Raw genomic sequence first — 43834 nt, forward strand, 5'->3', positions numbered from 1 at the left:
GTTTTCGGTACGGCTAGCCGTACCGAAAACAGCGTGCTGGCACCATCGCGGACCGCCGAGCAGGCGGGGGATGCTGTGCGGGCCGAAGGCATCCGGCTCGGAGGACCTCGGCTCAACGGACCTCGGCTCGACGGAACTCGGCTTGGACGAACGCAGCGGCGGAGGTGGTGACGTGCGGGAGGAATGGGCTGTGCGGGATCGGGAGCCGCTGGGGCATGCGGGATACGTCCGGGCTGTCGCCGCTGCTCTGGAGGATGCCGGGATTCCGGTAGCCGACTGGCGGGCGGACGCGAGCACACCGAGGGAGGCCTGGATCCCGTTCGATCTGACCGGCCAGGTTCGGCGGTACGGACGGGTGGTCTGGGATCACGACACTGCCGGGGCCGGCTGGTCCGAGGAGCGCGGGTGGTTCGTGCTGACCGTCGACGATCCCGGCGGGCGCGACGTCCGTGTCGTGACCACGCTGGCCATCGACGTGGTCGCCCCTCCGGCATCGGTCGCGAGAGCTGTTCGCCGGCACGCCGGTCTACACGTTTCACCGGAACCCGAATCGGAGGAACAGCATGTCGCGACGGATGCCCACTCGATCGAGGGTGCGCTGCGGCGATACGCGCCGAGTCGCACAAAGTCCGTTGACCGGTAGCCCGCAACAGCGCAGTGTCGAGGGTAGACCGATCAGCCCGTGGCGGAGGAACCCTCTTGACCCTCCTCGATGTCAGCCGTCTCATCATCGCCATCATCGGGCCGGGCCTGTTGATGGCGGCGGTCCGCTATCTTCCCCGTCTGTGGGCGGCTGTCTCCGACCGGTTGCGGAAGCCTCAGCCGCCCGAGGTGTCGCCCTACGGACCACCGATCGAGCGTTTGGCCGCCGACCTGCGCCGTCTCCTTCGGTTGCACGGGGAGTTGGTGGCCTCGGCGCAGAACAGCCTGTGCGCGCAGCGCGTGTGGGCGGTCGAGGCGGCGATCGGCATGCGGGCGGTGGAAGCCGCGACCGCGCTGGAGGTTCCGCATCCGCATCCGGACCGGGCGGCTTCGCTCACCCGCACCGAGATCTCGGCCCTGCTCACCGCGTTGGCCATGGCCGGCCTGGTCCTGCCGGCCCGGATGGGTGGCTTCACCATCGGCGGGAGCCGCTGACCGGGCCGCGCCGCCCTTTCGGGGTGTTCAGGTTCGGGGCTCGGATTCGGGACGTTCGGGTTCGAGGCATTTGGGCGCGGGACGTTCGGGTTCGAAGCGTTCAGGTTCAGGACGTTCAGGTTCAGGACGTTCAGGTTCGAGGCGTTTGGAGGGAGCCGGCGGCAGGAGATGGGCTCCCGTCGCCGGCTCCCGTTCCCGGCCCCGCGCCAAGATCCGCCAACCGTGGGTGGGCGAGGGGGGATCGCCGTCACGGAGTGTTCTTGGGCGCGGTGTGGCTGCCTTGGGCTGGGGGCGACTGCCACGGCCGGGTCGGTGGAAAGCTCGCGGTCGTTCGAAGGGCGGTTGTTCCGCAGATGGGCGCTGTTTGGCGGACTGCTGCTTGGTGGACTGCGGCTGGTGGACTGCGGCTTGGTGGACGGCTGTTCGGCGGACGGCTGAGCCGTCGAGGCTGGTGGTCCGGGAACGGCTGGTCCGTGGACGAGCATCGTTCGGTGGGCGGTTGTTTGGTGAGCTGTTGTTTCGCGGGTGGCTGTCCGGTGGGTGGGTGGCCGGTGGGGGCTTACCGCTCTGGGAGCTGCCGCTCGTCAACCGTGCCAGCACTGGCTGTCATGATCCGCGAATGTCCACGGTGTCCTTCGCCACCCCGCTTCGGCCTGGGCTCAAGTCCGGTGGCGAATCGGCATCGAACGGGCGGTGTGCGATGACCGTTACCCACGGGTGGTCACCTGTTCAGGGTCACCCACAAGTCCTTAGCGAGCCTGAAAGGGAGCTTAAAAGGTCCTTAAGTCGATACCTGTGCCGTGACCGTTCGCGGACGCTGCGGGTTGGGCCGAATGGCCGTTTCGCGGGGTTCGGGAAGGTCTCCGAAACATCGTCATACTCACTGCTCAACCCGTTGAACCGGGACGGCCTCAGGGACGTATACCCGGGTGATCGCACACAACCGGCGAACTGCGGCGCCGGCGCGATCGAGGCTCGCGGACCGTCCGCGCGGCCGGTGACGGGGTCCCGCAGGGCGGTGGCGCACTGCGCAAATCCGTGGTTAACCTTCCACATCCACCACGTGGCAGTCGTTGATCCGGGGCGCGAGGGGCGGGCACCGGGGTGCGGAGGTGGTACAGGGTGAGGACGGTGGCATCCATGCGGCGTCGGGGCGGTGGGTTTTTCCCCAGCCGGTTCGGAGCCTCGTCATGAGCTTCGAGGACGACGAATACTGGGCGGACGAGTACGACGAGTACTCGATCATGCCGAGTTCGGCGGTCATCCAGGAGAAGCACTACACCAAACGTACGGTGCCGGATCCGGTCATGCCGACGCGCCGCCGTGGTGGCCTCAACGAGGATGAGCTCGCGGCGCGCCGAAGCAAGAAGGCCGCCTTCGACTCCGAGCGGCCCAGCTGGCTCGACGAACCCGACTTCGTGCCCGTCGACACCAACGTCGACAACCTGGTCGGTGACGACTTCGACGACATCGACTTCAACCGGCCCGAACTCGGCGTCGACTTCGACAAACCCGACTTCCCGATCGAGGACCCCGCGGCACGCCCGGACCTGCGGCGCGGTGCCCGCGAACAGCGCGGGAGCCGGGACGCCCGGTATGAGCGCGGAAGTCGTGACGACGAGCGTTCCGACGACCGGCAGATGTCCGCGCGGTACCGGGAAGAACAGCGGGACAGGGGTGGCGTACGCAATCGGCGGGACGCCTCCAGGGATGACCGTGCCCGGACCGACGACCGCGCCCGAATCGGTGACCGGGACCCGCGGGACGACCGCGCCCGGACGGATGATCGCGACCGGCGCGACGACCGCGCCCGGACGGATGATCGCGACCGGCGCGACGACCGCGCGCGGATCGACGATCGCGACCGGCGCGAGGACCGGGACCGCCGGAACGACCGCGACCGGCGCACCGACCGGGTCCATCTGGACGACCAGGATCGCCGCAGCGACCGGAGCCGTCTGGACGACCAGAAACGCCGGGACGACCGGGAACGGCGCGACGACCGTGCCCGCATCGACGATCGCGACCGGCGCGACGTCCGCGACGAACGGGAGCGTCGTGACGAACGGGAGCGTCGTGACGACCGCTATCGGCAGGACGATCGGGACCGGCAGGGCGAACGGGAACTAAGGGACGAACGGGAGCGCTGGGATTCCCGGGACGGGCGCCGGGACGAGACGCCCTCACGCCGTGGCCGCCGCCGGGAGGAGACCCGCTGGGACGAGCCGGCCGCGCGGCAGGACGATCGCTGGGACGAGTTCGAACCGCGCGACGATCGGCGCTCCCCCGCACCCGACGACCGGCGGGGACGCGGGCGGCGCACCGTCGAGATCCAGGCCGACGAACTCTGGGACGACGAAGGCACCGTCGAGCGTGCCCGGCGCGGTGACGAGCCGGTACGCGACGACGACCGGCCGCGCACCATCGAGTTGGGTAGTGACGAGTACTGGGAGGAGTCCGACCGGTCCGGGCGTGGCGACGTCACCCCGAGCCGGGGGCGTTCCTCGCAGAACTGGGAGGACGACGACTTCGGCCCGATCCGCCCGGTCGGTGGACGGCGCCCACGGCGCGACGACGACACCCGCAGGCCCGCCGCCCGGCGCGACGAGCGGGCGGTCAGTGGGCGTGCCCAGGTTCCCGGGCCCGCCGACGACCCGACCGGGAAGCCGGTTCGGGGCACCGCGCCGCCGGTACGGGACACCCGGCCCGCGGTCGAGTCCGGTGAGCGGCCGGCCGCTGAACTGGCCGGTACGCCACGCGGGTTCACCGGCGAGCAGACCGCCCCGGTGGAGAGCGGCAAGACGGCCCGCGACGGCGGAACCGGCACGCCGGCACGCCCGGTGGAACAGCCCGCCGTGACCGAGATGCCCACCGTCGAGGTGAGCACGGAGAGTGCCGGCATCTCCGGGGCCGGGCGCGACTTGGCCAGGGCCGGCCGTGAACCGAACACTGTCGAGCGTGGCTCGGCGAAGGTGCCGGTGCAGGACACGGGGCCGGCGGGGGGCGTACCACAGCAGCAACCGGAACCGGCGGCCCAGCCGGAACGGGAAGAGGGACGGGGCGGCTGGCGGGCCGCCATGGCACGGCTCGTTCCGGGGCAGCGGACCGCCGGGACCACCCCGCCCGCCGAACCGGCCGCCGACATCGTGGGACAGCAGCCGCAGGGCACGGGCGAAAACCCGGGACCCGACGCCGGTACGGGTGGAGAAGGCCCGCGGGTTGTCCGGCGAGCTGACCCGCCCGTACAGCCGAAGGTTGTCAGCAAAGCCACACCACCACCCGCGCCACGCGTCATCAAGGCCGACCCGCCGGTCGCGCCGCGTGTCGTCGCCGCGCCCGCGCCGGTGCCGCCGGCCCGCGTGATCGGGCCGAACGGTACGCAACAGCCGGCCTGGAACGGTGAGACGCCACCTGCCGGTCAGGATGCGGCGGCTACCGCGAGTGGCGGGTGGCCCGCCGGAACCGGATTCCCCGGCACCGACCGCCCGGCACCGCAAGGCGGATCGACCACCAGCGGTGGATGGCCGGCCGGCACCGGGTTCCCTGAAGCGCAGCGTCCGGCACCGCCCACCGCCAGTAGCGGGTGGCCCGCCGGAACCGGATTCCCTGACGCGGAACGCCCCGCACCGCCCACCGCCAGTGGTGGATGGCCCGCCGGAACCGGATTCCCCGACGCGGAGCGTCCGGCACCACAAAGCGGCTCCCCCGCTGCCAGCGGCGGATGGCCCGCGGGCACCGGATTCCCGGCTCCCGACGGCGCCGCCGCGAGCGGTGGATGGCCTGCTGGAAGCGGATTCCCTGATGGCGACGTTCGGTCCGGACGGCCTGCGGCCAGCGGTGGCGACAGCAGGGGTACGGGTGACGGACGTTCGGTCGCGGCCGGCGGTTCGGGCAGTTCGGGCGTCGATAGTCGTACGGCCGGCGAGGTGCCTGGTGGGCCGCTTGGCGGGCCCGACGGTGGGTGGGCCGGTGACGGCAACCCTCCGAATGCCGCCGACGGTCGCCGCGGTGACGGCGGCGAGGGGTGGGCGGACGTTCCGCAGCAGCGTTCGCGCAAGTCGCCGCGTACCGCACATGTGTTCCTGTCCGACGGGGACGGGCCTTGGGCGATGGTTCCCGACGCGTCGCAGCCTCCGGAGGGATCCCGGCCGGTGTCACCGGCGCGGCCCGCGGTTCAGGGGCAACCCGGTATTGCTCAACCCGGGGTCGGTCAACCCGGTACGGGCCAGCCCGGCACTGGTCAGCCTGGCATGGGGCAGCCCGGGATCGGCCAGCCGGGCATGGGTCAACCTGGTGTGGGTCAGCCGGTCGTTTCTGGTGCACCCGGTGGCTATCCGGCTCCGGAGCAGGCCTGGCCGCCTGCGGCACGGGACGCGCAGTCCGGCATGCCGGGGCAGCGGGGTGGACCTACGGCGCCAGTTACCCCCGCGCAGCAGGGCATTACCGGACAACAGGGTGCTCACGGACAACCGAGCACTCTCGGACAGCAAGGCGTTCCTGGACAGCAGGGTGTTGCTGGACAGCAGGGTGTTGCTGGACAGCAGGGTGTTGCTGGACAGCAGGGTGTTGCTGGACAGCAGGGTGTTGCTGGACAGCAGGGTGTTGCTGGACAGCAGGGTGTTTCCGGCGTGGCCGGCGCGCCTCCGCAGAACGGGGTGCCGGGACGGGCGGCTGCTGAGGCCTGGCCGCCACCGGCTCGTGGTTCGCAGATGCCCGGGCAGGTGGCTGAGGGCGGGGCGCACGTCGCCACGCCGGCCAACGCGTGGCCGCCCGCGCCGCGGCATGAGCAGGGTGCGCCTACACCGCAGCATCAGCAGGATGGGCTCGCGCATCAGCATGAGCAGGGTTGGCTGGTTCAGCCGGATACCGGACAGGGTGGGCCGGTTCGGCCGGGTACTGGGCAGGGTGGGCCGGTTCGGCCGGGTACCGGGCAGGGTTGGCTGAGCCAGCCAGCTTCTGCGGCTCAGCCCGTGAGCGAAGGGATTGCCGGCACGGCCGCCGCCTCCGGGACAGGTGTTCCCCAGTCGGCAACAGGTGTTCCCCAGTCGGCGCCTACTTCGGGAGGTGCTCAACCAGCCGCCTCCGGTACGACTACTCCATGGCCCGCGCCCACCTCGGGGGCGTCTGCGCCTCCGGCGGCACCCGCCTCGGGGGCACCCGCCTCGGGGGCACCCGCCTCGGGGGCAATGCTGCCCCCGGCAGCGCCTACCTCGGGTGGGGCGGTATCTCGTGCCGCGCACACGTCCGGCGGGCCGGCTCATCGGGCGGCTTCCCCCGGTCAGCGCGGTGGGGCGCACGCCGCGCCCACCGTCGGTGGCGCCGACGCCGCGCCTACCGCCGGTGCAACCGACGCCACGGCTGCCACCGGTGGCACCGGTGGCGGGAGACACGAGGCGGGACCACAGTCCGGTACCGGGTGGGACGGCAGTGCGGCACCCGCCTCGGCGCAGCCGGGTCCGGGTTCGGCTCAACCGCGTCCGGGTTCGGCGCCGCCCGCGCACGCTGCCGGGCGATCCGATACGGACATCGTGGCGGGGCAGCCAGGCAACGAGTGGGCCGGATCGGCTCGGGGCGGGGCCTCAGGGTCCGGGACCGGATGGCAGGACGGCCGGGTGGCGGAATCGCCGGCGTTCGGAAACGGGCCGGTGCCCTCGTCCGCGGTGCCGGTCTCGGGTCGGCCCGCGGACAGTGGCTGGAACGCCGCCACACCCATCTCGGTGCCACCCGCCGCCGGCGTGTCCGGTGGGCCTACCGGGGTCGGCGACAACTCCGGCGGATCGGCGGAGGCTGATCTTCGCGCCTCGCGGGAACGGCCTACCGTCGCTCTGCCGATGCCGAACGGGCAGCGGCCCGGCGGTACGGCCGAGAAGGAGAACGGGGCCTCGGCGGCCGGGCGGGAGAAGCTCGGGTTCCCGCTGAGTCGTCCCGGTCGAGCGGATGGGCCGGAGACCGGTGCCGATAGTTCGGTGCGGAGCCGGTCGGCGGTTCCCGACAATTGGCCACATACCGGTACGGGAAGCTGGCCGCAGACCGGGACCCCGAACCGCGCGGACGCCGGGACCGGCAGCCGGCCGCAATCCGGCGGCACGCCGAACCCGGGGAGCGCCGGGACCGGGCCAGAGACCGCCGGTAGCGCGTCGGCCGGGCTTGACTCCGGCGCGGTGACTGGCGGCCGTCCGCGGACCGAGCCGTACCCGCATGACGGCACACACGCGCAGAACGGCACGCACGCGCCGGGCCACGCGCAGAACGGCGCGCACACGCAGAGCCACACGCAGCCGCAGATCGGAGGACGGGCGGAAGCCGGTTCGTCGGCCGGGACACCGGGGCAAGCCGGGACACCGGGGCAATGGGTCGAGCCGGGTGGCACGCCTGACAACTGGCCGCGGGCGGGTGCTCGGGGGCAGAACGCAGCGGATGACCGAACGCAAGCCGGACCGGACAGGCTGGCGGATATCGGCGCGGATAGCCAGTCCCGAGCCGGGGCCGACGCGAACGCGGTCGGCGCGGACGGAACCGCTGAAAGTGGGGCCGGCGCGAACGGAACCGCCGCGAGCGGGGTCGGCGCGAGCGGGGTCGGCGCAAGCGGGGTCGGCGCAAGCGGGGTCGGCGCGAACGGAACCGGTACGAACGGGGTCGGCGCGTACGGAGCGGGGCCGAACGGGGTCGGTGCTTCGCATGGCGGCGGCCTTGGTGAGGCTGTGGCGAACGCGTTGGGTGGAGGCGAGACGAGCACCGGCGGCCGGAAAGAGGCCGGCGATCTGGGCTTGCCGCCGGTGGGGCCGGATGACCGGTTCCCGCCGGATATGCCCTACATGGATCCGGACGGGACGCTGCACAATCTGCGGCCGATCGCACGGTTGGAGAATTCCGGGCCTACCGAGCCGCAGCGGTCCGGGGACAGCGCGTTCGGTAGTGGATGGTTCGTCACCAAGGGGGTGGCCGGTGGGCCGGGGGCGAGTGGTTCGGCGTCAGATGGCGCGGCGACCGGGCCGACGGCATCCGATCGGATCACGGCCGGCCTGAACGGCGACGTCTCCGGATCAGCCGCCGGTTCTACGGCCGGGACGGTAGCCGGTGCCGCTGGTGGAATCGCCGCGGACGAATCGGCTACGGGCAGGACGGCGGTTGCGGACGGAACCGGCGCCATCGGCACCGCTGCTGGCGGGGCCGCTGCTGGCGGGACCACTCCTGGCGGAACTGCTGCTAGCGGAACTGCTGCTAGCGGGATGGACGGGACCGGCACGGTTGGGCGGCCCGGTGCCGGAGATGGCGGTGGATCAGGCGATTCGCGGACGGGTCAAACGCCGGCGGAGATCGTCGGGGCGGGCTGGGACGGAGAGGGTTCCGGTGCGGCTGGCGTCGGTCCGGGACCTGAGAAGGACCAGTCCGTCAGCGACCGGGCCGCCGGAGACCAGGCCGCTGGTGCACCGGACGCCGACGGACAGGCCGGGGCCAAGGCTGGTGGGCCGGCCCGGAACGGCGCGCGAGGCCGGGAGCAGAACAGCGCCCGGGAACAAGGCAGCGCCCGGGAACAAGGCGAAACGGCGGAACAAGGCAGCGCCCGGGAACAAGGCGAAACGGCGGAACAAGGCAGCGCCCGGGAGCAAGGCGAAACGGCGGAACAAGGCAGCGCCCGGGGACAAGGCGGCACCCGGGAACAGGGCGGCGCGGGGGAACAAGGCGGCACGCGGGAACAGAACAGTGCTCGGGAACAGGGCTGGAGCAGCGGGGACGGGACGGAGAGGACGGCTGTTCCGGATGAGCAGCGTGGGCCGGATCTCGCTCCGCATCTGCCGCTGACCGCCGCTGATCTGTCGGCTATCCGGTGGCGGCTGGACGGGGCCACCCTGCGTGAGGTGGTCGACGACCGGAACGCGCTACGGGAGCTGGGTGAGCGGCTGGACGGGCCGCTGGCCGACGAAGCCGACAACATCGTCAAGGCGGGACTGCTCAGTGTGCGGGCCGAGGTGTACCGGCTGCTCGGGGAGCTGGGGATGGCCGCCGCGGCCAGTCGGCTGGCTCTGGCTCACGCCGAGTCCGCGCAGGACCTGCAGTCGCAGGTGATCGCGCAGGCCGAGCTGGCGCACGTGCTGCGGCTGCGGGGCGACTACATGGAGGCGGACAAGCTGTTCCAGCGGGCGGTGGAGGCCGAGGTGGCGCCGGCCGTGCGGAGTGTGGTGCACGAGAACGCCGGGCGGAGCTGCTTCGACCAGGGGCGGCACATGGAGGCGCTGGACCACTTCGCGCGGGCGGTCCGGCTCGGCGCCCAGGAGGACACCGACCTGGTGGAGCGGATCGGGGTGTGTCTCGAGGCCGTCTACATCCACGTGCTGCGGGACGGTTGGGGCCCGTACCCACGCAGGTCTCCGGAGATCCTCACCCCGCTGAACGGGAAGAAGCAGGGGACGTGACCGGGATGTCGTCGACGTTGTGCCGGGGCTCGTCGGTCCCGGCCAGCGTGCTGCGGCCGCGACCACCGGCCTTGGAACGGTAGAGGGCGCTGTCGGCGACCCGCTGGAGTTCCTCGGCGCCGGTGGCGTGGTCGGGGACGGCGGCGACGCCGATGCTGAGGCTCGGCGGGCCGCACGGCAGGCCCTCGACGGCGCTGACGCTGATGCGGGCCTGTTCGGCGACGCGGAGGGCGGCATCCGGGCCGGCCCGCAACAGGACCGCGAACTCGTCACCGCCGAGCCGTGCGACCAGAACATCACGTTCGTCGGTGGACCGGCGTCCGGCGTCGCGACCGGCGGCAGACCGGCGGTCGGCGTCGCGACCGGCGGCAGACCGGCGGTCGGCGTCGCGACCGGCGGCAGACCGGCGCGAGACGTCACGGCCGCCGGTAGGACGCGGCGCGGCGTCCTGATCGCCGGTGGACCGGGACTGGAAGACGTGGCTGTCGGCGGCGGCGTGCAGAGCGTCGGCCACCGCGCGCAGGGCCCGGTCGCCGACGGCGTGGCCCCAGGTGTCGTTGATCGTCTTGAAGTGGTCCACGTCGATGACGATCAACGACAGGGGGTCGGGGGTGGCGGCGGCGCGGGCCAGTGCCGCGTCGAAGGCTCGCCGGTTCGCGGCGCCGGTCAGGGCGTCCGAGGTGGCCTGGTGTTCCAGGACGCGGAGGAGTCTGTCGTTGCGTTCGCGCAGGCCGACCACCACCACGGCGGTCATCGCCATCGCCACCGTGATCGCGATCCAGTCGAGGAGGGCCTGGTCGGGCTCCTCGAAACGGAACGCGGTCAGCGCGTGCCCGGCGGAGATCTGCGCGACGATCAGCACGATCAGGCGGCGGCTCAGGAACGACGCGGCGTACAGCAGCGGCCACAGGTAGAAGAGTTGCGGGCCGAGGGTGGCGTCGGCGGTGGCCACGTTCAGGCCGGTCACCACGGCCGCCGACACGAACGGCACCAGCAGCCAGAAGACGGCGGGCATCGTTCCGGGGCGGCGCAGGCAGATCAGGCCGACAGCGAACAGGGCGGCGGAGGCGACGCCGAGGGTGATCAGTTCGTACAGCGGGTCGCCGAGTTTCATCAGGACGCCGGTGACGAGGTTGTAGGCGCCCCCGGCCAGCATCAGGTAGGCGACGGCACGGGATCCGCCGTGCTGGTCGCGCATCCGATGGGGCAAAGTCTTCTCCCGGGGTCCGGTCCGCTCCCTTTTTCGGCGCGACGGGACCCGACCTGAGGCGATGCCCGGCGGCACCTGAAGCGTTGCCCGGCGGGGCCGGGCGGGCCCGATGGCGGTGTCCCGCGGAGCTCACTCGGTGCGCAGGGCCACCACCGGGTCGAGGCGGCCGGCGCGCTGGGCGGGCACCACGCCGAAGACGATGCCGACGGCCGCGGACACGCCGAAGGCCAGGGCCATCGACCACCAGGTGAGGGCGGCCGGTACCGGGGTCAGCCGGTCGACGAGCAGGGCGGAACCGCCGCCGAGGAGCATGCCGAGGACACCGCCGGTGGTGGTGAGCAGTACCGCTTCGAGGAGGAACTGGACGCCGATGTCGCGGGGGCGGGCGCCGACGGCCTTGCGCAGCCCGATCTCTTTGGTCCGTTCCCGGACCGAGACGAGCATGATGTTGGAGACGCCGACGCCGCCGACGAGGAGGCTGATCCCGGCGATGGCGGCGAGCACACCGGTGAGGACGCCGAGGATGTCGCCGAGCACGCCGAGGATCTGTTCCTGGGTGACGGCGGAGAAGTCGGTGTCCGGGTGCCGTTCGGCGAGGGCGGCGACGACGGCGGCGGACAGGGCGCCGATCCGGTCCCGGTCGGGGGCGCGGATGGCGAGGCCGTCGATGCGTTCGGTGCCGAGGAGGCGCTGGGCGGCGGTGACCGGGACGTGCACCTCGCCGTCGCGGTCGACGCCGAGGCTCTGGCCGAGTTGCTGGAAGACGCCGGTGACCCGGAACCGTACCCCGCCGATGGTGATCTGCCGGCCGATCGGGTCGCGGTCGCCGAACAGGTCACGGGCCACCCCGGCGCCGAGGACGGCGACCCGGCGGCCGGTGTTGACGTCGGTGCGGGTGAAGTAGGCGCCCCGGGCCAGGGAGCGGACGAACACCGTGGGCGTGGTCTCCAGGACACCTTGCACGCTGGCGTACCCGGTACGCGTACCGGCGCGAACGGTCTCGCCGGAGGCGATGGTGACCGCGACCCGGCCGCGGTCGCCGACCACCCGGTTGACGGTGTCCAGGTCGTCGAGGGTGAGTGGGGACGAGGTGGGCGCGGAGCCGGCTTCGAGGCGGCCGGGCACCACGATCAGCAGGTTGGAGCCGAGCCCTTCGACCTGCTGTTCGATCTGCTGTCTGGTGCCGGTGCCGATGGCGACGAGGGCGACCACGGCGGCCACCCCGATGACCACGCCGAGCATGGTGAGCACGCTGCGCAGCCGGTTGGCGCGCAGCGCGTCGAGGGCGACCCGCCAGGCCTCAGCGAGTCTCAACGATCCTCCCGTCACGCATCCGGATCTCCCGGTGGGCGCGGGCGGCGACCTCCCGGTCGTGGGTGACCAGGACGACCGCCACCCCGTCGGTGACCAGGGTTTCCAGGAGGGTGAGGACGGATTCGCCGGTGGCCGAGTCGAGGTTGCCGGTGGGTTCGTCGGCGAGCAGCACGGACGGGCCGGTGACCAGGGCGCGGGCGATGGCGACGCGTTGTTGTTCGCCGCCGGACATCTGGTTGGGCCGGTGGGTGATCCGGTGGCCGAGGCCGACCCGTTCCAGCATGGCGGTGGCGCGTTCGCGGCGTTCCCGGCGGCCGGCGCCGCGGTAGACCAGGGGCAGGCCGACGTTGTCCTGGGCGGTGGTGCGGGCGAGCAGGTGGAAGGACTGGAAGACGAAGCCGATGGTGGTGTTGCGCAGCGCGGCCATCTCGTCGGGGGTGAGCCGGGCGACGTCGCGGCCGCCGATCAGCAGGGTGCCGCCGGTGGGCCGGTCCAGGCCGCCGAGCAGGTGCATCAGGGTGGATTTGCCGGAGCCGGAGGTGCCGACGACGGCCAGGTAGTCGCCGGGTTCGACGGTGAGGGAGACGCCGCGCAGGGCGGGCACCGACACCCCGTCGAGCTGGTAGGTGCGGCTGATCCCGGTGGCCACGATGGCGCTCACGGCGCCTCGTCCCCGGCGTTGACCTGGTCGGCGCCGGCGATCACCACCCGCTCGCCGGCGCTGACGCCGGAGGTGATCTGGACGGTGTCCTCGCCCTGGACGCCGAGCCGGACCGGGACCGCGGTGTACCGGCCGTCCCGGACGGCCCAGACGGTGTCCCGGCCGTCGGCGCTGACCACGGCCGAGGCGGGCACGGTGACGGCGCCAGACGCCTGCCGCACCTTGAGCCGGATCACCGCGCTCATCCCGGGCCGTGGGGTGGGCGCGGGCGAGGCGTCGTCGGGGTAGGCGCCGTCGCCCAGGTCGAGGCGCACCTGGTAGGAGACGCCGCCGCGAGCCGAGGTGGTGGGCAGCAGGTCGACCGACCGGACGGTGCCGGCGAACACCGCTCCGGGCGCGGCGTCGAGTTCGATCGCGGCCTCCACGCCGTCTTCGACGAGCAGCACGTCGGTCTCGTCGACCTCGGCGGTCAGCCCGAGGCGGGCGGTGTCGACGACGGTGATCACCGGGGTGCCGGCCGCGACGTACCCGCCTTCGGGCACCGCGGTGTCCACGCCGGAGACCGGGGCGGCCGGTGGGGCCTGGCCGCCGGCCAGCAGTCCGGCGAGCGGGTCGGCACCGGTCCGGGCCGGCCCGCCGAGCTGGACCACCCCGGCGACCGGCGCGCGCAGGGTGAGAGCGTCGACGGCGGCGTCGGCCAGCTGGTAGGCCTGCTCGGCCTGGAGCCGCTGGGCGGCGGTGAGCGAGCCCATCGCCCGGCCCAGCGACGCGACGCCGCTCTGCACCGAGCGCAGGGCGGCGGCGGAGGCGGCCGAGGCGAGCTGGTAGTTCTGCTCGGCCGTGCCGACCTGGTCGAGCAGCGCCGTGCGGGCCTTCGGGTCGGCGATCTCCTTCGCCGCGGCGCGGGCCTGCCGGAACGCGGTGGCGGCCTGCTCGTCGGTGCGCTCGCGGACGGCGGTGAACTCGGCCGTCCCGCCGACGTGCACGCCGGCTCCGGAGGGCGCCTGGTCGAGGGCCTCCTGGGCGGCGTCGCGGCGGCGGGTCAGTTCGGGCGAGTCGATGACGGCCAGCACGTCACCCTGGCGCACCCGCCGGCCCGGCTCGGCCTGGATCTCACGCAGCGTGCCGGCGGCCGGGGCGGTGAGGGTGGCGGCGGTCCGCGCGGTCACCGAGCCGGGCGCCTCGACGATCTCGTCGACCGTCCCGACCTGGGCGTTTCCGAGCCGGACCGCGCTCGGTTCGTCGTCGCACGAGGCGGCGGTCAGCGGAAACGACACCACGACCGCCGCGATGATCACTGCACGTGAACGGCTGCGATACACAGGGGTCACTGTAGACCCAGAGCGTCATTTTGTACGGTCGACAAAACGGTCCCGCATCGTCCCCGCGAGGCCGGCGTGACACCGGGCCGTGACGCGGCCGCCGGGCGAATGCGAACCCGATACCGAACGGGCCGTCCCTCATGAGGGGGACGGCCCGTGTCACGACGGCGGGGATCAGGTGCCCGGACGGCGCCCGAACGTCTTCACCGTCATGCCGATCTTCCCGACCTTGTAGTACGCCTTGGCATCGGACTGGAGCAGGTTCACGCAGCCGTGCGACCCGCGCCACTTGTCGTGGATGTAGGTCGTGGTCTGGTGGAAGCCGATCCCGCCGATGAAGCGCTGCCAGTACGGCAGCCACACCTCGTACGGGTCGGACCATTCCTTCTTCGTCCGCTTGTTGATCTTGTAGGTGCCGGCCGGCGTCCGGTAGCCCTTGTAGCCGGTGCGCACGATGGTGGGCTTGTACAGCACCTTGCCGTTCTTCATGACCCAGCTGGTCTGCTGGGTCAGGTTGACGCAGAAGGTGATGCCCTTCTTCTTCGGCTTGCAGGCCGCCGTCTTCGTCGACGCCAGCCGCTTCGCGACGTCGTGCGTGGTCGGGCCGGCCAGGCCCTTGGCGGGCTGGATGCCGTACCGCTTCTGGAACTTGACGATCGCGGCACAGTCGGCGGCGGACTGCTTGCCGTCCACCGTCACGGCACCGAAACCGCCCAGCTTCTTGAGGTAGCCCTCGACCTGCTTCTGGTACTTGCCGGTCGCGCACGACGCGGCCGCCGCCTTGGCGACCACCGTGGTGGTCACGGCAGCGGTCACCGGAGCGGCACTCGCCGCCGGTGTCAGCGCGAACGCGCCGATCCCACTGCCCACCAGCACCGCCGTAACAGCGCCGGCAACCCGTCCCCTTGCCACAACGTCCTCCCCAGGGGTGATGTCCGCACATCGAAGCACAGCCATTCCGAAAAACAGAGTTCGGGAGAGGCGGTGACACGAAACCGGTATGCCATCGGCACCTGCAGAGGCCCGGTTGAGGGATCACCGGGAGCGGCTCATCGGGAACGGCTCACCGGGAGCGGCTCATCAGGAACGGCTCACCGGGGGCTGGCGAAATCCTGCACCCAGTACGCGGTACGCCCCTCCACCGCCAGCCCGGTTCCCATCTCGTCCAGCTGGCAGTCGAGGATGTTCTTGCGGTGTGCCGGGCTGCGCAGCCAGGCGACCATCACCTCGTACGGGCTGTCCTGGCCCTTCGCGATGTTCTCCCCGTAGCGGCTCCAGGCGTACCCGGCTCCGGTGACCCGGTCCCCGGCGTCCCGGCCGCCCGGCGACTCGTGGTCGAAGTAGTCGCGCCGGGCCATGTCGGCGGCGTGCCGGTTGGCCGCCGAGATCAGCCGCTGATCGAGGGTGAGCGGACCGCAGCCGTGTTTGCGCCGGTTCCAGTTGACCAGGGCGAGCACCTGCTGCTGGAACGGCGCTGACGGGCTGGCCGACACCGAGGCTGCGGTGACCGCGGTCCGGGAGCCGACCGCCGGATCCCCCTCGTCGGCGGACGCCGGGAGCGGGACCGCGACCGCCGAGCCGGCCGCCAGGCACAGCACCATCAGAGGTTTCCGCATGTCACTCCCTTTCTCGGGTGCTCCGGCCGGTCCAGCGCACGCCTGTTGACCAACGGCACGCCCCGGCCCGGGTCACGCACACCCGTCGCACAGCCGCACAGGGTTCCGGCGAACCTCCCCCGACCGTGGTAATCCCCTCGGGCGCATCTGCCGACCGCCCGGAGGGTCCCGGGTGGACCCGCGCCGTCGCTACCGTTCCCCGGTGCGTAACCGATACCTGGACCTGCTCCGTGCGGCCGCCATCGTCCGGGTCGTCGTGTACCACCTCTTCGGCTGGCCGTGGCTGTCCATCGTGTTCCCGGCGATGGGTGTGATGTTCGCGGTGGCCGGCTCGCTGACCGCCGCGTCGCTGCAGAAGCGGGCGGCCGGCCCGGTGGTCGCCTCCCGTCTGCGGCGCCTGCTGCCGCCACTGTGGATGCTCGCCGCGTTCGTGGTCCCGGCGATGGTCGCCACCGGCTGGGAGCCCGGGCGGAAGGTGGTGTTCTGGCTGCTGCCGCTGGGTGATCCGCCGGGCAGCCAGGCGGGCGTCGACGCCTGGGAGCCGCTCTGGTACATCCGCGCCTACCTGTGGTTCGTGCTGCTGACCCCGCTGCTGTGGGCGGCCTGGAAGAGGCTCGGCGGGGCGGCCTGGCTGCTGGTGGCCGCCCCGGTCCTGGCGATCGCCGTGCTCGACCGGACCGGGTTCGCGCTGCCCGAGACGCCGGACACGGTGATGTGGGACCTGGTCACCTACGGCGCCTGCTGGATCATCGGGTTCGCGCACCGGGACGGCCGCCTGGCCCGGCTGCGCCCCGGGGTGGTGGTGGCCGCCGTCGCCGTGCTCGGCGGCGCAGCCCTGTACTGGCAGAGCGGGCACCCCGGCGAGGAGCACGCGTGGGATCTGAACGACGTCGCCGAGTCGCAGGCGCTCTGGTCGCTGGCGTTCGTGCTGCTGGTGCTGCGCTGGCAGCCGAACGGGGCGGCGCTGTCGCGGTTCCGGCCGCTGAACCGGGCGGTCGAGGTGCTGAACGCCCGCGCGGTCACCGTCTACCTGTGGCACAACCTGGCGATCGCGGCGATCTGGCCGGTGCTCACCTGGCTGGCCTTGGACGACCTGGGCCGGCTGGAGAAGCCGGTCACGCTGGTGATGGCGTTCGCCCTGACCGGGGTGGCGGTGCTGGCGTTCGGCTGGGTCGAGGACGTGGCCGCCCGGCGCCGGCCGCGCCTGTGGCCGCGGGCCGAGCGGCCGGCGCCCCCGGTTCCGGAACCGTCGCCGGCGCCGATGCCGGCCGGGTGGCCGGAGCGGACCGTGGACGACACCAGCGATCTGCCGGTGGCCGGGCGGACACCGACACGGGGGTACGACGGGGTTCCGTGGACCGGCCGGGGCGGGCCCCGGCACCGCGTGCCGGGACCGGGCGAGCCGATGCCGCTGCGGTTCACCGGCGGGGACGGCGAGAACCGCTAGAACGACCGGGCGGGCCCCCCGGGAACACGGTCCCGGCGCGCGGAGGGCGGCCGCGCGCCGGGGACCGGCACCCCGCTTCCGGAAAGGGCCCGGCAGCCCGTCTCCGGAAAGCCCGAAAACGAGCGAAGTTCGCAAAACGGTGACTAGCCTGAGGCCGTGGTGGGGCATCCGGGCGGCGTGGCAGAGGCGGTGGACGCGGGCGTCCTCGGCCTGCTCTTCCGTGCCGGCCCGCTCTACTGCGCGCTGCCGCTGGACGAGGTGGTCGAGACCATGCGGCCGCTGGAGACCCGGCCACTGGCCGGCACCCCGCCGTACGTCCGCGGGCTGACCATCCTGCGCGGCGCCCCGGCCCCGGTGATCGACGTGACCCGGCTGCTGACCGGGGTGCCCGGCGAGATAGAACGATACGTCGCGGTGCAGGCCGGGCGCGGGATGATCGCCTGCGCCACCGGGCCGGTGATGGGCGTCCAGGAGATCCGGGCCGAACCGCCGGAGGGCCCGGCCGCCCTGTTCAGCGGGGTCTCCAAGGCACTGATCGCGGCGGTCGGCACGATCGGCACCGAGCCGCTGCTCCTGCTGCGCAGCATCCGGGCGGTGCCCGACGAGGTGTGGGAGGCGGCCGGCAGCCCACCGGAGAGCGACTCATGACCGGGTCGAAGAGTCTCGCCCGGTTCCGTGAGGTGCTGCAGAGCCGGCTCGGCTGGACCTTCGCCGACGCCGATCTGGGGCAGACCGCGACGGTGCTGACCGCCCGGGCCAAGGCGCACGGGCTGAGCGAGCGCGACTACCTGGACCGGCTGGCCGGGCGCCGCTGGAACACCGAGATCGCCGAGCTGGCCCAGGCGCTGAGCATCACCGAGACCTACTTCTTCCGGCACGACGAGCAGTTCCGGGTGCTTCAGGACCGGGTGCTGCCGGAGCTGATCGGGAGCCGTTCCGGGCAGCGGGTGCTGCGGATCCTCTCGGTCGGCTGTTCGTCCGGTGAGGAGCCGTACTCGCTGGCCATCGTGGCGGCGAAGCAGAAGCCGTCGGCGGACTGGATCGTCACCGTGGTCGGGGTGGACGCGAACCGGCAGATGCTGGCGAAGGCCCGGTCGGCGACCTACTCGCCGTGGTCGCTGCGGGACACCCCGGAGGATGTCCGGGCCCGCTGGTTCCGTCGTGCCGGGGACGCGTACCGGGTGGACGACGAGGTGGCCGCCACGGTCCGGTTCGTCGAGCACAACGTGGCCGGTGAGGACCCGCAGCTGTGGCGGCCGGCCGGCTACGACCTGATCTTCTGCCGCAACCTGCTGATGTACCTGACCGAGGACGTCAAGAACGATCTGTACCGGAAGATGACCCGGTCACTGGCCGACGGCGGTTACCTCTTCCTCGGGCACACCGACTCGATGGGGCCCCGGCCGGACGGCCTCGTGGTGTGCCACGTCGGCGGCACCGTCTACTACCGGCGGCAGGTCGGCGCACCGGCACCGGCGCCGGCACCGGCCGCGCCGGTGACCACCGAGCGGGCCGCCCCCCGCCCGGCCGGTGCCCCGGTGCCGCGGCCGGTGCCCGCCGACGACGCCTACCGGCGGGCCGTCGGGCTGCTGCGCGACGACCGGTTCACCGAGGCCCTGGAGGTGCTCGGCGACCGGGAGGTGCTGCTGCGCGGGGTGCTGCTGGCCCAGATCGGCCGGGTCGACGAGGCCCGGGCCACCGCGCACCGGCTGATCGACGTGGGCGGGCCGCAGCCGGACGCGCACCACCTGCTCGGCGTCTGCCACGAACTGGACTGCGCGGACCAGGCGGCCGGGCAGTACAAGCTGGCCGCCTACCTGGATCCGCAGTTCGCGATGCCCCGGCTGCGGATGGGGCTGCTGGCCCGGCGGCGCGCCGACGCCAGTGGTGCGGCCGAGCATCTGGAGGCGGCGCTGCGGCTGCTCGGACAGGAGGCCGAGGAGCGGATCGTGCTGTTCGGCGGCGGGTTCGGGCGGCTAGCGCTGACCACCCTGTGCCGCACCGAGCTGGAGGCGTGCGGGGTGCGGCCATGAGGAACACGTCGGTCACCGGGCGGGTCGAGGAGCTGCGGGCGGATTTCGACAGGTCGTTCGCGCAGCCGGCCCGCACCCTGGACGGCGACTCGATCGAGCTGCTCGCGGTCGGAGCCGGCGGGCGGCCGTACGCGCTGCGCCTGTCCCAGGCCTCCGGCGTGCATCCGGACCGGCCGGTGACGGCGCTGCCGACGACCGTACGGGCGCTGCTCGGGGTGGCGGGTTTCGCCGGCACCGTGGTTCCGGTCTACGACCTGGCGGCCCTGCTCGGGCACTCGATCCCGCAGCGGCCCCGCTGGCTGCTGCTCACCGCCGGCGCCCCGCCGCTGGCGCTGGCCTTCCACGAGCTGGACCGGCATCTGCGGGTGCCGCTCAAGGACGTGGTCAGCGGTTCCACCGACGACGAGGGGCAGCGCGGCTGCCTGGAGGGGGTGGTCCGGCTGCCGGACGGCGACCGCCCGATCGTCGACGTCCCGGCCGTTCGCGCACTCGTCCACCAGCTGGCCGGACACCAGCCCGTCCCCGAGGAGATCCGATGATGGCCGGACGTACGTTCGGAGGCAAGCTCGCCGTCGGTGTCGGCGTGACCGTCGTGTTCACCCTGCTCACCATCATCACGTCGGTGGTGGGCCTGGTGGTCGTGGTGAACGCCAAGGACGCCGCGATCGCCTCGGCGACCACGGACCTGGCCGGTGCGGTGGAGTTGGGCCGCACCATGGAGGCGCGGATAGCCGACTACCGGTCCTACCTGCTGGACGGCTCGCCGGACAGCGCCCGGCTCACCGAGGACGATCACACCCGATTCCGCGCCCAGCTGGACACCCTTCAGCGCAACATCACCGACCCGGAGGCGCGGCAGGTCCTGACGCAGATCAGCGGGTTCGACGACGCGCACGTCGCGGCGATCACCAAGGTCATGGCGTTGCGGGCGGAGAACAGCAACGTTCCCGAGATCACCGAGATCAACACCGCCCAGGTGGCGCCGATCCGCAAACAGCTCCAGAACGCTCTGGGGCAGCTGATCGGCCTCGTGCAGGCCAACGTCACCGCCGATCAGGAGGCGGCATCGTCACGGGCCAGCCAGGCGATCGTGGTGATCATCGGGCTGGGGGTGCTGACCACCTGCAGCGCGGCCGCGGTGGCCTGGCGGCTCAGCCGGGACCTGCGCCGCGAGGTGGGCGCCGCGGTCGGGCACATCCAGAGCTCGTCGGCCCAGCTGGAGGCGGCCGCCGCGCAGCAGGTGAACGGCGGCCGGGACCAGGCCAGCGCGATGAGCGAGATCACCACCACCATCTCCGAGCTGCTGATCACCTCCCGGCAGATCTCCGAGGCGGCGCAGCGGGTGTCCCGGATCGCCGAGGAGACCGAGACCGCGGCCCGCAGCGGCGACTCCACCATCGACCAGACCCGGGCGTCGATCACCGCGATCCGCTCGCAGGTCGACCAGATCGTCCAGCACATGCTGGCGCTGGGCGAGAAGTCCCAGCAGATCGGCCTGGTCGTGGACCTGGTGTCGGAGCTGGCCGAGCAGACCAACATCCTGGCCATCAACGCCACCATCGAGGCGAGCGGGGCCGGCGAGTGGGGCCGGCGGTTCGCGGTGGTGGCCGAGGAGATCCGCAAGCTGGCCGACCGGACCGCGGCGTCGGCCAAGGAGATCCGGGCGCTGATCGAGGACGTCCGCGGGGCGGTCAACACCACCGTGATGGCCACCGAGATCGGGGCCAAGGCGGTGGACGCCGGATCCCGGCAGTTCGACGCGGCGACCAACTCGTTCCGGGAGATCGCCCAGCTGGTCTCCACCACCAACGACGCCACCCGGGAGATCGAGCTGTCCACCAAGCAGCAGACCACCGCGGTCGAGCAGGTCAACGTGGCGGTCTCGGACACCGCACGGGTGTCGCGGGAGACCGAGGCCAGCGCGGTACAGACCAAGCAGACCGCGGCGCACCTCTCCTCGCTCTCCGGTGACCTGCTGGAACTCGTGGGCACCGGACGGCACTGATGGCCGAGGGCAAGGATCCGCTGCGGTACTTCCGGGTCGAGGCGCGGGAGCTGGTCGACCAGATCAGTGCCGGGGTGCTCGACCTGGATCAGCGGCCCGGCCCGGAGCCGGTGGCGATGCTGCTGCGGGTGGCGCACACGCTCAAGGGCGCGGCCCGGGTGGTCAAGCAGAAGGAGATCGCCGACCACGCGCACGCGTTCGAGGAGATCCTGGTCCCGCACCGGGGTGACGACGCCACGCCGATCGCCGCCGAGGAGATGCGCGAGCTGCTGCGGCTCAACGACGCGATAGCGGCCTGTGTCACGGTGATGGAGAAGCCGCCCGCGCCGCCGGACGAGAAGAAGCCGGAGACGGCGAAGCCGGAGCAGCGTGAGGAGGTGTCGCTCGCCCCCAAGACCGCCACCGCCGACCTGGACGAGCTGCTGGACGCGATCGGCGAGACCAACACCCGGATGGCGCCGCTGCGCACCGGCTGTGCCACCGTCGAGCGGCTGCACCGGTCCGCGGAGGCCCTCGCCGACCAGCTGCGAGTGGGCCGGGGCGGTGCGGCGGCGACCCGGGCCGCGGCCGAACGGCTGGCCGCCGAGCTGGGGTCGGCCGGCCGCCGTTTCACCGACGCGGTCGATCAGATCGAACGGGAGCTGGAGGACGTCCGGGCCCGCGCCGAGGGGTTGCGGCTGGTGCCGGTCAGCTCGGTCTTCACCACACTGCGGAGGGCGGTGCGCGACGCCGCCGACTCCGAGGGCAAACGGGTCCGGTTCCAGGCCAAGGGCACCGGGATCCGGATGGGCGCGCACCTGCTCGGCCCGGTCAGCGGCGGGTTCCTGCACGTGGTGCGCAACGCGGTGGTGCACGGCATCGAACCGGAGCAGGACCGGGTGGCGGCGGGCAAGCCGGCCGAGGGGACGATCACCGTCGAGGTGGAACGGCGGGGCCGGTTCGCCATCTTCCGGTGCGTCGACGACGGCCGTGGCTTCGATCTGGAGGCGTTACGCCGTACCGCCGAGGCTCGTGGCCTGTGGTCCGCCGGAAGCGGGCCGCCGGACAGTGACCAGCTGCTCGGCCTGGTCCTGCACGGTGGGATCAGCACCTCGCCGGCGGTGACCGAGGTGTCCGGGCGGGGTATCGGGATGGACGCGGTCCGCGAGGTCGCCGCCCAGCTCCAGGGCGAGGTGCGGGTGCACAGCACGCCCGGCCGGGGCGCCACCGTGGAGTTGATCTTCCCGCTCGCGCTGCTGGCGATGACCGGCCTGAACGTGGAGGCCGGCGGCACGGTGGCGACCCTGCCGCTGGACGTGGTCCGGGCCTGCGTGCGGCTCAGCCCGGAGGAGGCGGCGGCCGCGGCGACCGCCGGGCGGATCGTGTACGACGGCAGCGCGGCCCCGTTCCTGCCGCTGGCCGAGGCGCTGTACACCGGTTCGACGGTGCCGGACTCGCCGGGCATGGGTGCCGCGGTGGTGGTCAACGGCTCCGGCGGGGTGTTCGCGATCGGTGTGGACCGGCTGGCCGGCACCTCCGGCCTGGTGGCCCGCCCGCTGCCGGAGCTGGCCCCGGCGTCGGCCGTGGTGGGCAGCGTGTCGGTGGACGCCGACGGCAATCCGCGCCTGGTGCTGGACCCGCAGGGCCTGGCCGACGAGGTGTTCCGCGGCCATCAGGCGGGTGCCCGGCCGGCCGCCGTGACGGTGGCCGCCCCGCTGCCGATCCTGGTCGTCGACGACTCGCTGACCACCCGGATGCTGGAGCGCAGCATCCTGGAGTCGGCCGGCTACGAGGTGGATCTGGCCGCGTCCGGCGAGGAGGGGCTGGAGAAGGCCCGGGCCCGCCGGTACGGGCTGTTCCTCACCGACATCGACATGCCCGGCATCGACGGCTTCACCTTCGTCGAACGGACCCGCGCCGACCCGAAACTGGCGGTGGTGCCGGCCATCCTGGTCAGCTCCCGGGCCAGCGCCGCCGACCGGGATCGTGGCCGGGCGGCCGGGGCCAGCGCCTACGTGGTCAAGGGCGAGTTCGACCAGGAGCAGCTGCTCGGCCACATCCGGCGATTGGTGGTCCGCTCATGACCAGAGTGTTGATCGTCGAGGACTCCTCGACCATGCGGCACCACCTGCGTGAGGCGCTCGCCCCGGACCCGGAGCTGGAGATCGTCGGCGAGGCGCTGGACGGGGAACGGGCCGTGCAGATGACCGCCCGGCTGCGCCCCGACGTGATCACCATGGACATGATGCTGCCCGGGATCAGTGGGCTGGAGGCCACCGAGCAGATCATGGCGTCCCATCCGACGCCGATCCTGGTGGTGTCGTCAGCCGACCGGCAGGAGCTGTTCAGCACGTACAACGCCCTGGCCGCCGGCGCCGTCGACGTGATGGAGAAGCCGCGCGGCGACGACTCGGACGTGAACTGGGCGGCACGCCTGCGCTCGTCGCTGCGGGTGGTCTCGCGGATCCGGGTGATCACCCGGCCGCGGTCGCGGACGGACCGGCGGACCGCACCGGTCGCGGCGCCGCCGGTGCCGGTGCCGGTGGCCGCGCCGGCGCCCCGGGGCGGGGTGTCGGTGGTGGCGGTCGGTTCCTCCACCGGTGGGCCGGGCGCACTGACCACCCTGCTGTGTTCGCTGCCGCCGGCGTTCACCACCCCGGTGCTGATCGTGCAGCACATCGCCACCAGCGAACAGTTCGCGGTGGCGTTCTCCGACTGGCTGGCCGGGCAGACCGGCCGCGACGTGCGGTACGCCGCCGACGGCACCCCGGTCGGCCGGACCGCCGGGCAGATCCTGCTCGCTCCCCCGGACCGGCACGTGTTCGTCCGCGACAAGCTGATCCGGCTCAGCGACGGCCCGCAACGGCACTCCTGCCGGCCGTCGGTGGATGTGCTGTTCGAATCGGTGGCCGAGGAGTTCGGGCCGTCCGCGATCGGCTGCCTGCTCACCGGGATGGGCCGGGACGGGGCGGCCGGGCTGCTGCAGATGCGCAACAAGGGCGCCGTCACGTTCGCCCAGGACGAGGGCAGCTGCACCGTCTACGGGATGCCCCGGGAGGCGGCGCTGATCGGGGCCGCGCAGCACGTGCTGCCGCCCGGCCGGATCTCCGCCCGGATCGGCGAACTGACCTCGGCGGTGCACCGATGACCCCGACCGTGCTGATCGTCGACGACAGCCTGACCGTGCGGATGGACCTGCACGAGGCGTTCTCCGACGACGGCTTCGCCACCATCCTGTGCGCCACCGGGGCCGAGGCGCGGTCGGCGTTCGCGGCGAAACCGTTCGACGCGGCCGTCCTGGACGTGCTGCTGCCGGACGCCGACGGCCTGGAACTGCTCACCGAGCTGCGGCACACCCCCGGGCGGGACGGGGTGATCACCATGCTGCTGTCCAGTGAGAGCGAGGTGACCGACCGGCTGGCCGGGCTGCGGACCGGGGCGGACGAGTACGTCGGGAAGCCGTACGACGCGGGTTATGTGGTGGCCCGGACCCGGCAGCTGCTCGGTGAGATCCCGCACCAGACCGACGACCGCACCACGGTGCTGGTCATCGACGACAGCGTCACCTTCCGGGAGCAGCTGCGCGACCTGCTCGAACCGGAGGGTTACGCGGTGCTGACCGCGACCGGCGGCGAGGAGGGCCTGCGGATGGCCGCCGACCGCCGGCCGAACGCGGTGATCGTCGACGGGGTGATGCCCGGCATCGACGGGGCCACGGTGATCCGCCGGATGCGCCTGGACCCGGCTCTGCGCGACACCCCCTGCCTGCTGATGACCGCCGCCGACGACTACGCGACCGAGATGCAGATGCTGGACGCGGGCGCCGACGCGTTCGTCCGCAAACAGCAGGACATGGCGGTGGTGCTGGCCAAACTGGCGGTGGTGCTGCGGCAGAGCGCCGAACAGCTGCCGATCGAGGCGATCGGCAGCCTGCACGGTCCGGGCAAGGTCCTGATCGTCGGCGCCGACCGGGCCGAGCTGGAGCGATGGGCCGACTGGCTCCGGGCCGACGGCTACGACATCGTGCAGGCCACCGGCATCGACGACACCGTCGACCTGCTCGCCGCGCAGCCGGTGGACTGCATCGTCCTGGGGCTCGGTGACGACATGGACCGGGCCCGGGAGGACTGCCGGCGGCTGCGCGAGGTGCCGGCGGCCGAGGATCTGCCGCTGGTGATGACCGGGGCCGAGGACCGGATGCTGGACTGTCTGGCGGCCGGCGCCGACGACTACGTGCGCGACAGCGACGTGCCGGAGGGGCTGCGGGTGCACGTGCGGGCCCAGATCCGCCGCAAGCAGTCCCACGACGAGGCCCGGCGGATCCGTGAGGAGCTGATGCGCCGGGAACTGGACGCCGCCGAGGAGCGCGCGGCCCGGCAGCTGGCCGAGACCCGGGCCGCGCTGGTCGAGGAGCTGGAGTGGCGCAACCGGGAGCTGGAGGCGTTCTCCGGCTCGGTCTCCCACGACCTGCGCGGCCCGCTGCAGGTGATCAGCAGTTTCGCCGAGCACATGCTGGAGGAGATCGAGGAGCCGCTCGGCGACGCCACCAAACACCGGCTGACCCGGATCCACGCGGCCGCGATGCGGATGGCCGACCTGGTCGAGTCGCTGCTGATCCTGGCCCGCGCCAGCCGCGGCGAGCTGCGCCGGTCGCGGTTCGACCTGACCGCGACGGCCCACCAGGTGATCGCCGACGTCGCGGCCCGCGACCCGTCCCGGCAGGTCGATTTCACCGTACGCGAGGACATGGTCGCCAACGGGGACGAGGGACTGGTCCGGGTGATCCTGGAGAACCTGATCACCAACGCGGTCAAGTTCACCCGCAAGGTCGAGCACCCGGCCGTGGAGATCGGCGGCGACGGGCAGCGGTTCTACGTGCGTGACAACGGCGCCGGGTTCCCGGCCGACCAGGCGGGCCAGCTGTTCCGCCCGTTCGCCCGGCTGCACGACGCCCGCGACTTCCCCGGCACCGGCATCGGCCTGACCACCGTGCACCGGGCGGTGGAACGGCACGGCGGGGAGATCACCGCGTCCAGCGCGGAGGGGCAGGGCGCGACCTTCTCGTTCACCCTGCCCCCGGCCCCGGAGCACACCGGGGCCGAACGACGCGAGAACGTCCGCCGGTCTACCTGAGGTAGGCCAGGCCGTCGGACACCACCGCCGGGCGCTTGGACGTGCCCTGCACGACGATCGCCACGGTGTGCTTGCCGTAGGTCAGGTTCCGGGTCCAGACCGCCTGCCGGTTCAGCGTCTTGGCCGACTTCAGGTCCAGCGTGGTGACCTTCCTGCCGTCCACGTAGATCGCCACCTTGCCGCTCTTGGCGGTCCGGGAGAACAGCAGCGACGCGTTCCGGCCGGTGAACGTCCAGGTCAGCTTGGCGTTCCTCGTCGACGCGGTCAGCGCCTTGCCGCCCAGGTGACCGGTGCTCGTCTTCCTCGTCCAGGTGCCGGACTTCTTCGCGGCGGTCTCCGCGGCGATCGTGACGGTCCGGTTCAGCGTGGCGGTGCGGGTGTTGCCGGCCACGTCCGAGGCGGTCACCGTCCAGGTCGCGGCGCCCGGCTTGACGGTGGTCGCCCAGCTGGTCACCGGGCCCAGGGTGGCCGCCTTCGGCTTGCTCACCCGGTACCCGGCGAGCTTCAGGTTGTCCGCGCCGTTCGGCGTCAGCCGGACCGGGACCGCACCCGCGTTGTACGTGCCGGTGCCCAGCACCAGCGTCATGGCCGACTTGAAGGTGGGCGCGGTCGGGTCGCCGTGGATCACCACACCGAGCTGTGCGGTGCCGCCCGAGGTGTGCCGGGCCCGCAGGGTGACGGTGTGCTTGCCGGCCGGGACGGCCACCGTGGCGGTGCGCTCGTCCGCGGCCACGGTGGTGGCGACGGCACCGTCGACCAGGACGTCGAAACCGGCGATCGGCGTCGACTCGGCGCTCACCGTCCAGTTCAGGGCCGCCGACTTCTTGACGTGGTACGCCCCCGCGGTCAGCCCACCGCCGGTGACCGACGTCAGGGCCAGGCCGGTGGCGGTCAGCTGCGCGGCCGACCGGATCGCCGGCAGCCGGTTCACCAGTCCGGTACCCGGGCAGAGAGTGGCGTCGGCGTCCCGGTGCCCGGCCAGCCGCGGCACGGTGAAGGTGTCGCCGGTCTTGAACCTGTCGTTGTCGATCACGGCTTTCAGGGTGACCTGGCTCGCCGGGTCGAAGCCGTACCTGCCCAGGCGGGCCGCGGCCACCTGCGCGACCACCGCCTCCACGGCAGCCGTCGAGGCCGCGGTCATGTAGTCGCCGATCACCGCGATCGAGGCGTACCCGGTGTTGAAACCCTTCACCGCGGCCGGAACCACCGCCTTGTCCACCCCGCCGGCCCGGCCCTCGTACAGCCGCCCGCACTTGTCGACCAGATAGTTGTAGCCGATGTCGGAGAAACCATCACTTTCGATGTCGTACGTCTGGATGGCCCGGATGATGGTGGACGCCGCCGCGCAGCTGTAGTCGTTGGCGCCGGTCTTGGCGTGTGCGGTGTGGTGCAGCCAGACCACCTGGACGGTGTCGGCGATGACGATCTCGTCCCGCTTGACGATCGTCTCGTCGGCGCTCCAGCCCGCGCGCGTGACGTAGGACGGGAAGCGGGCCGCGATCGGCGCGGTCGTCGACGCGCTGATCGACGCCTTACCCGACTCGGCCGGCGGGGCGGCCACCGATCCGGCCGGCGCCGGGGCCGCCGGGTCGCTCACGGCGGGTTCGGGCGCCGGTGCGGCGGACGGCTCGCCCGGCTCGGGCTCCTCGGCCACCGGCTCGGTCGGCTCCGGCGCCGGGTCGTCCACCGGCGTCTCCGTGGACGGCGTCACCAGGGACGGTGTGACGTCCGGTGCGGGCGCGCTGGGGACCGGCTCACCACCGCCCTGTCCCCCGGTCCCGCCGCCCGTCTTCCTCCCGGCCGGCTCGCTGCCCGTCCTCCTCCCGGCCGGCTCGCTGCCCGGGTCGATCAGGTCCAGCCGCAGCCCTTTCGGCAGGCCGGCGCCCCGGCCGGCGATCCGGGCCGCCACCCCGTCGGACGGGCCGACCCAGAGCGGCGCGGTCGCCCCGCGCCCCAGGTCGGCGGCCTCGGCCCCGTCCGGGGCGTCGTCGCGGGCCTCCAGGCTCTCCCAGCCGGACCACTTCCCGGTGGCGACGCTGCGGGTCCGGACCTCGATCGTGCCATCCGGGGCGGAGGCGCCGTCGTCCCAGGTGACACCGAGCATGCTGAACCGTTCGGTGGCCCGTTCCGGCAGGCCGGCCTTCGCCCCGGAGACCTGGAGGCCGACGGTGCGCAGCGCGCTCCGCACCCGGGGCGGGGCCGGTGACGGATCGGGTGGCAGCGTGCCGGTGACGGTGGCCGGTGTGGCGACCGGCGCCGCCACCGGAGCCGGGGCGGTCGCGCCGGACGGCCCGGACGGCCACGTCAGGATCGCCACCCCACCACCGGCGGCGAGCACCGCGGTGGCCGTTCCGATCCCGATTGCCACTTTGCGTTTCATCGATCCCCCGTGCTGAGAGCCAACCGATTGCCGGCGAACCATACCGGACAGTCCGGGCCCGTCTCGTCCCCTCCGGCGATGCGCGCGCCCGCCGGTCGGAAACCTCACACACCCGCAACCTCAGCGCCCCGCAAACCGTGTGACACCACCGCGTGCCACCTTCCGGCGCGATCCGCACCGCAACGCGGCACACACCGACAACGACCGCACGCGTGCCACCTTCCGGCGCGATCCGCACCGCAACGCGGCACGCACCGACGGCGACCGGGTCGGGGGCGTCAGTCGGTGGCCAGGGCGGTCACCGGGCTCACCTTCGCGGCCCGGCGGGCCGGCAGGACACCGGCCAGGGCGGTGAGCGCGGTCAGCGCCAGGAACACCCCGGCGAGCTGCCCGCCCGGCATGGTCAGCGGGGCGTCGATGCCGAGGGCCAGGACCGCCAGCCAGGCGTACGGGACACCGAGCACCAGGCCGAGTACGGCGCCGATCACCCCGTACAGGGCGGACTCGGTGGTCAGCATCGCGAGCAGACCGCCGCGGGGCATGCCGACCGCGCGCAGCAGGCCGGATTCCCGGGCGCGTTCGACCACCGACAGCGCGCTGGTGGCGCCGACCCCGACGACCGCGATCAGGACGGTCAGGCCGATCAGGGTGAGGGCGACCGCGAGCAGCGCCCCGAGCGCGTCCTCGACCTGGTCCCGCTGGTCGGCGAGGACCTGGACGCCGAGGTCCGGCTGGGCGGCGATGACCTCGCGCAGGGCGCGCAGCCCGGCGGTCCGGCCGTCCTCGCCGGTGGCGGCGGCGTCGGCGAGCAGTCCGGTGGGCGCGGCGGGGACACCGAGCGCGGTCAGGTCGGCCGGGTCGAGCACGATCTCGGTGCCGAGCGGGGTGGAGTCGCCGAGGACGGCCACCACGGTGACCGGCAGGGTCCGCCCGCCGCGGCCGACGGTGACCCGGTCGCCGACGGCCGGCCCGAGGTATCCGCTGACCACGATCCGGCCGGGGGCGAGCCCGGTGACGTCACCGGCGGCCACGTCGAGCTGGGACAGCCGGGGCAGGGCGGTGGTGGACAGGTCGGTGACGCGGACCTCGGCCTCGCCGACGGTGACGCCGTCGACCCGGCGGTACGGGGTGACCCGGGTCAGTTCGCCGCGGTCCCGGGCCTTCTCGATGACGCCGGCCGGCAGGGTGCTGCCACCCGGACCGCTCACCTCGAAGTCGGTGGGTGCGGAGGCGATGGTCTCCCGGTCGGCGAGGACCCGGACCGAGTCGGCGCCGACCAGGGTGCCGGTGATCAGGGTGACGCCGAGCGCGACCACCACGGACACCGCAGCGGCGCGCCGGATGCTGCCGCCGACGCCGCCGACGGCGAGCCGGCCGATCGGGCCGAGCCGGCGCAGCGGCCAGCCGGTGACCGCGAGGACCGGCCGGACCAGCAGCGGGCCGAGCGCGATCAGCGCGACGAAGGCGAGCCCGCCGGAGCCGACCACGGCCAGCAGCATCGGCTCGGCCTGATAGTCCTGGGCGTCCCGTTCGGGCAGGTTCACCCACACCACGGCGACGATCGCGGCCGCGACCAGGGCGAGCAGCAGTCCGGCGGCGGTGCGCAGCCGTCCGACGCCGGTCCGGGCGCCGGTGGTGACGGCCGAGCGCAGCGCTTCGAGCGGGGCGACCCGGGCGGCGGAGAGCGCCGGGGCGAGCACCGCCACCACGGTGATCAGCACGGCCAGCGCCACGGTGAACAGGGCCGGCCCGAACGGGGAGCCGGGGCGGGCCAGGTCCACGCCGAACAGCCCGGCGGCCGGTGGGACCAGATGGCCGGCGGCGAGCGCGGCCAGCACCCCGGTGATCCCGGCGATCAGGCCGGTGAGCGCGCCCTCGGCGGCGAGGGCACGGGCCAGCGCGCCCCGGCCGGCGCCGACCGCGCGGAGCAGGGCGAGCTGCCGCATCCGCTGGGCGAAGACGATCCGGAAGGTGGAGGTGGCGATCAGGCCGGCCGCGATGACGGCGACGGCGACGAAGACCCGGACGATGATGAACAGTTCGTCGACCTGGCCGGAGGCGTTCTGGGCCTCGGCGAGCCGGGCCTCCGTCCCGGTGACGATCTCCGGCGCGCCCTCGCCGGCCACCAGCGGTTCGATCCGCTGGCGGACCGCCGCCGGGTCGGCGCCGGCGTCGAGGCGGACGTCGATCTGCTGAAGGCTGTCCCAGCCGTCGCTGACGGCTCTCACGGTGGGCACCGAGACGTACGCCAGATAGCCGTAGTCGTCGCGGGTGTCGACCACGCCGACCACGGTGAGGGTGACCGGTTCGTTCTCGGCGGAGTCGACGGTGAGGGTGGCGCCGGGGGCGAAGCCCATCCGTTCCACGGTCCGCGGGGTGACCGCGATCTCCCCGGTGGCCGCCGGGTAACGGCCCTCCCGGACGGTGACTCTGCTGAGCGGCCCGCTGCCCGGGTCGGCCAGCAGGATCAGGGTGCCGGCCGGGGTCCGTACCCCGCTCTCGATCCGGCCGGCCGCCTCGGCCACTCCGGGGAGCTTCCCGATCGCGGCGAGGTCGGCGGAGTTCAGGTCGCCGTCGCGCAGCACCAGGGCGGCCGACTCGGGGGTGCCGCTGAGCCCGTTCAGGATGGTGCGTTCGGTGATCTGCTGGGCGAGCACGGTGGCGTAGACGACGAACGAGGCGACCAGCACCGCCAGGCCGGTGAGCAGCAGCCGGGCCGGTCGCTTCCCGGCCCCCGCCATCTGGGTACGGAGGACCACGCTCATCGGCCGGCCGCCAGATTCTGCAGCGCGTCGGTGACCGAGGCGATGTCCGGGCCGTGGATCTCGCCGGCCAGCCGTCCGTCGGCGAGCAGGACGACCCGGTCGGCGTACGCGGCGGCGCCCGGATCGTGGGTGACCATCACGACGGTCTGTCCCAGATCGCGGGCCGAGTCGCGGAGCAGGGTGAGCACCTCGGCCCCGGAGCGGGAGTCGAGGTTGCCGGTGGGTTCGTCGGCGAAGACCACCTCGGGCCGGGAGACCAGCGCGCGGGCCAGGGCGACCCGCTGCTGCTGGCCGCCGGAGAGTTCGGCGGGCAGGTGCCCGAGCCGCCCGGACAGGCCGAGCGTGGTGATCAGCCGGTCCTGGAAGGCGGTGTCCACCTTCCGGCCGGCCAGGTCGAGCGGGAGGGTGATGTTGGCGGCCGCGGTGAGCTGCGGCAGCAGGTTGAACGACTGGAAGACGAAGCCGATCCGCTCGCGCCGGGCCCTGGTCAGCACCCTGTCCGGCTGGCGGGTCAGGTCGGTGCCGCCGAGCAGCACCTGCCCGGAGGTGGCCGTGTCGAGGCCGGCCAGGCAGTGCATGAGTGTCGACTTGCCGGAGCCGGACGGGCCCATGATCGCGGTGAAGCGGCCACGCTCGAAGCCCACGGTGACACCGTCGAGCGCGCGGACCGCGGTGTCGCCGGTGCCGTACACCTTCACCAGATCGACCGCCGCGACCGCCGACAGGCCGTCGCGGCCGGTGACGGGTGAGGATTGCCTCTGCATTCCAAGCTCCAAGTTCGCTGGGATCGGACTGAGAGGATCCTGTCCGGCCGGCGGATCCGGCACATCCATCCCGCGTCGGGGGTTCGACTATGTCTTTCGGCCGATGAAGACCGTCACCCGGGACGCCTACGCTGGGTGACGATGATGAACCTTGCTCTGCTCCGGATGGGCCAGTTCGCCGCGCTCGGCCTGATGGCTCTGCTCGGCATCGTCGACCTTCAGGGCGGCCTGGCCAACAACGGGCTGGCGGTGGCGCTGTGGCGGATCGCGTCCGCGGTGATCGCCGCGGCGGTCTGGCTGCCCACCCACCGGCAGGACTCGACGGTGCTCCCGCAGGCGGCGCTGCTGCTGGGCTTGCACTCGGCACTGCTGTCGATCGGGCTGTACCGCAACGGCAGCGCCGAGTCGCTGTGGGGGCTGGCCGAGTCGGTGGCCCTGCTCGGGGTGCTGATGGTGGTGTCCCGGCGGGGCCGGGCGGTGTGGGCGGTCCCCGCGGCGGCGATGCTGCTGCTGGCGGTGGGCACCATGCCGTTGCGGGCCGGCACCCTCGGTGGCACCTACGTGGTCACTTTCGGGCTGATCCAGGCGCTGGCCGGGGCGGCCGCCATCGGCATCGGCGTCTACCTGCGCACCCTGGAGGGCAACCGGCGGCGGGCGGTGGACGCGGTCCGGGCCGAGCAGCGCGCCGAGTTCGCCCGCGACCTGCACGACTTCATCGCCCACCACGTCACCGGGATCGTGGTGCAGGCGCAGGGGGCCCGGTTCATCGCCGAGCAGGATCCGAAACGGGTGCTGCTGGCCCTGGAGCAGATCGAGCAGGCCGGTTCGGAGACGATGGCGTCGATGCGCCGGATGGTCGGGGTGCTGCGCGACTCCGGGTCCCAGCCGGACGCGCCGCTCGCCCCGGTGGCCGGGGTCGACGACCTGCACACGCTGGTCGGGCAGTTCACCGCGGCCGGTGGGGCACAGGCCCGGCTGCATCTGGACGGGGACATGGCCGGGCTGCCGGTGGAGGTGTCCACGTCGGCGTACCGGGTGGTGATGGAGGCGCTCACCAACGTCCGGCAGCACGCCCCGGAGGCGCGCGCGGTCGAGGTGTGGCTCACCCGTACCGGCAGGCAGTTGTTGGTGAGAGTGGGCAACGACGGACCCGCACCCCGTCCGCAGATGCCGCGGGAACGTCCCGGATATGGTCTCGTCGGCCTGACCGAACGGGTCCGCGCGGTCGGCGGGATGATCACCGCGGGGCCCGGTGCCGGGGGCGGATGGGTGGTCGACGCGGTGCTGCCGCTGGAGTGGAGTGTCTCTTGATCAGGGTGATGATCGCCGACGACCAGGCCATGGTCCGGACCGGGTTCGGCATGATCCTCGGCGCGCAGCCGGACATGGAGGTGGTCGGCGAGGCGGCCGACGGGGTGGAGGCGGTCGCCGAGGCGCGGCGGCTGAGACCGGACGTGGCGCTGATGGACATCCGGATGCCGCGGATGGACGGGCTGCAGGCGCTGCGCCTGCTGGCCGGGCCGGACGTGCCGGACCCGGTGAAGGTGGTCGTGGTGACCACTTTCGACCTCGACGAGTACGTGCATCAGGCCCTGATGGGCGGCGCGGCCGGATTTCTGCTCAAGGACTCCGGACCGGCCCTGCTGATCGAGGCGGTGCGGGCGGCCGCTTCGGGGGATGCCCTGGTCAGCCCGTCGATCACGGTCCGGTTGCTGCGTCATCTGGCGGCCCCGGCGCCGGCCGGCGGGGACGGCGGGCTGTCACCGCGGGAGCTGGAGGTGGTCCGGCTGACCGCCCGGGGTCAGACGAACGCGGAGATCGCCGCCGAGCTGTTCATCTCGGTCGGGACGGTGAAGACCCATCTCGGCAGCATCCACGGCAAGCTGGGCACCCGGAACCGGGTGGAGATCGCCGCCTGGGCCTGGGAGCGCCGCCTGGTCGGCTAGCTCACGTGGCACTTTCCGGCCCGGATCGGACCGGAGAGTGCCACACGACGAGGCGTGCCGCGTTCCGGCCCGAATCGGACCGGAGAGTGCCACACGACGAGGCGTGCCGCGTTCCGGCCCGAATCGGACCGGAAAGTGCCACACGACGAGGGCTGTCAGACCCGCTTCAGCTGGCCCTTGGTGAGCAGCGCGGCGATCGGCGGCTCGGCCGGCTCGGTGGGCGCCGGGCGGAACAGGTTGCGCGCCGCCTGCTTGGCCGGGCCCAGCCGGTGCTTGGCGAGCATCTTGGCGTCCGAGCGCATCTGGGCGCTGCGCGGCACCGGGATGGACGGCTGATAGCCGAACTTGGTCAGCTGCTCACCGAAGGCCGCCTCGCACTTGCGCAGCTCCTCCTCGGTGAGCCGGGTGCGCCAGCTCTGGATGCGCTCGGTGGTGGGCGCCTGGTGGGTGAGGGTGTGCCAGGTCTTGTACTCCGGCACGGCCACCGAGGCCAGCTTGTTCGGCGTGCTCATCGCCGGGTCGTAGTCCTCCTCCAGGAACTCGCACATCCTCCGCAGGTGCGGTTCCGGGTCGGCGACCAGGTCTTCGTAGCGCACCTGGTGGTAGACGTCCTTCGGGTACCGCCGGGCGGCCATCAGCGAGGCGTCGGCGGACTTGGCCCAGTAGTCGATGAGCGTGTCGAACTCGGACGGTTTCCACGGCGTCTCCTTGAGCGACGCCACGCAGTCCCGCCCGTCCCGCATGATGTTGATGATCTGCGCGTCCGGGAACAGGCGCAGGATCGTCGGCAGGTGCCGCAGGTAGAGCGGGCGCTTGTCGCCCCAGCGCGGCTTGCCGAACCGCTCCGAGTACATCCGGAAGACGATGCCGAACGCCGAGCCCAGGGTCGGCGGGCCGGCCACGATCGCCTCGACGGTCTGCTCGGCGTCCAGGCCGAGGTCGTCGAACTGGGAGGAGGTGACGATGAAGCGGGCCAGATCCTCGCGGTTGGCGGCCTCGGTCAGGTCACCGAACTCGGCGCGCTTCTGGTACGCCGCAAGAAGGAATCGTGTCTCCGGCGGTAGTGCGATCCGTGGGTGCGCGTGCAACATGAGTTGCAACATCGTCGTACCGGACCGGGGACAGCCGACGACGAAGATCGGGCGATCACTCGACATGGCGACCACCGTAAATTGCCTCGACCGGGTTTGTCGTCCCCGCTTGCCGCATGGCGCTCCTCTCCAGCTCTTCCCACTGATCTTGAAGACTTGGCAAAGATTTCGCAAAAACCCTGTGCGGGAAAGGCCGGAGAGCTGTCGTCCAGCTGTGAGTTGACTGGCAATTTTTGCGTTCGGTACGTGCCAGTCTGCCCATCGTTATACAAAGGACCTGGTCAGAGCCGATCAGATGGGGAGACCGAGGCGGTCAGCGCTTCGGTCTTCTCACTCTTTGTAGGTGCCGGGCGGGTGGAAAGCCAGCATCCGGTGACCACCATGGCGAAACCGATGATGGTCCCGACGCCGATCGGCTCGTTGAGAATGATCACACCGAGCAGGACCGCGACCACCGGGTTGACGTAGGTGACCAGGCCGGCCCGGTTCGACCCGGCGATTCGGATGAGTTGATAGAACGTGAGCAATGCCACAGCGGTGCAGAGCACGCCGAGCGCCGCCAGGGCACCCCACGCGTCCGCGCCGACCGGCCCGGAGGGCAGCGCCGCCAGACTGACCGGGGCCAGCACGAGCGTGGTGGTGACCGTGGTGCCGACGGTCAGCGCCTCCGGCGGCAGGTGCGCGGCCCGGCGCTGCACCAGGATCGTCGCGACGGCGTAGCTGATCGCGGCCAGCAGCACCATCCCGGCGCCGAGCAGACCCCAGCCGTCCCCGCCCAGGTCCACCCCGACCAGCACGACCACCCCGGCGAAGCCGGTCAGCAGCCCGGCCGTACGCATCGGGGTGAGCGGTTCGGCGCGCGACATCAGCAACGCGATCACCACCGGCTCGACCGCGATCAGGATGCCGGTCAGCGACGAGGTGATGTGCTGCTCGCCGTAGGTGATCAGCAGGAACGGGCCGATGATGTGCACCGCCGAGATCAGCGCGACCACCCGCAGGTTGCCGCGCAACGCGCCGAGGGTGCCGCGCAGCAGCGCGACCGGGATCAGGACGGCGGCGGCGATGGCGGTCCGGCCGGCCACCACCAGCAGCGGGGACAGGTCGTCGATCGCGATCTTGATGAGGAAATACGGGATGCCCCAGAGGAACGAGACGGCGGCGAAGAGGAGCCAGGCGAGACGATTCACGAACACCAGCCTGGCGCCGTACGGTGTTCAGCGGAAGTACTGACCAGCTGATGCCGCTTTAAGGAAAACTGATGATCGACCCGCGCCGGCTGCACATGCTCACCGAGGTCGCCCGGCACGGCAGCTTCAACCGGGCCGCCGCCGAGCTACGGCTCACCCCGTCCGCGGTGTCCCAGCAGATCAGCGCTCTGGAACGAACCGTCGGCACGCCCGTCGTCCGGCGCAGCACCCGCGGTGTCGAACTCACCGACGCGGGCCGGATCCTGGTCGGCGCCGCCGACGTGATCAGCACCGAGCTGCTCCACGCCGAACGGGAGATCGCCCGGCTCGCCGCCGACCGGGTGGAACGGTTCACCGTGGCCACCTTCACCAGCGGCGGGCAGCGGATCCTGCCGCACGCGCTGATCGGGTTCACCACCGAGCGGCCGTCGGTCGAACTGACCGTGATCGAGAGCGAGCCGGAGGAGAGCCTGCCGCTGGTCCGGTCCGGGGCCGCCGACCTGGCCCTGGCCTACCACTTCGACGGGCCGGCACCGGCCCCGGCCGGCCTGGACTGGCTGCCGCTGCTCGACGACCCGATGTGGATCGTCCTCCCGGCCGGGCACCGGCTCGCCGGGCGCACCGCGGTCACCGTCGCCGAACTGGCCGGTGAGCGCTGGGTGCACGGCTGCCTGTCGGTCAGCGAGATGCTCGACCGGTACGCGGCGCTCGCCGGGTTCGTGGTGGAGACCGCCTGCCGGGGCACCGACTACCAGTTCGCGCAGTCCCTGGTCCGGGCCGGGGTGGGGATCGCGATGATCCCGGAGGTGGCGCTCACCACGGACGCCTCCGGGCTGACCGCGGCCCGGCTCACCCCGCCCGGCCCGTGCCGCTACGTCGGGGTGGCCACCTCGAAACGCCGCCGCACCGATCCGCTGATCGCCGCCCTGCTGCGGGCGTTGCGCTCGACCGTCGGGGCGCTGCCGTCCACCCCGCTGGCTACCGGCTGATCCGACCACCCCGCCGGCTATCGGCTGATCCAATACCGCCGAAGGGTGCCCAGCTCGGTGTCCCGGACGTCCTCCAGAACCCCACCGTTGTTCTCGATCACCCGCGCCGAGGCCGGATTGTCCACGTCGCAGGTAACCAGCACCCGGTTCAGGCCGCGCTTGCCGGCCGCCACCAGGATCTCCCCGAGCGCCCAGGTGGCCCGGCCACGGCCGCGCTCGGACGGGCGCACGCTGTAGCCGACGTGGCCACCGGCGCGCAGCAGGAAGTCGTTCAGCTCGTGCCGCAACGCGATCGCCCCGAGGTAGCGGTCGCCGTTCTTTCCGTTTTCAGCCGGCGGACAGGGCGAGAAGGCGCTGGATCTGGCCCTGCCGCGCCGCGGTGACGTCCTCGGCCAGGTCGACCGCCTGCGGGTACGACCCCTTCTCCACCTGCATCCGGATGGTCTCCATGCCGTTGTGCAGGTTGCCGAGCAGCAGTGCCACCGCGGCCCGGTCGAACTCGGACCCCTGGAACTCGGCCAGCCCGGTGAAGTCCTCCTCGCGCAGCGCGTGCAGGGCGCCGTGCCCGGCGTGCAGTCCCTCGTCCGGCGCCACCTCGAGGGGCTTGCCCCAGTCCTGGAGCCAGCCGCGCATCATCGGGGTCTCGGCCCGCCACGCGGTGCGCAGTTCCTCGGCGACCGCCCGGATCTCCGGGTTCGCGGCCCGCATCTCGGTGAGCCGGGCGACCCGGTCGCCTTCGGCGTTCTGCGCCAGCCCCATCTGGAGGAACATCACATCGGTCTCGTTGTACGCCGCCTCGGGCTCGCCACCGCACCCGGCCAGCACGGAGGCCAGCAGGACGGCGAGGGCGGCCCGGCGCCCGGTGAATCGCATAGTCATCAACGTAAATTAAGTAGTCCTTACAGTAAACAGTGTTAAGAGGTTCCGGACCGGAATGTCGTACCCGGGTGGCATGCTGCGGGCATGCACGTGGAGTTCGAGAGTGAGCTGTGGGTCTGGGCAGCACGCCGGGCCGAGAGCTGGACGTTCGTCAGCCTGCCGGAGGACGCCTCGGAGGAGATCCGGCACCGGGCCGGCGGGCTGACCCGCGGCTTCGGCTCGATGCGGGTCCGCGCCACCCTCGGCGGCAGCTCCTGGACCACCTCGGTCTTCCCGGACAGCACCCGCAACGTCTACGTGCTGCCGGTGAAACGCGCGATCCGCACCGCCGAGTCGCTGTCCCCCGGCGACGTCACCACCGTCGCGGTCGAGCTGCTCGACATCTGAGCCGGGGCCGGCCGGCCGAAGTGGTAACCCTGCGCCCGGCGGTACCCGAGGCGGTACAACTCGGCGGCCTGTTCGGCGGTCTCCACCCCCTCGGCCACGGCGACCAGGCCGAGGCCGTTCGCCACCTGGATCAGCGAGGTGGCGATCACCGCGTGCCGGCCGGCCATCGTGACGTTCTCGACGAACGACCGGTCCACCTTGAGCACCCGGACCGGCAGGGTCTGCAGCAGGCCGAGTGACGAGTGCCCGGTGCCGAAGTCGTCGAGGGCGATCGACACCCCCATGTCGCTGAGCTCCCGGACGGCGCGGACCGCCACCCCACCGCCGAAGACGGCGGTCTCGGTCACCTCGACCACGAGACGGGCGGGGTGGATGCCGGTGTCGGCGAGGACGGCCGCCACGACGCCGGGGAAGGCCGGGTCGGCGAGCTGCCGGGCGGACACGTTGACGCCGATGCGTTCCGGGGCGACGCCCTGCCGCCACCATTCGGCGTACTGCCGGCAGGCGGTCCGCAGCACCCACTCGCCGAGTTCGACGATGGTGCCGTTGCGTTCGGCGACCGGGATGAAGGCGGCCGGGCTGACGAAGCCGCGCTCCGGGTGCTCCCAGCGCAGCAGGCTCTCCACCGCGGTCACCCGGCCCTCCGGGAGTTCCACGATCGGCTGGTAGACCAGGTGGAACTCGCCGCGGTCCAGGGCGGCGCGCAGGTCGGCGCCGAGGCGGGCCTCCTCACCGGCGGCGTCGTCGAGATCCGCGGCGTACGCCCGGTGCCGTCCCCCGTCGGCCTTGGCGGCGTACATCGCGACGTCCGCCCGGCGCAGGGTCTCCACCGGGTCGCCGGCCGCCGCGCCGGTCGCCCCGGCGATCCCGATGCTGGCGCCGACCAGCAGGTCCTGCCCGCCGGCGTGCACCGGCCGGTGGATCGCCGAGCGCAGCTGGACGGCCAGGTCCTCGGCCGGGGCGGACACCGACGGCAGCAGGACGGCGAACTCGTCGCCACCCATCCGGGCGGCGATCGAACCGGGCGGCACCTCGGCGGCGATCCGGCGGGCGATGACGGCGAGCAGCTGGTCGCCGACGGCGTGCCCGTACCGGTCGTTGACGGCCTTGAAACCGTTCAGGTCGAGCAGCAGCACGGTGGGCGCGCCGGCGGCGACCGCGGCGCTGAGTTCCTCCTCGAAGGCGCGCCGGTTGGCCAGCCCGGTGAGCGCGTCGTGCATGGCCAGGTCACCGAGCCGGCTGGCCTGGGTCTTCACCTGCTGGACCAGCCCCCACATGCGGAACACGACGAGCAGGAAGAGGACCACGGCGCCGATGCCGAGCGACTTCCAGGCGATCGCGGCCGGGTCGGTGGCGCCCTGCAGGAAGAGCAGTCCGGGCGCGATCAACGTGAAGATCATCAGGAGGGCGAGCCGGCCGCGGCCGATCTGGCCGGCGGTGAACGAGGTGTCCGGCCGCTGCCGCATGGACGGGTGCAGGGCGGCGGCACCCCAGCAGGCGTACGCCATCAGGAACCCGGAGTCGACGAACCCGCCGGTGTACTCGGTGGTGCTGGACATGGTCGTGTAGATCAGATCGCAGGAGAGCATCAGGATCGCGCCGAGCGACATCAGGCGCAGGCTGGGGGTGCGGTTCTCCGGCCGGGTCAGCATCCGGGCGACGGCGGTGGTCAGCAGCACGTCGGCGAGCGGGTACCCGATGGTGACGAACCGGTCCAGCAGCGGCGAGCCGGCGTCGGCGAGGGTGGGCCCGACGACGGTCACCCAGAAGATCAGGCCGATGCCGGTGGAGATGACCGCGGCGTCGATGATCCCGCCCCGGTCCCGTTCGCCGTGGCCGCGCCCGAGCCGGTACAACGAGGCCCAGAGCAGCGGGTACGCCGACAGATACAACAGATCCGCCCAGTACGGGTACGGATACTCCCCCAGCCGCAGCTCGGTCACGTCGTAGGTGATGTCGCCGGAGACGAAGGTCAGCACCCCGACCGCGAACAGCAGCCAGGCGCCCCGGTGTTCGGGCCGGTTCCGGGCGATCCCGACGATCATGGCGGTGACCGCGGACAGCCCGACCGTGTTGACGTAGATCTTGGCCTGCAGGCTGTCGTCGGGCAGCAGGGGGAAGCAGAGCGCGGCGATGACCGCCGCCACCAGCCAGCCCGCCCACAACGGCACCCGCGTCCTCACGCCCTGGGTGATCGGCCGGACACCGCGAGGGTTGAGAAAGAGCGCTCAGCCGGTCCGGGTTCGTGCCGAACAGAGCGGTATGGGGCGATTCCGGCGGGAGGTGTGGCTGCCGGTACTCGGGATGGTCACGGTGATGCTGGTGGTGCTCGGTGTGCCGGTCTACCTGGTCACCATGTCGGGTTTCGACCGGCTGGAACGCGCCATGCTGGGCAAGGAGTCCGAGGAGCTGCGGGTCGCGATCAGCGCCCAGGCCCAGCGGCTGCACGACTTCGGGGTGACCAACTCGATCTGGACCACCCTCTACCGCACTCTGGAGACCGGGAACGCCGCCCGGTTCGTGGTCGACCTCCCGCCGACCGTGCTGTCCCGCGAGTACGGCTTCTCCGGCGCCGTACTCACCGACCTGGACGGCCGGATCCGCGCGGGCGGGCGGATCGACGGCGCGGTCTACCGGTCGCTGCCCGCCCCGCTCGACGATCCCGCCGTGCTGCGCGACTACATCCACACCGGTCCGGCCGGCGACGACCGGTGCGGGCTGACCAGCGCGACCGGCACCCCCACCCAGTTCTGTTCCTTCCCGGTCTACCGGGACCAGGGCGTGGGCTCGCCGAACGGCTCGCTGCTGCTGCTCATGGCGCTCGACGAGACCGGCCTCGCCGCCCTGGCGGGACGGACCGACGACGAGATCGTCCTGCGCCCGCAACCCCGGCCGGGCGCCGAGCCGCTTCGGGAGCTGGCCAGCGCCTTCGGCACGATCACCGTCACCACCGCGACGGTCGGCGACGAGATGGCGGTGGCCTGCACGATCGTCGGCGTCGACGGCGTACCCGTCACGTTCGAGGGTCTCAACGACCGGCCGATCCGCGCCCGGGCCCTGATCACGCTGGCCCAGCTGGCCGTGGTGATGCTGTTCGCGGTGGCCACCGTGGCGGTGCTGGTGGGCATGGCGATGCGCCGGGCGGTGCGGCACCGGGTGCAGCCGCTGCGCCGGACCACCGAGCAGATCATGGCGGCCGGTGATCTGACCCTGCGGGTGCCGCCGTCGGACGACCCGGACATCAGCGCGGTCACCGCCGCCATCAACGACATGCTCGCCGCGATCGAGCGGCACGCGGACGAGGTGGCCGGCCTCCGCGACCACGAGGCGCACGAGCGAGAACAGCAGATGAGGGACCGGGAGCAGGAACGGGCCGACACGCAGCGCCGGTCGGCGGCGGAGTCGGAGCAGATCATCGGCGGGGTGGCGTACCAGCTCGGCGACGCGGTCCGCGGGGTGGACGCGGTGAAGACCTCGGTCGACGAGATCAACGCCGGGGCGGCGGCCGCCTACTCGGCCACCGAGCAGATGGCCGAACACGCGGTGCGCGCCGACCAGGCCGCCGAGGCTCTGACGGTCAGCCTGCCGGCCACCCGCGAACTGGTCGCGATGATCGCGTCGATCGCCGGGCAGACCCGGATGCTGGCGCTGAACGCGACGATCGAGGCGGCCCGCGCCGGTCACGCCGGCCTGGGTTTCGCGGTGGTCGCCGACGAGGTGCGCAAACTGGCCGACGACACCGCCGAGTCCACCGAGCGGATCACCGCCACCCTGAACACGCTGACCACCACCGCCACCGACGTGTCCAGCGCGGTGGCCACCGTGACCGACACGCTGACCGGCGTCCGGGCCGCGATCGCCCAGGTCCGCACGGTCGCCGACGCCCAGCACCACGGCATCAACGACCTGGTCGGCCAGGTGCAGAACGCGATCGGCCAGATCAACGAGTACGCCGCCGACCGCTCCCACCTGCCCGGCCGCCCCGATCAGCACTCCGGCGACGTGGAACTCTTCTGACAGGATCTTCGCAGGTGGATGTGGGGTAATGGTTCGCCATGCGGCTTGAACCACCTTCCGTCCGAGCCCGGTCGGCACTGCTGCCACCGGCCCTGTTCGCGCTGATCGCGGCCCTGGTCGCGGGCGGCTGGGGCCCGTTGCACACCCTCGACCGGACGGTGACCGCCCGGCTGCACGAGGCCGCCCACGCGGGCCCGGCGCTGACCACCGCGATGACCTGGCTGACGAACCTGTTCCAGCCCAACGTCTTCCGCCTTGCCGCCCTGATCCTGGTGATCTGGCTGCTCCGCAAGGGCGCGAGACGTACCGCCGCCTGGGTGGCCACCACGATGATCGCCGGCGGCCTGCTCGGCGCCCTGCTGAAACTGGTGTTCCTGCGCGACCGCCCGGACTTCCCCGACCCGGTGTCCTCGGCCGCCGGTTACGCGTTCCCGTCCGGCCACGCCCTGAACGCGGTGCTCGGCGTCGCCGTCTTCGTGATGATCTTCCCCCGGTTGTGGGCCCTCTGGGTGATCCCGCCGGTCACCGCCCTCACCCGCGTCCACCTGGGCGTGCACTGGACGAGCGACGTGGTCGCGGGTCTGCTTCTGGGCGTCGCGGTGGTCCTGGCCTCCCGGTGGGCATTTTTTCGGTACGGGCATGAAAAGTCCCCTGTCCACCCCGCGACGCATGCGGAACACCGGACCGTCCAGCGGCCGCCGGGCCGAATGCGGCCGTCACCGGCTACCGCACCACCCCGAGCACACCGTCCCCCGGAGCCGGCTCCCGAAGACTGAGCGCCTCCGCCTCCCCTTCTCCGCACAAGCGCCCCCATGGCCGATCTCGGCGGATTCACCACCGTTCCGGATCTTGTTCTCGCGCCCCGGCCCGCTCGCGGTCGATTCCGGCGAGAGCGTCCGCCTTCCGGCCCCACCCCGGGCCGATCTTGGAGGGTTCACCACCGGAAAAAGCCCTGCTCTCGGCTGCCTGATCACTTGCGGTCAATCCCTCGCGCGGGGTGACCCGCTCAACAGAGATCTTGGTGGATTACCACCGGAAAGAGTTTTCCTCTGGGCGGCTGGCCCGCGCGCGGTCAATTCCCCGCGCGAGTGTCCGCATTCCAGCACCGCCCTGGCCGATCTTGGTGGATTTACCACCGTTTTCGGTGGTAAATCC

At 72.6% G+C, this 43834-nt stretch carries 32 protein-coding genes and 1 pseudogene; 18 read left to right on the plus strand and 15 right to left on the minus strand.

The genetic code is table 11. The features are described from left to right. From ACQ0O7_RS37890 to ACQ0O7_RS37900, 3 genes are all read left to right on the plus strand, one after another. The coding region (locus tag ACQ0O7_RS37890; protein WP_430789906.1) for a DUF6292 family protein at positions 1 to 643 on the plus strand (643 nt) is incomplete at its 5' end. Between the two features lie 56 nt (positions 644 to 699). Further along, complete coding sequence (locus tag ACQ0O7_RS37895; RefSeq protein ID WP_430789908.1) at positions 700 to 1137, plus strand: hypothetical protein; 438 nt, start codon at positions 700 to 702, stop codon at positions 1135 to 1137. Positions 1138 to 2733: 1596 nt separating this feature from the next. After that, a complete protein-coding gene (locus ACQ0O7_RS37900) occupies positions 2734 to 3267 on the plus strand; it encodes a hypothetical protein (protein ID WP_430789910.1) in 534 nt (177 codons plus the stop codon). 2024 nt (positions 3268 to 5291) lie between these two features. Here the strand turns inward: ACQ0O7_RS37900 and ACQ0O7_RS37905 are convergent. Continuing rightward, a complete protein-coding gene (locus ACQ0O7_RS37905; protein ID WP_430789912.1) occupies positions 5292 to 5969 on the minus strand; it encodes a hypothetical protein in 678 nt (225 codons plus the stop codon). A gap of 3027 nt (positions 5970 to 8996) precedes the next feature. Between ACQ0O7_RS37905 and ACQ0O7_RS37910 the strand changes: the two genes are divergently transcribed. Continuing rightward, positions 8997 to 9551, plus strand: a complete 555-nt coding sequence (locus tag ACQ0O7_RS37910) for a tetratricopeptide repeat protein (protein WP_430789914.1) — start codon at positions 8997 to 8999, stop codon at positions 9549 to 9551. Here the strand turns inward: ACQ0O7_RS37910 and ACQ0O7_RS37915 are convergent. The 6 genes from ACQ0O7_RS37915 to ACQ0O7_RS37940 form a co-directional block, all read right to left on the minus strand. Continuing rightward, entirely contained in the window at positions 9517 to 10749 is a 1233-nt protein-coding gene (locus ACQ0O7_RS37915; protein WP_430789916.1) for a GGDEF domain-containing protein, read from the minus strand. The genes ACQ0O7_RS37910 and ACQ0O7_RS37915 overlap by 35 nt on opposite strands. 141 nt (positions 10750 to 10890) lie before the next feature. Beyond that, the gene (locus ACQ0O7_RS37920; protein ID WP_430789918.1) at positions 10891 to 12075 is read right to left on the minus strand and encodes an ABC transporter permease; all 1185 of its coding nucleotides are present in this window, start codon (positions 12073 to 12075) and stop codon (positions 10891 to 10893) included. After that, on the minus strand, positions 12062 to 12736 hold the full coding sequence (locus tag ACQ0O7_RS37925) for an ABC transporter ATP-binding protein (RefSeq protein ID WP_430789920.1): 675 nt from the start codon (positions 12734 to 12736) through the stop codon (positions 12062 to 12064). Before ACQ0O7_RS37925 ends, ACQ0O7_RS37920 begins: the two co-directional genes overlap by 14 nt. Beyond that, entirely contained in the window at positions 12733 to 14058 is a 1326-nt protein-coding gene (locus tag ACQ0O7_RS37930) for an efflux RND transporter periplasmic adaptor subunit (protein ID WP_430789922.1), read from the minus strand. Before ACQ0O7_RS37930 ends, ACQ0O7_RS37925 begins: the two co-directional genes overlap by 4 nt. A 174-nt stretch (positions 14059 to 14232) precedes the next feature. Further along, complete coding sequence (locus ACQ0O7_RS37935; protein ID WP_430789924.1) at positions 14233 to 14970, minus strand: L,D-transpeptidase family protein; 738 nt, start codon at positions 14968 to 14970, stop codon at positions 14233 to 14235. Between the two features lie 179 nt (positions 14971 to 15149). Continuing rightward, positions 15150 to 15674: a CAP domain-containing protein gene (locus ACQ0O7_RS37940; protein ID WP_430789926.1), complete on the minus strand. Its 525-nt coding sequence runs from the start codon at positions 15672 to 15674 to the stop codon at positions 15150 to 15152. A gap of 202 nt (positions 15675 to 15876) precedes the next feature. Between ACQ0O7_RS37940 and ACQ0O7_RS37945 the strand changes: the two genes are divergently transcribed. The 8 genes from ACQ0O7_RS37945 to ACQ0O7_RS37980 all read left to right on the plus strand — a co-directional run bounded on the left by ACQ0O7_RS37945 (position 15877) and on the right by ACQ0O7_RS37980 (position 26271). After that, a complete protein-coding gene (locus tag ACQ0O7_RS37945) occupies positions 15877 to 17121 on the plus strand; it encodes an acyltransferase family protein (protein ID WP_430789928.1) in 1245 nt (414 codons plus the stop codon). 156 nt (positions 17122 to 17277) lie between these two features. Beyond that, positions 17278 to 17769: a chemotaxis protein CheW gene (locus ACQ0O7_RS37950; protein WP_430789930.1), complete on the plus strand. Its 492-nt coding sequence runs from the start codon at positions 17278 to 17280 to the stop codon at positions 17767 to 17769. Continuing rightward, positions 17766 to 19154, plus strand: coding sequence for a CheR family methyltransferase (locus ACQ0O7_RS37955; RefSeq protein WP_430789932.1), 1389 nt, complete (start codon positions 17766 to 17768; stop codon positions 19152 to 19154). Before ACQ0O7_RS37950 ends, ACQ0O7_RS37955 begins: the two co-directional genes overlap by 4 nt. Beyond that, a complete protein-coding gene (locus ACQ0O7_RS37960) occupies positions 19151 to 19693 on the plus strand; it encodes a chemotaxis protein CheW (RefSeq protein ID WP_430789934.1) in 543 nt (180 codons plus the stop codon). The genes ACQ0O7_RS37955 and ACQ0O7_RS37960 overlap by 4 nt, the downstream gene beginning before the upstream one ends. After that, complete coding sequence (locus tag ACQ0O7_RS37965; protein ID WP_430789936.1) at positions 19690 to 21159, plus strand: methyl-accepting chemotaxis protein; 1470 nt, start codon at positions 19690 to 19692, stop codon at positions 21157 to 21159. The genes ACQ0O7_RS37960 and ACQ0O7_RS37965 overlap by 4 nt, the downstream gene beginning before the upstream one ends. After that, positions 21159 to 23222, plus strand: coding sequence for a hybrid sensor histidine kinase/response regulator (locus tag ACQ0O7_RS37970; protein WP_430789938.1), 2064 nt, complete (start codon positions 21159 to 21161; stop codon positions 23220 to 23222). Before ACQ0O7_RS37965 ends, ACQ0O7_RS37970 begins: the two co-directional genes overlap by 1 nt. Continuing rightward, entirely contained in the window at positions 23219 to 24286 is a 1068-nt protein-coding gene (cheB, locus tag ACQ0O7_RS37975; protein WP_430789940.1) for a chemotaxis-specific protein-glutamate methyltransferase CheB, read from the plus strand. The genes ACQ0O7_RS37970 and cheB overlap by 4 nt, the downstream gene beginning before the upstream one ends. Further along, positions 24283 to 26271 carry a response regulator gene (locus ACQ0O7_RS37980; RefSeq protein WP_430789942.1) on the plus strand — a complete coding sequence of 663 codons (1989 nt, stop codon included), beginning with the start codon at positions 24283 to 24285 and terminating at the stop codon, positions 26269 to 26271. The genes cheB and ACQ0O7_RS37980 overlap by 4 nt, the downstream gene beginning before the upstream one ends. Here the strand turns inward: ACQ0O7_RS37980 and ACQ0O7_RS37985 are convergent. From ACQ0O7_RS37985 to ACQ0O7_RS37995, 3 genes are all read right to left on the minus strand, one after another. Beyond that, positions 26264 to 28651 (minus strand): N-acetylmuramoyl-L-alanine amidase, encoded by a 2388-nt coding sequence (locus ACQ0O7_RS37985; protein ID WP_430789944.1) that lies wholly within the window; start codon positions 28649 to 28651, stop codon positions 26264 to 26266. The genes ACQ0O7_RS37980 and ACQ0O7_RS37985 overlap by 8 nt on opposite strands. A gap of 278 nt (positions 28652 to 28929) precedes the next feature. Further along, positions 28930 to 31416, minus strand: coding sequence for an FtsX-like permease family protein (locus ACQ0O7_RS37990; RefSeq protein WP_430789946.1), 2487 nt, complete (start codon positions 31414 to 31416; stop codon positions 28930 to 28932). Continuing rightward, a complete protein-coding gene (locus ACQ0O7_RS37995; protein ID WP_430789948.1) occupies positions 31413 to 32180 on the minus strand; it encodes an ABC transporter ATP-binding protein in 768 nt (255 codons plus the stop codon). Before ACQ0O7_RS37995 ends, ACQ0O7_RS37990 begins: the two co-directional genes overlap by 4 nt. A 141-nt stretch (positions 32181 to 32321) precedes the next feature. On the opposite strand from ACQ0O7_RS37995, the gene ACQ0O7_RS38000 reads away from it, so the two are divergent. Beyond that, positions 32322 to 33491 (plus strand): sensor histidine kinase, encoded by a 1170-nt coding sequence (locus ACQ0O7_RS38000; RefSeq protein WP_430789950.1) that lies wholly within the window; start codon positions 32322 to 32324, stop codon positions 33489 to 33491. Next, the gene (locus ACQ0O7_RS38005) at positions 33488 to 34126 is read left to right on the plus strand and encodes a response regulator (RefSeq protein ID WP_430789952.1); all 639 of its coding nucleotides are present in this window, start codon (positions 33488 to 33490) and stop codon (positions 34124 to 34126) included. The genes ACQ0O7_RS38000 and ACQ0O7_RS38005 overlap by 4 nt, the downstream gene beginning before the upstream one ends. A gap of 155 nt (positions 34127 to 34281) precedes the next feature. Here the strand turns inward: ACQ0O7_RS38005 and ACQ0O7_RS38010 are convergent, their stop codons facing one another. Further along, complete coding sequence (locus ACQ0O7_RS38010; RefSeq protein ID WP_430789954.1) at positions 34282 to 35283, minus strand: sulfotransferase family protein; 1002 nt, start codon at positions 35281 to 35283, stop codon at positions 34282 to 34284. A 215-nt stretch (positions 35284 to 35498) separates the two neighbouring features. Continuing rightward, the gene (locus ACQ0O7_RS38015) at positions 35499 to 36407 is read right to left on the minus strand and encodes a DMT family transporter (protein ID WP_430789956.1); all 909 of its coding nucleotides are present in this window, start codon (positions 36405 to 36407) and stop codon (positions 35499 to 35501) included. 71 nt (positions 36408 to 36478) lie between these two features. Here ACQ0O7_RS38015 and ACQ0O7_RS38020 point away from each other — a divergent pair, with 71 nt between their 5' ends. After that, positions 36479 to 37396, plus strand: coding sequence for a LysR family transcriptional regulator (locus ACQ0O7_RS38020; RefSeq protein WP_430789958.1), 918 nt, complete (start codon positions 36479 to 36481; stop codon positions 37394 to 37396). Between the two features lie 17 nt (positions 37397 to 37413). Here the strand turns inward: ACQ0O7_RS38020 and ACQ0O7_RS38025 are convergent. Together ACQ0O7_RS38025 and ACQ0O7_RS38030 are read right to left on the minus strand one after the other, a co-directional pair. Next, positions 37414 to 37707: pseudogene (locus ACQ0O7_RS38025) on the minus strand (GNAT family N-acetyltransferase); the annotation flags it as partial. Positions 37708 to 37723: 16 nt separating this feature from the next. Further along, positions 37724 to 38275 carry a DUF305 domain-containing protein gene (locus tag ACQ0O7_RS38030; protein ID WP_430789960.1) on the minus strand — a complete coding sequence of 184 codons (552 nt, stop codon included), beginning with the start codon at positions 38273 to 38275 and terminating at the stop codon, positions 37724 to 37726. Positions 38276 to 38359: 84 nt separating this feature from the next. Here ACQ0O7_RS38030 and ACQ0O7_RS38035 point away from each other — a divergent pair, with 84 nt between their 5' ends. Further along, a complete protein-coding gene (locus ACQ0O7_RS38035) occupies positions 38360 to 38662 on the plus strand; it encodes a DUF1905 domain-containing protein (RefSeq protein WP_430789961.1) in 303 nt (100 codons plus the stop codon). Here the strand turns inward: ACQ0O7_RS38035 and ACQ0O7_RS38040 are convergent. Beyond that, complete coding sequence (locus tag ACQ0O7_RS38040; protein ID WP_430789962.1) at positions 38569 to 40845, minus strand: putative bifunctional diguanylate cyclase/phosphodiesterase; 2277 nt, start codon at positions 40843 to 40845, stop codon at positions 38569 to 38571. The genes ACQ0O7_RS38035 and ACQ0O7_RS38040 overlap by 94 nt on opposite strands. Before the next feature lie 79 nt (positions 40846 to 40924). Here ACQ0O7_RS38040 and ACQ0O7_RS38045 point away from each other — a divergent pair, with 79 nt between their 5' ends. Both ACQ0O7_RS38045 and ACQ0O7_RS38050 read left to right on the plus strand, forming a co-directional pair. Next, entirely contained in the window at positions 40925 to 42679 is a 1755-nt protein-coding gene (locus tag ACQ0O7_RS38045) for a methyl-accepting chemotaxis protein (RefSeq protein WP_430789964.1), read from the plus strand. A gap of 38 nt (positions 42680 to 42717) precedes the next feature. Then, the gene (locus ACQ0O7_RS38050; RefSeq protein ID WP_430789966.1) at positions 42718 to 43455 is read left to right on the plus strand and encodes a phosphatase PAP2 family protein; all 738 of its coding nucleotides are present in this window, start codon (positions 42718 to 42720) and stop codon (positions 43453 to 43455) included. Positions 43456 to 43834: the final 379 nt, after the last annotated feature.

This window comes from Actinoplanes sp. G11-F43, from assembly GCF_050589265.1.
Taxonomy (GTDB): domain Bacteria; phylum Actinomycetota; class Actinomycetes; order Mycobacteriales; family Micromonosporaceae; genus Actinoplanes.

What these genes read in the sequence shown, in the direction of transcription:
- ACQ0O7_RS37900 (WP_430789910.1), top strand. Translation starts at nt 2,734, where the DNA reads ATGAGCGCGGAAGTCGTGACGACGAGCGTTCCGACGACCGGCAGATGT.
- ACQ0O7_RS37905 (WP_430789912.1), bottom strand. Translation starts at nt 5,969, where the DNA reads ATGCGCGAGCCCATCCTGCTGATGCTGCGGTGTAGGCGCACCCTGCTC.
- ACQ0O7_RS37915 (WP_430789916.1), bottom strand. Translation starts at nt 10,749, where the DNA reads ATGCGCGACCAGCACGGCGGATCCCGTGCCGTCGCCTACCTGATGCTG.
- ACQ0O7_RS37940 (WP_430789926.1), bottom strand. Translation starts at nt 15,674, where the DNA reads ATGCGGAAACCTCTGATGGTGCTGTGCCTGGCGGCCGGCTCGGCGGTC.
- ACQ0O7_RS37955 (WP_430789932.1), top strand. Translation starts at nt 17,766, where the DNA reads ATGACCGGGTCGAAGAGTCTCGCCCGGTTCCGTGAGGTGCTGCAGAGC.
- ACQ0O7_RS37960 (WP_430789934.1), top strand. Translation starts at nt 19,151, where the DNA reads ATGAGGAACACGTCGGTCACCGGGCGGGTCGAGGAGCTGCGGGCGGAT.
- ACQ0O7_RS37965 (WP_430789936.1), top strand. Translation starts at nt 19,690, where the DNA reads ATGATGGCCGGACGTACGTTCGGAGGCAAGCTCGCCGTCGGTGTCGGC.
- ACQ0O7_RS37970 (WP_430789938.1), top strand. Translation starts at nt 21,159, where the DNA reads ATGGCCGAGGGCAAGGATCCGCTGCGGTACTTCCGGGTCGAGGCGCGG.
- cheB (WP_430789940.1), top strand. Translation starts at nt 23,219, where the DNA reads ATGACCAGAGTGTTGATCGTCGAGGACTCCTCGACCATGCGGCACCAC.
- ACQ0O7_RS37980 (WP_430789942.1), top strand. Translation starts at nt 24,283, where the DNA reads ATGACCCCGACCGTGCTGATCGTCGACGACAGCCTGACCGTGCGGATG.
- ACQ0O7_RS37985 (WP_430789944.1), bottom strand. Translation starts at nt 28,651, where the DNA reads ATGAAACGCAAAGTGGCAATCGGGATCGGAACGGCCACCGCGGTGCTC.
- ACQ0O7_RS37990 (WP_430789946.1), bottom strand. Translation starts at nt 31,416, where the DNA reads ATGAGCGTGGTCCTCCGTACCCAGATGGCGGGGGCCGGGAAGCGACCG.
- ACQ0O7_RS37995 (WP_430789948.1), bottom strand. Translation starts at nt 32,180, where the DNA reads ATGCAGAGGCAATCCTCACCCGTCACCGGCCGCGACGGCCTGTCGGCG.
- ACQ0O7_RS38000 (WP_430789950.1), top strand. Translation starts at nt 32,322, where the DNA reads ATGATGAACCTTGCTCTGCTCCGGATGGGCCAGTTCGCCGCGCTCGGC.
- ACQ0O7_RS38010 (WP_430789954.1), bottom strand. Translation starts at nt 35,283, where the DNA reads ATGTCGAGTGATCGCCCGATCTTCGTCGTCGGCTGTCCCCGGTCCGGT.
- ACQ0O7_RS38020 (WP_430789958.1), top strand. Translation starts at nt 36,479, where the DNA reads ATGATCGACCCGCGCCGGCTGCACATGCTCACCGAGGTCGCCCGGCAC.
- ACQ0O7_RS38030 (WP_430789960.1), bottom strand. Translation starts at nt 38,275, where the DNA reads ATGACTATGCGATTCACCGGGCGCCGGGCCGCCCTCGCCGTCCTGCTG.
- ACQ0O7_RS38035 (WP_430789961.1), top strand. Translation starts at nt 38,360, where the DNA reads ATGCACGTGGAGTTCGAGAGTGAGCTGTGGGTCTGGGCAGCACGCCGG.
- ACQ0O7_RS38045 (WP_430789964.1), top strand. Translation starts at nt 40,925, where the DNA reads ATGGGGCGATTCCGGCGGGAGGTGTGGCTGCCGGTACTCGGGATGGTC.
- ACQ0O7_RS38050 (WP_430789966.1), top strand. Translation starts at nt 42,718, where the DNA reads ATGCGGCTTGAACCACCTTCCGTCCGAGCCCGGTCGGCACTGCTGCCA.